General features: G+C 63.8%; 55 protein-coding genes, 2 pseudogenes and 1 riboswitch (2 of these 58 only partly in view). Of the genes and pseudogenes, 30 read left to right on the top strand and 27 right to left on the bottom strand.

Annotated elements, in window-relative coordinates; all coding sequences use genetic code 11:
- Positions 1-293 carry the 5' portion of a BolA family transcriptional regulator gene (locus X727_RS163675; protein WP_023670675.1) on the bottom strand. It extends 10 nt beyond the left edge of the window, so the window shows 293 of its 303 coding nt (coding positions 1-293); it begins with the start codon at positions 291-293; its stop codon lies off the left edge, out of view.
- Between the two features lie 167 nt (positions 294-460).
- Between X727_RS163675 and X727_RS163680 the strand changes: the two genes are divergently transcribed.
- The 4 genes from X727_RS163680 (at position 461) to X727_RS163695 (ending at position 5,132) form a co-directional block, all read left to right on the top strand.
- Positions 461-1,090 carry a J domain-containing protein gene (locus X727_RS163680; protein WP_032887126.1) on the top strand — a complete coding sequence of 210 codons (630 nt, stop codon included), beginning with the start codon at positions 461-463 and terminating at the stop codon, positions 1,088-1,090.
- A 123-nt stretch (positions 1,091-1,213) separates the two neighbouring features.
- Positions 1,214-2,200, top strand: coding sequence for a cobaltochelatase subunit CobS (gene cobS / locus X727_RS163685; RefSeq protein ID WP_023670677.1), 987 nt, complete (start codon positions 1,214-1,216; stop codon positions 2,198-2,200).
- An 11-nt stretch (positions 2,201-2,211) separates the two neighbouring features.
- Positions 2,212-4,110: a cobaltochelatase subunit CobT gene (cobT, locus tag X727_RS163690; protein ID WP_023735203.1), complete on the top strand. Its 1,899-nt coding sequence runs from the start codon at positions 2,212-2,214 to the stop codon at positions 4,108-4,110.
- Complete coding sequence (locus X727_RS163695) at positions 4,107-5,132, top strand: esterase-like activity of phytase family protein (protein ID WP_023745802.1); 1,026 nt, start codon at positions 4,107-4,109, stop codon at positions 5,130-5,132. The genes cobT and X727_RS163695 overlap by 4 nt, the downstream gene beginning before the upstream one ends.
- Positions 5,133-5,137: 5 nt before the next feature.
- On the opposite strand, the gene X727_RS163700 is transcribed toward X727_RS163695, so the two are convergent.
- The 3 genes from X727_RS163700 to rpmB form a co-directional block, all read right to left on the bottom strand.
- Positions 5,138-5,809 carry a spermidine synthase gene (locus X727_RS163700; protein ID WP_023745803.1) on the bottom strand — a complete coding sequence of 224 codons (672 nt, stop codon included), beginning with the start codon at positions 5,807-5,809 and terminating at the stop codon, positions 5,138-5,140.
- 3 nt (positions 5,810-5,812) lie between these two features.
- Positions 5,813-6,493 (bottom strand): queuosine precursor transporter, encoded by a 681-nt coding sequence (locus X727_RS163705; protein ID WP_023745804.1) that lies wholly within the window; start codon positions 6,491-6,493, stop codon positions 5,813-5,815.
- Positions 6,494-6,655: 162 nt separating this feature from the next.
- The gene (gene rpmB, locus X727_RS163710; protein WP_023670682.1) at positions 6,656-6,952 is read right to left on the bottom strand and encodes a 50S ribosomal protein L28; all 297 of its coding nucleotides are present in this window, start codon (positions 6,950-6,952) and stop codon (positions 6,656-6,658) included.
- A 260-nt stretch (positions 6,953-7,212) separates the two neighbouring features.
- On the opposite strand from rpmB, the gene X727_RS163715 reads away from it, so the two are divergent.
- Genes X727_RS163715 through X727_RS163725 form a run of 3 tightly spaced genes read left to right on the top strand, consistent with a single transcriptional unit; the run spans position 7,213 to position 9,617 of the window.
- Complete coding sequence (locus X727_RS163715) at positions 7,213-8,013, top strand: DUF3108 domain-containing protein (RefSeq protein ID WP_023745805.1); 801 nt, start codon at positions 7,213-7,215, stop codon at positions 8,011-8,013.
- Between the two features lie 45 nt (positions 8,014-8,058).
- A complete protein-coding gene (locus X727_RS163720) occupies positions 8,059-8,946 on the top strand; it encodes an EamA family transporter (protein WP_023745806.1) in 888 nt (295 codons plus the stop codon).
- Complete coding sequence (locus X727_RS163725; protein WP_023745807.1) at positions 8,943-9,617, top strand: lysoplasmalogenase family protein; 675 nt, start codon at positions 8,943-8,945, stop codon at positions 9,615-9,617. Before X727_RS163720 ends, X727_RS163725 begins: the two co-directional genes overlap by 4 nt.
- On the opposite strand, the gene X727_RS163730 is transcribed toward X727_RS163725, so the two are convergent.
- Together X727_RS163730 and gloB are read right to left on the bottom strand one after the other, a co-directional pair.
- Complete coding sequence (locus X727_RS163730; RefSeq protein ID WP_023745808.1) at positions 9,592-10,044, bottom strand: cupin domain-containing protein; 453 nt, start codon at positions 10,042-10,044, stop codon at positions 9,592-9,594. The genes X727_RS163725 and X727_RS163730 overlap by 26 nt on opposite strands.
- Before the next feature lie 20 nt (positions 10,045-10,064).
- Complete coding sequence (gene gloB / locus X727_RS163735) at positions 10,065-10,832, bottom strand: hydroxyacylglutathione hydrolase (protein ID WP_023745809.1); 768 nt, start codon at positions 10,830-10,832, stop codon at positions 10,065-10,067.
- 118 nt (positions 10,833-10,950) lie between these two features.
- Here gloB and X727_RS163740 point away from each other — a divergent pair, with 118 nt between their 5' ends.
- From X727_RS163740 to X727_RS163750, 3 genes are all read left to right on the top strand, one after another.
- Positions 10,951-11,733, top strand: a complete 783-nt coding sequence (locus X727_RS163740; RefSeq protein WP_023670688.1) for a methyltransferase domain-containing protein — start codon at positions 10,951-10,953, stop codon at positions 11,731-11,733.
- 137 nt (positions 11,734-11,870) lie between these two features.
- A complete protein-coding gene (locus X727_RS163745) occupies positions 11,871-13,691 on the top strand; it encodes an ABC transporter ATP-binding protein/permease (protein WP_023833386.1) in 1,821 nt (606 codons plus the stop codon).
- Between the two features lie 63 nt (positions 13,692-13,754).
- Positions 13,755-14,543: a DUF1194 domain-containing protein gene (locus tag X727_RS163750; protein ID WP_023833385.1), complete on the top strand. Its 789-nt coding sequence runs from the start codon at positions 13,755-13,757 to the stop codon at positions 14,541-14,543.
- A gap of 51 nt (positions 14,544-14,594) precedes the next feature.
- Here the strand turns inward: X727_RS163750 and X727_RS163755 are convergent, their stop codons facing one another.
- The gene (locus X727_RS163755) at positions 14,595-15,530 is read right to left on the bottom strand and encodes a glycosyltransferase family 2 protein (protein ID WP_023673297.1); all 936 of its coding nucleotides are present in this window, start codon (positions 15,528-15,530) and stop codon (positions 14,595-14,597) included.
- Between the two features lie 248 nt (positions 15,531-15,778).
- On the opposite strand from X727_RS163755, the pseudogene X727_RS01000000164240 reads away from it, so the two are divergent.
- Positions 15,779-16,098 (top strand): annotated as a pseudogene (locus tag X727_RS01000000164240) (DUF1330 domain-containing protein).
- Positions 16,099-16,105: 7 nt separating this feature from the next.
- Here X727_RS01000000164240 and metW read toward each other — a convergent pair.
- Together metW and X727_RS163765 are read right to left on the bottom strand one after the other, a co-directional pair.
- Positions 16,106-16,720: a methionine biosynthesis protein MetW gene (gene metW, locus X727_RS163760; protein ID WP_023833384.1), complete on the bottom strand. Its 615-nt coding sequence runs from the start codon at positions 16,718-16,720 to the stop codon at positions 16,106-16,108.
- On the bottom strand, positions 16,717-17,886 hold the full coding sequence (locus tag X727_RS163765) for a homoserine O-acetyltransferase (RefSeq protein ID WP_023694040.1): 1,170 nt from the start codon (positions 17,884-17,886) through the stop codon (positions 16,717-16,719). The genes metW and X727_RS163765 overlap by 4 nt, the downstream gene beginning before the upstream one ends.
- A 60-nt stretch (positions 17,887-17,946) precedes the next feature.
- A riboswitch (SAM riboswitch) is annotated at positions 17,947-18,024 on the bottom strand.
- A 125-nt stretch (positions 18,025-18,149) separates the two neighbouring features.
- Between X727_RS163765 and hisC the strand changes: the two genes are divergently transcribed.
- Positions 18,150-19,259 (top strand): histidinol-phosphate transaminase, encoded by a 1,110-nt coding sequence (hisC, locus tag X727_RS163770; protein ID WP_023686716.1) that lies wholly within the window; start codon positions 18,150-18,152, stop codon positions 19,257-19,259.
- Between the two features lie 4 nt (positions 19,260-19,263).
- Positions 19,264-20,199: a prephenate/arogenate dehydrogenase family protein gene (locus tag X727_RS163775; protein ID WP_023833383.1), complete on the top strand. Its 936-nt coding sequence runs from the start codon at positions 19,264-19,266 to the stop codon at positions 20,197-20,199.
- A gap of 7 nt (positions 20,200-20,206) precedes the next feature.
- Here X727_RS163775 and X727_RS163780 read toward each other — a convergent pair whose 3' ends face one another.
- Together X727_RS163780 and X727_RS163785 are read right to left on the bottom strand one after the other, a co-directional pair.
- Positions 20,207-21,130 (bottom strand): sugar kinase, encoded by a 924-nt coding sequence (locus tag X727_RS163780; RefSeq protein ID WP_023833382.1) that lies wholly within the window; start codon positions 21,128-21,130, stop codon positions 20,207-20,209.
- A gap of 62 nt (positions 21,131-21,192) precedes the next feature.
- Positions 21,193-22,191 (bottom strand): DUF2125 domain-containing protein, encoded by a 999-nt coding sequence (locus X727_RS163785; protein ID WP_023833381.1) that lies wholly within the window; start codon positions 22,189-22,191, stop codon positions 21,193-21,195.
- Between the two features lie 124 nt (positions 22,192-22,315).
- Between X727_RS163785 and X727_RS163790 the strand changes: the two genes are divergently transcribed.
- The 3 genes from X727_RS163790 (at position 22,316) to X727_RS163800 (ending at position 24,671) form a co-directional block, all read left to right on the top strand.
- On the top strand, positions 22,316-22,849 hold the full coding sequence (locus X727_RS163790; protein WP_023833380.1) for a gamma-glutamylcyclotransferase: 534 nt from the start codon (positions 22,316-22,318) through the stop codon (positions 22,847-22,849).
- A gap of 164 nt (positions 22,850-23,013) precedes the next feature.
- Entirely contained in the window at positions 23,014-23,961 is a 948-nt protein-coding gene (locus X727_RS163795) for an aldo/keto reductase (RefSeq protein ID WP_023731073.1), read from the top strand.
- An 83-nt stretch (positions 23,962-24,044) separates the two neighbouring features.
- Positions 24,045-24,671 (top strand): LysE family translocator, encoded by a 627-nt coding sequence (locus X727_RS163800; RefSeq protein ID WP_023833379.1) that lies wholly within the window; start codon positions 24,045-24,047, stop codon positions 24,669-24,671.
- Positions 24,672-24,740: 69 nt separating this feature from the next.
- Here X727_RS163800 and X727_RS163805 read toward each other — a convergent pair whose 3' ends face one another.
- Together X727_RS163805 and X727_RS01000000164235 are read right to left on the bottom strand one after the other, a co-directional pair.
- Positions 24,741-25,550 (bottom strand): 1-acyl-sn-glycerol-3-phosphate acyltransferase, encoded by an 810-nt coding sequence (locus X727_RS163805; protein ID WP_023833378.1) that lies wholly within the window; start codon positions 25,548-25,550, stop codon positions 24,741-24,743.
- 115 nt (positions 25,551-25,665) lie between these two features.
- Positions 25,666-26,570 (bottom strand): annotated as a pseudogene (locus X727_RS01000000164235) (LysR family transcriptional regulator).
- Between the two features lie 114 nt (positions 26,571-26,684).
- Between X727_RS01000000164235 and X727_RS163810 the strand changes: the two are divergent.
- A complete protein-coding gene (locus X727_RS163810) occupies positions 26,685-27,317 on the top strand; it encodes a pyridoxamine 5'-phosphate oxidase family protein (protein ID WP_023731071.1) in 633 nt (210 codons plus the stop codon).
- 96 nt (positions 27,318-27,413) lie between these two features.
- Here X727_RS163810 and X727_RS163815 read toward each other — a convergent pair whose 3' ends face one another.
- The 3 genes from X727_RS163815 to ftsE all read right to left on the bottom strand — a co-directional run bounded on the left by X727_RS163815 (position 27,414) and on the right by ftsE (position 29,908).
- Positions 27,414-28,133, bottom strand: coding sequence for a YdcF family protein (locus X727_RS163815; protein WP_023673311.1), 720 nt, complete (start codon positions 28,131-28,133; stop codon positions 27,414-27,416).
- A gap of 133 nt (positions 28,134-28,266) precedes the next feature.
- The gene (locus X727_RS163820) at positions 28,267-29,256 is read right to left on the bottom strand and encodes an ABC transporter permease (RefSeq protein ID WP_023673312.1); all 990 of its coding nucleotides are present in this window, start codon (positions 29,254-29,256) and stop codon (positions 28,267-28,269) included.
- Positions 29,249-29,908, bottom strand: coding sequence for a cell division ATP-binding protein FtsE (gene ftsE, locus X727_RS163825; protein WP_023685344.1), 660 nt, complete (start codon positions 29,906-29,908; stop codon positions 29,249-29,251). The genes X727_RS163820 and ftsE overlap by 8 nt, the downstream gene beginning before the upstream one ends.
- Positions 29,909-30,082: 174 nt before the next feature.
- Here ftsE and X727_RS163830 point away from each other — a divergent pair, with 174 nt between their 5' ends.
- The 3 genes from X727_RS163830 to X727_RS163840 all read left to right on the top strand — a co-directional run bounded on the left by X727_RS163830 (position 30,083) and on the right by X727_RS163840 (position 31,720).
- Positions 30,083-30,718 (top strand): hypothetical protein, encoded by a 636-nt coding sequence (locus tag X727_RS163830; RefSeq protein WP_023685343.1) that lies wholly within the window; start codon positions 30,083-30,085, stop codon positions 30,716-30,718.
- 23 nt (positions 30,719-30,741) lie between these two features.
- Positions 30,742-31,284, top strand: coding sequence for a hypoxanthine phosphoribosyltransferase (gene hpt / locus X727_RS163835; protein WP_023673315.1), 543 nt, complete (start codon positions 30,742-30,744; stop codon positions 31,282-31,284).
- A gap of 64 nt (positions 31,285-31,348) precedes the next feature.
- On the top strand, positions 31,349-31,720 hold the full coding sequence (locus X727_RS163840; RefSeq protein ID WP_023686708.1) for a response regulator: 372 nt from the start codon (positions 31,349-31,351) through the stop codon (positions 31,718-31,720).
- A gap of 6 nt (positions 31,721-31,726) precedes the next feature.
- On the opposite strand, the gene X727_RS163845 is transcribed toward X727_RS163840, so the two are convergent.
- Positions 31,727-32,677 carry a DMT family transporter gene (locus X727_RS163845; RefSeq protein ID WP_023750539.1) on the bottom strand — a complete coding sequence of 317 codons (951 nt, stop codon included), beginning with the start codon at positions 32,675-32,677 and terminating at the stop codon, positions 31,727-31,729.
- A gap of 226 nt (positions 32,678-32,903) precedes the next feature.
- Between X727_RS163845 and X727_RS163850 the strand changes: the two genes are divergently transcribed.
- Positions 32,904-33,767, top strand: a complete 864-nt coding sequence (locus X727_RS163850; protein WP_023701399.1) for a LysR substrate-binding domain-containing protein — start codon at positions 32,904-32,906, stop codon at positions 33,765-33,767.
- Here X727_RS163850 and X727_RS163855 read toward each other — a convergent pair.
- The 3 genes from X727_RS163855 to X727_RS163865 form a co-directional block, all read right to left on the bottom strand.
- Entirely contained in the window at positions 33,764-34,135 is a 372-nt protein-coding gene (locus X727_RS163855) for a glyoxalase superfamily protein (RefSeq protein ID WP_023685340.1), read from the bottom strand. The genes X727_RS163850 and X727_RS163855 overlap by 4 nt on opposite strands.
- 41 nt (positions 34,136-34,176) lie before the next feature.
- On the bottom strand, positions 34,177-36,765 hold the full coding sequence (locus tag X727_RS163860) for a TIGR02302 family protein (RefSeq protein WP_023694027.1): 2,589 nt from the start codon (positions 36,763-36,765) through the stop codon (positions 34,177-34,179).
- A gap of 138 nt (positions 36,766-36,903) precedes the next feature.
- On the bottom strand, positions 36,904-37,845 hold the full coding sequence (locus X727_RS163865) for a threonine/serine dehydratase (RefSeq protein ID WP_023694026.1): 942 nt from the start codon (positions 37,843-37,845) through the stop codon (positions 36,904-36,906).
- 50 nt (positions 37,846-37,895) lie between these two features.
- Between X727_RS163865 and X727_RS163870 the strand changes: the two genes are divergently transcribed.
- Positions 37,896-38,198 carry a metalloregulator ArsR/SmtB family transcription factor gene (locus X727_RS163870; RefSeq protein WP_023694025.1) on the top strand — a complete coding sequence of 101 codons (303 nt, stop codon included), beginning with the start codon at positions 37,896-37,898 and terminating at the stop codon, positions 38,196-38,198.
- 20 nt (positions 38,199-38,218) lie between these two features.
- Here X727_RS163870 and lysA read toward each other — a convergent pair whose 3' ends face one another.
- The 3 genes from lysA to argH all read right to left on the bottom strand — a co-directional run bounded on the left by lysA (position 38,219) and on the right by argH (position 41,243).
- The gene (gene lysA, locus X727_RS163875; RefSeq protein ID WP_023743995.1) at positions 38,219-39,487 is read right to left on the bottom strand and encodes a diaminopimelate decarboxylase; all 1,269 of its coding nucleotides are present in this window, start codon (positions 39,485-39,487) and stop codon (positions 38,219-38,221) included.
- 80 nt (positions 39,488-39,567) lie between these two features.
- Positions 39,568-39,774: a hypothetical protein gene (locus X727_RS163880; protein WP_023743996.1), complete on the bottom strand. Its 207-nt coding sequence runs from the start codon at positions 39,772-39,774 to the stop codon at positions 39,568-39,570.
- Positions 39,775-39,842: 68 nt separating this feature from the next.
- A complete protein-coding gene (gene argH / locus X727_RS163885; RefSeq protein ID WP_023743997.1) occupies positions 39,843-41,243 on the bottom strand; it encodes an argininosuccinate lyase in 1,401 nt (466 codons plus the stop codon).
- Between the two features lie 34 nt (positions 41,244-41,277).
- Between argH and X727_RS163890 the strand changes: the two genes are divergently transcribed.
- Positions 41,278-41,970: a TlpA disulfide reductase family protein gene (locus X727_RS163890; protein ID WP_023743998.1), complete on the top strand. Its 693-nt coding sequence runs from the start codon at positions 41,278-41,280 to the stop codon at positions 41,968-41,970.
- On the opposite strand, the gene X727_RS163895 is transcribed toward X727_RS163890, so the two are convergent.
- A complete protein-coding gene (locus tag X727_RS163895) occupies positions 41,967-44,414 on the bottom strand; it encodes an EAL domain-containing protein (protein WP_023737452.1) in 2,448 nt (815 codons plus the stop codon). The two genes, X727_RS163890 and X727_RS163895, sit on opposite strands and share 4 nt — an antisense overlap.
- A 474-nt stretch (positions 44,415-44,888) precedes the next feature.
- On the opposite strand from X727_RS163895, the gene ugpB reads away from it, so the two are divergent.
- The 4 genes from ugpB (at position 44,889) to X727_RS163915 (ending at position 49,082) form a co-directional block, all read left to right on the top strand.
- Positions 44,889-46,199 carry a sn-glycerol-3-phosphate ABC transporter substrate-binding protein UgpB gene (gene ugpB, locus X727_RS163900; protein ID WP_023743999.1) on the top strand — a complete coding sequence of 437 codons (1,311 nt, stop codon included), beginning with the start codon at positions 44,889-44,891 and terminating at the stop codon, positions 46,197-46,199.
- A gap of 71 nt (positions 46,200-46,270) precedes the next feature.
- On the top strand, positions 46,271-47,155 hold the full coding sequence (ugpA, locus tag X727_RS163905) for a sn-glycerol-3-phosphate ABC transporter permease UgpA (RefSeq protein ID WP_023731064.1): 885 nt from the start codon (positions 46,271-46,273) through the stop codon (positions 47,153-47,155).
- Positions 47,156-47,164: 9 nt separating this feature from the next.
- The gene (gene ugpE, locus X727_RS163910) at positions 47,165-48,013 is read left to right on the top strand and encodes a sn-glycerol-3-phosphate ABC transporter permease UgpE (protein WP_023833377.1); all 849 of its coding nucleotides are present in this window, start codon (positions 47,165-47,167) and stop codon (positions 48,011-48,013) included.
- A 7-nt stretch (positions 48,014-48,020) separates the two neighbouring features.
- Complete coding sequence (locus tag X727_RS163915) at positions 48,021-49,082, top strand: sn-glycerol-3-phosphate import ATP-binding protein UgpC (protein ID WP_023744000.1); 1,062 nt, start codon at positions 48,021-48,023, stop codon at positions 49,080-49,082.
- A gap of 35 nt (positions 49,083-49,117) precedes the next feature.
- On the opposite strand, the gene X727_RS163920 is transcribed toward X727_RS163915, so the two are convergent.
- The 3 genes from X727_RS163920 to X727_RS163930 form a co-directional block, all read right to left on the bottom strand.
- On the bottom strand, positions 49,118-50,200 hold the full coding sequence (locus tag X727_RS163920; RefSeq protein WP_023744001.1) for an ABC transporter ATP-binding protein: 1,083 nt from the start codon (positions 50,198-50,200) through the stop codon (positions 49,118-49,120).
- Complete coding sequence (locus X727_RS163925; RefSeq protein ID WP_023833376.1) at positions 50,197-51,768, bottom strand: iron ABC transporter permease; 1,572 nt, start codon at positions 51,766-51,768, stop codon at positions 50,197-50,199. The genes X727_RS163920 and X727_RS163925 overlap by 4 nt, the downstream gene beginning before the upstream one ends.
- 154 nt (positions 51,769-51,922) lie before the next feature.
- On the bottom strand, positions 51,923-52,930 hold the full coding sequence (locus tag X727_RS163930) for an iron ABC transporter substrate-binding protein (protein WP_023833375.1): 1,008 nt from the start codon (positions 52,928-52,930) through the stop codon (positions 51,923-51,925).
- Between the two features lie 204 nt (positions 52,931-53,134).
- Between X727_RS163930 and X727_RS163935 the strand changes: the two genes are divergently transcribed.
- The 3 genes from X727_RS163935 to X727_RS163945 all read left to right on the top strand — a co-directional run.
- The gene (locus X727_RS163935) at positions 53,135-53,686 is read left to right on the top strand and encodes a sigma-70 family RNA polymerase sigma factor (RefSeq protein WP_023671665.1); all 552 of its coding nucleotides are present in this window, start codon (positions 53,135-53,137) and stop codon (positions 53,684-53,686) included.
- A 1-nt stretch (position 53,687) separates the two neighbouring features.
- Positions 53,688-54,326 carry an NrsF family protein gene (locus tag X727_RS163940; RefSeq protein WP_023671666.1) on the top strand — a complete coding sequence of 213 codons (639 nt, stop codon included), beginning with the start codon at positions 53,688-53,690 and terminating at the stop codon, positions 54,324-54,326.
- Between the two features lie 202 nt (positions 54,327-54,528).
- On the top strand, positions 54,529-55,426 hold the beginning of the coding sequence (locus tag X727_RS163945) for a PAS domain S-box protein (RefSeq protein ID WP_050588105.1). It continues 1,037 nt past the right edge of the window; the window shows 898 of its 1,935 coding nt (coding positions 1-898); it begins with the start codon at positions 54,529-54,531; its stop codon lies off the right edge, out of view.

The following is a 55,426-nucleotide window of genomic DNA, read 5'->3' as shown; positions in this document are numbered from 1 at the left end:
GTCTTTTCGCCGGGTGCAGCCGGTTCGATTGCCAGCGCATGGACGCCGGCTTGCAGCTCCGCTGCGAGCAATTCGTTGACGGCGCGGTGGCGATCGATGCGGCTCATGCCGGCAAAGACGGATGAGACGATGCGGACGCGAAAATGCGTCTCGCCGGTGCCGTCATAGGCACCGTGATCGTCGGAGCCGTGGTGGTGATGACCGGCATGAAGGTGGCTTTCATTGACGATCGCCAGCCGCTCCGGCGAAAACGCCTTGTTCAGCTTGTCTTCCATCGTCGCCTGTATGGACATCGCCATCTCCCTTCACCATATCTGCAAGGCGTGATCGGGAAATCGGATCGATCCCGCCGGGCCGCCACAAAAATCGCCATTCGCCCTGCTTTATGCCGCGATTCAGCGGTTAGGGCGATGATCGCGAAAATGTCAATTCTTGTTTCGCACGTGCGAACAGCCCATAAATGGGTGAGATGAAACCGTACCCCAAATATTTCGAGAAAATTCGGGTCCGTCCCGACAAGGATGCGGAGCTGAAGTCGCACTCGCCGATCTGCCAGTGGGACGGCTGCAAGGAGGCCGGTACCCACCGGGCGCCGGTCGGACGCATGAAGGAAGGCGAGTATTTTCAGTTCTGCTTCGATCATGTGCGCGAATACAACAAGGGTTTCAACTACTTCTCCGGCGTGCCGGACACCGAGATAGCCCGCTTCCAGAAGGAAGCGATGACCGGCCACCGGCCGACATGGAAGATGGGCGTCGCCGGCGCCTCGACGCGCTCCTCGCCCGATTTCGCCCAGCAGCGTTCCGGTCGCGCCGGCTATTACAACCGCATGCGCGATCCCTTCGATCTGTTCAAAGGGCCGAAGGACCCGCGCGAGGCGCGCGAACGCAAGGCCAAGCCGCTTGAGGCCAAGGCGCTGGAAACGCTTGGCCTTGATACAAAGGCGACTGGCAAGGACATCAAGGCGCGCTATAAGGAACTTGTGAAGCGCCACCATCCGGATGCGAATGGCGGCGATAGAGGTTCGGAAGACCGGTTCCGCGATGTGCTGCAGGCCTATCGCGTGCTCAAGCAGGCGGGTTTGTGCTGAGCAACCTAACGGTTCGTGTCGTTTTCCAACTTTCATAAGGGTGGAAAAGGCTCTAAGACCGCCCCCGGACAAAATCGATTGCCGGCGAAATCAGGCATTTCGCCCGTGGAGACTTGGATAGAGATGAACAAGGTCGATCGCGACATCGCCAATTTGCCCGACACGACGGTGTCGGTGAAAGACAAATTCGGCTTCGAGTCCAAGATGGTAGTGCCGGCCTATTCGGTGACCTCGGAACATGTGCCGGACATCGATCCGGATTATCTGTTCGACAAGGCGACGACGCTGGCGATCCTTGCCGGCTTTGCCTACAACCGCCGCGTCATGGTGTCTGGCTATCACGGCACCGGCAAATCGACCCATATCGAACAGGTCGCCGCCCGCCTTAACTGGCCCTGCGTGCGCGTCAACCTCGACAGCCATGTCAGCCGTATCGACCTCGTCGGCAAGGACGCCATCGTCGTCAAGGATGGCCTGCAGATCACCGAATTCCGCGACGGCATCCTGCCCTGGGCCTACCAGCACAATGTCGCGCTCTGCTTTGACGAGTACGATGCCGGCCGTCCGGACGTGATGTTCGTCATCCAGCGCGTGCTGGAATCGTCGGGCCGCCTGACGCTACTCGACCAGAGCCGGGTCATCCGCCCGCATCCGGCGTTCCGCTTGTTTTCGACCGCCAACACCGTTGGCCTCGGCGACACCACCGGCCTCTATCACGGCACGCAGCAGATCAACCAGGCGCAGATGGATCGCTGGTCGATCGTCACCACGCTGAACTACCTGCCGCACGACAATGAGGTGAACATCGTGCTGGCCAAGGCCAAGCACTATCGCGACGGCAAGGGCAAGGACATCGTCAACAAGATGGTGCGCGTCGCCGACATGACGCGCTCGGCCTTCATCAATGGCGATCTGTCGACCGTGATGAGCCCGCGTACCGTCATCACCTGGGCCGAAAATGCCGAGATCTTCGGCAATATCGGCATGGCGTTCCGGCTGACCTTCCTCAACAAGTGCGACGAGCTGGAGCGTTCGGTGGTGGCCGAGTTCTACCAGCGCGCCTTCGGCGAGGATTTGCCCGAGAGCGCCGCCAACGTGGTGCTGGGCTGAGCAGAGCCTCGATGGCGGGTCCGGGCGACAACACGCGCAACAAGTCGAAGACGGGGTCTGAAGCCGACAGCTTCAAGCGTGCCGTCACCGTCTGCATGCGCGCCATCGCCGGCGACAAGGAGCTCGAAGTCGGTTTCGCCAAGGACCGCCCGGCGCTCGCCGGCAGCCGCGCCCGTCTGCCCGAACTGCCGAAGAAAGCGTCCAAGACAGACATCGCGATTACTCGTGGCCTGGGCGATTCCATGGCGCTGAAGCGCGCCTGCCACGATCAGCGCATCCACACCAAACTGGCGCCGGAAGGCAAGCTGGCGCGCTCGATCTATGACGCCGTGGAACAGGCCCGCGTCGAGGCGATCGGCAGCCGCGCCATGCAGGGCGTCGCCGACAATATCGGCTCGATGCTGGAGGACAAATACGCCAAGGCCAACCTTGTCGACGTCAAGGACAAGGCCGACGCGCCGATCGAGGAGGCGCTGGCGCTTATGGTGCGCGAAAAGCTGACCGGACGGCCGATCCCGAAGAGCGGCGAACGGCTGGTCGAACTCTGGCGGCCCTGGGTCGAGGAGAAGGCCAAGGCCGATCTCGACGGACTGTCGGCCAAGCTCGGCGACCAGCAGGCCTTCGCCCGCATCGTGCGTGAGATGCTGGCGTCCATGGAGATGGCCGAGGAACTCGGCGACGATCAGGAGACCGAAGACTCCGAGGACAATGACGAGGACCAGCCGCAAGGCGAGGAGCAGAGCGAGGAGGGCGGCGAAGAGGATTCCGGCTCCGAGCAGTCGCAATCCGAGGACGCCGAGGCCTCGGCCGACGACGAACAGTCGTCCGAGACTGAGGCCTCCGACGCCACTGCCGACGATCTTTCCGACGATGACGATGCGGACGCCGAAACGCCGGGCGAGGCGCGCCGTAACGACAACCCGTTCGCCAACCTGCCGAAAGAGATCGACTACAAGGTTTTCACCACCGCCTTCGACGAGACCGTCGGTGCGGAAGAGCTGTGCGAGGAAGAAGAACTCGACCGGCTGCGCGCCTTCCTCGACAAGCAACTGGCCAATCTCTCCGGCGTCGTCGGACGGCTCGCCAACCGGCTGCAGCGCCGCCTGATGGCGCAGCAGAACCGTTCCTGGGATTTCGACCTCGAAGAGGGTTATCTCGATCCGGCACGCCTGGTTCGTGTCGTCATCGACCCGATGCAGCCCTTGTCGTTCAAGCAGGAGCGCGACACCAAATTCCGCGACACGGTGGTGACGCTGGTGCTCGACAATTCGGGCTCGATGCGCGGTCGGCCGATCACGGTTGCCGCCACCTGTGCCGACATTCTGGCGCGCACGCTGGAGCGCTGCGGCGTCTCGGTCGAGATCCTCGGCTTCACCACGCGGGCGTGGAAGGGCGGACAGGCTCGCGAGAAGTGGCTGAAGGACGGCAAGCCGCCGAACCCCGGCCGGCTCAACGATCTGCGCCACATCATCTACAAATCCGCCGATCATCCGTGGCGTCGCGCCCGGCGCAATCTCGGCCTGATGATGCGCGAGGGCCTGCTCAAGGAAAACATCGACGGCGAGGCGTTGTTATGGGCGCACAACCGGCTGATCGCCCGGCCCGAACAGCGCAAGATCCTGATGATGATCTCGGACGGCGCGCCGGTGGACGATTCGACGCTGTCGGTCAATCCTGGCAACTATCTCGAGCGGCATCTGCGCGCCGTCATCGAGCTGATCGAGACGCGCTCGCCGGTCGAGCTGCTGGCCATCGGCATCGGCCACGACGTTACCCGCTATTACAGGCGCGCCGTCACCATCGTCGATGCCGAGGAACTGGCCGGCGCCATGACCGAGCAGCTGGCCTCGCTGTTTGCCGAGGAAAACGTGCGCGATACACGCCGCGGCGGCTACCGGCGCGCTGGATGATTTTTTTGCGCGGCGGGTTTCGGCAGATGCTCTTCGCGGTCACTGCCTTGTTCGGCATGGCGTTTGCGCCGGCCATCGCCGCCGGCCCAAGCGCGGTCGAGCCGGTCGAAGTCTCGGCGCGGCCGATCACCACCTTCAATATCGGCAGCGCCGACAAGCAGTTTGGGCTGCTGGAATTCGTCGGCGGTCTTGAGATGAACTCGACGACGCGCGATTTCGGCGCGCTGTCGGCATTTCGGTTCGTCAAACCCGGTAGCGATTTCATCGGCGTCGCCGATACGGGCTTCTGGTTCTTCGGCTCGATCACCCATGATGCCGACAAGCGGCCGTCCGGCATCCAGAATTTCCGCATGCAGCAGATGGTCGATGAGAAGGGCCGGCCGATCGACAGGAAATGGGAAGTCGATGCCGAGGGCCTTGCAGTCAAGGACGGCATCGCCACCGTCGGCTTCGAGCGCGATCACCGCGTCGCCCAGTTCAAGATCGACCCCAGCAACATGACGGCGCCTTTCAAGCAACTGAACTTTCTGATTCCAGCCCGCGAACTGCGACAGAACCGCGGTTTCGAGACGGTCACCCACACCAATCCTAGCGGCCAGCACGAGGGCGGCCTCGTCGTGGTCTCGGAAAAGAGCTTGGACAAGGCTGGCAACATCTATGCCGCCATCATCGAAGGGCCGCACAAGGGCGTCTTCACGGTCAAGCGCAACGGTGATTTCGACATCACTGACGGCGCCTTCCTGCCGGATGGCGACCTGCTGCTTTTGGAGCGCAGTTTCTCGATGGCCGGCGGTGTCAGGATGCGGCTAAGGTGCATCTATGGCGAAAGCGTCGAGAAGGGCGCGGTTGCCGACGGACCGGTGCTGATGGAAGCCGACATGGGCTACCAGATCGACAATATGGAAGGACTCGACGTCTGGACCCGCGATGACGGAGCGCTGATGGTGTCGCTGATCTCGGACGACAACCACTCGATCCTGCAGCGCAACCTCTATCTGGAATTCATCCTGCACCAGGATTGAGAGCCCTAAGGCTTGGTGGCGATCCAGATGACGTGGCGCGCGCCGCGCTTGCCATTCGCGCGCGTCTTCACCTCGTCCACGACAAAGCCCGCCTGCTTGAGCCTACGTGTGAAGCCGGCATCGGGGCCTTGCGACCAAACAGCCAGCACGCCTCCGGGCCTGAGCGCTGTACGCGCCGCGCCGAGGCCGGCAGCGCCATAGAGGGCGTCGTTGCCCTTGTAGACGATGCCTTCGGGGCCATTGTCGACATCGAGCAGGATGGCGTCCCAGGCTGCCTTGTCGGATCTTATGATGTGCCCGACGTCGGCTTCGCGAACCGTCACACGGGGATCGTCGAGACAGCCGGCGAAGACCGCCTCCATGGGGCCGCGCGCCCAGGCGATGACGGCGGGGACAAGCTCGGCAACCGTGATGCCTGCGTCGGCGCCCAATTGGGCAAGCGCAGCGCGCAGCGTAAAACCCATGCCGAGGCCGCCGATCAGGATTTTCGGTTGGGCGCTGCCGCCGATCTTTTCACAGGAGAGCTTGGCCAGCGCTTCCTCGGAGCCGCTGAGGCGGCTGTTCATCAGCTCATTGGTGCCGAGCATGATCGAGAATTCGCTGCCGCGCTGCTTGAGGCGCAGTTCCTGTCCGCCGTCAGGCGTTTTGGCCGAGCCGAGCTGGACCCAAGGGATCACGGCCTAGACAGCCACGGTCGGCTGGCTCCAGTGGGCGGCGAGCAGCCGGTAGGGGATCAGGGCCACAACAGCGATGATCAGCTTCACCGAAAGGTCGCCCAGCGCCCAGGAGACCCAGCGCATGGTCTCGACCGGCAGCACGCCCATCAGCGGCGCCGTCTCCAGCGCAAAACTGTCGTTCGGGCCGGCAAAAGCGAAGGCGGCCGAAAAGGCGATGCTGAAGAACACCAGGGTGTCGAACACCGAGCCGACCAGCGTGCCGACGATCGGCGCGCGCCACCAGCTCTGCCGGCGCAACCGGTTGAAGACGGTGACGTCGAGCAATTGCGCGCAAAGAAAGGCCGCGCCGGAAGCTGCGGCGATGCGCACCAGCCGGTCGGCTGATGTCTCGAACTCGATCAGGCCGTGGCGAAACAGGAAGGGCGGGACGAGGATCGAGCAGACCACAGCGATCATGAAGCCGACAAGGACGATGCGGCGCGCCACGGTCGGCCCGTAGCGGCGGTTGGCAAGGTCGGTGACCAGGAAGGAGAAGGGATAGGTGAAGGCGCCCCAGGTCAGGATGTCGCCCAGCGACAGACCGCCGGCCTGGCCCTGCATCGGGAACTGCACGAGGATGTTCGATGCCACGACGACAAGCGCCATGGCGGCCACAAAGGGCAGATATCGCGAGAAGGAAGTCATTTTTTTATCCTGGGTAATGGAACCAGCCAGGCGCTAGCCGAAGTTCGGGTCGCGCTGCCTTGCAAGTTTTGAGCATCGGATTGCTCCGATGCTGCTGCCTTAGAAGTTTTGAGCATCGGATTGCTCCGATGCTCAGGGCGGTCGTCCCCCGCCTTGATATCGTTAAGCGGCGGGCTGGTCGGCCAGCTTCTTGGCGATCTGCTTCTTCAACAGGCGCGCGCGCTGCGACAATTCCTTGGCGTCGGCCTTGGCCAGGAAGGCGTCGAGGCCGCCGCGATGCTCGACCGAACGCAGCGCGTTGGCCGAAATGCGCAGGCGCACATTCTGGTTCAGCGCTTCCGAAATCAGCGTCACATTGACGAGGTTCGGCAGGAAGCGGCGCTTGGTCTTGTTGTTGGCGTGGCTCACATTGTTGCCGGTCTGGACTGCCTTGGCAGTGAGTTCGCAGGTGCGGGACATGGTTCTAACCTTCAGTTCTGTCTAAGCCTGCCAAACCTTGTTCGCCCGCGCCGGGTGGCGCGCGGTTTCAGTCAGGCGGCCTTATGGAAAAGTTGGCGTTCCATAGTTGCATTTCGCCAATGCGTCAAGCTCCGGCTTACCCACGACTGTGACGAGCGTTTCACATAAAGGCCGGAATTCAGCCTATAAGCGGTCGGACAGGGACATCTCAAGCCGGAGTCGCCCGCCTCCAGTTAAAAAAATCAAGGACCGAGCCCGCCATGCTTCGCCCGTCACATGCCGTTGTCGCCATATTTGTCGCCGCCTTGCCAACATCAACCCTTGCCGCCGCGCCCGCAGCCACCGCACAGTCCTTCAAGGGCGAATACACGGTGTCGTTCCTCGGTCTTTCCGTGGCCAAGGCGACATTTTCCAGCCACTACGAAGGCGATAGCTATTCCATAGACGGCACCGTCTCCAGCGCGGGTCTCGCCACCTTGTTCGACGACACGAGCGGCACGATCTCGTCAAAGGGCAAGATCCTGGGCAAGCAGATGCAGCCGCAGGTATTTCGCGCCGATTATAAGTCCGGCAAGAAGGCTTCCATGGTCGATATCCGCTTTGCCAATGGCGCGGTGACCGCCACCCAGGTCATTCCCGAGCCGAAAAAGCGCAATCCCAAAAACTGGATACCGCTGGGCAGCAACGATCTGGCATCGGTGCTCGATCCGATGGCGGCTACCGTCATCCATGCTGACAGCCTCGACCAGGTCTGTGGGCGCAAGGTGAAATTCTATGACGGCGAGATGCGCGCCGACCTGACGCTGACCTACGCCTCGAAAGGATCGATCTCGGTCAAGGGCTACAAGGGCGACACCGTTACCTGCAAGATGAGCTTCGAGCCGGTGGCAGGCTACCGCAAGGGCCGCAAGGCGCTGAATTACCTGAAGAAGAAGAGCCAGATGATGGTGACGTTTGCACCGCTCGGCCAAACCGGCATATATGCGCCGATCCACGCCACGGTCGGGACGCAGATCGGCACCTTGACTGTCAGCGCGGGGCGGTTCGAAGCAACTGAATAGATGCGCCTACCCGAATAGAAATGGGGCGCGTCGCCGGAGACGGGCATGGGGCGCGCAACACTGATCGGTTTCTCGGCGGTCGCCATGTGGGCGCTGCTGGCGTTGCTCACCGATGCGTCGGGCGCCGTGCCGCCATTCTTGCTCTCGGCCATCACCTTCACCATCGGCACCGCGGTCGGGCTGGTTGCCCGGCTGTTCATGCCGGCGACCGATAAAAGCCTGAAGATCCCACGCCAGGTCTGGGTGATCGGCATTGCCGGACTGTTCGGCTACCATTTCTTCTATTTCACCGCGCTGCGCAACGCGCCGGCGGTGGAGGCAAGCCTGATCGCCTATCTGTGGCCGCTGCTGATCGTGCTGGGATCAGCGCTGATGCCGGGCGAGAAGCTGGCCTGGAACCATGTCGTCGGCGCGCTGCTCGGGCTCGCCGGGACCGTGCTGATCGTCACCAAGGGTGGCGGCCTCGCCTTCGATGCTCGCTACACCTTCGGCTATGCGATGGCGGCCGTCTGTGCGCTGCTGTGGTCGTCCTATTCGCTGCTGTCCCGGCGCTTTCCGGCGGTGCCGACCTCGATCGTCACCTGGTTCTGCGCCGCCACGGCAGCCCTGTCCCTCATCTGCCATCTTCTGCTGGAAAAGACGGTGCTGCCCGATGGCCCCGGCCAGTGGCTGGCGGTGGTTGGTTTGGGGTTGATGCCGGTGGGTGCCGCCTTCTACGCCTGGGATATCGGCGTCAAACGAGGCAACATCCAGGTGCTCGGCGCGGCAAGCTATGCGGCGCCACTGCTGTCGACATTGGTGCTGATCGCGGCGGGCGTTGCCGAGCCGTCGCTGCGTATCCTGGCGGCCTGCGTGCTGATCACCGGCGGCGCGGCGCTGGCGGCGAAATCGTTGTTCCTGCGCAAGGCGGCAATGGGTGGGGCAAGCGCATGACCATGCCGTTTGCCGGCGGCATCGACGCCAACGCCAATGCAACATTGATTTTTTCGCTGGTGGCGGCAGTGATCTACGCCTTCACCCTGGATATGCGGCCGACGCTGGCCCGCTCGGCGGCAAAGACGCTGGCCGTGGCCATGCTTGCGGCACTCGCCTTCATGCAAGGTGGGCCGCTGTTACTCGTCGTCGCACTGCTGCTCAGCGGCGTCGGCGATGCCTTCCTGTCGCGTGACGGCGAAAAGGCCTTCCTCGGCGGGCTGGCCAGCTTCCTTGCGGCGCATGTCCTCTATGTGCCGCTCTTCCTGCGCGGCGGCGGCGGGCTGGATGTGCTCAGCACCGAGACATGGCGCGGCGCCATCGCGCTTGCCATGGCGGCCTTCGCAGTCGTCATGCTGGCGGCGCTCTGGCGCCGTGTCAGTCCCGGCCTGCGGGTGCCGATCGCCGTCTATATCGCGGCCATTCTGGCGATGGGCATCTCGGCGTTGACGCTCGACAATCCGTGGGTCATCGGCGGCGCTGTTATGTTCATGGCATCGGACGGGCTGCTTGCCGCGGAGAAATTCCTGGTTCCGGCAATAGCACCCTATCGCGCCGGCATCCGTTATGCGGTCTGGGTGCTGTACTATGCCGCCCAGTTGGCAATTACGCTCGGCTTTTTGCTACGCTAGGTTCCCAGCCGGGCTCGGCCATTTCGAACGCGGCGAAGTCGAAGCCCGGCGCCACGGTGCAGCCGACCAACGTCCATTCGCCGAGGCTGCGCGCTGATTGCCACCAGCCGGCCGGCACGACGATCTGCGGCCGCTCGCCCGCCGCAAGCTCAATGCCGAGCACCTGCTCGATCACCTGGTTAAGCATTGGACTACCTTCCTCGCACATCGACAGCGCCAGCGGCGCTCCGGCATGGAAGTGCCAGACCTCGGCCGCGTCCTTGACCCGGTGCCAGGCCGAAATCTGGTCCTGTTCAAGGAGGAAATAGATCGCCGTCGAATGGCCACGCGCGCCACCGGCGCCGTCGCGAAAGGTCTCGGCATACCAGCCGCCTTCCGGATGCGGCTTGAGGCCAAGCATGGCGATGATTTCAGCGGCGCTGGTCATGGCTGATCCCGGAACGATGCTCAGAAATTGTCCTTGCGCTTGCGGATTTCCGCGAACACTTCGGCGTCGGAGGCCTCCTCCATACGGAGATGCTTGCGGATCGCCGGGTCGTGCCAGCGCAGGAACGGATTGGTCGACAATTCCTCGCCGATCGTGGTCGGCAGCGTCGCCTTGTTGTCGGCGCGCAGGGTCTCGATCTTGGCGGCGCGTTCTTTCAGCGCCGAATTGGTCGGGTCGACGGTCAACGCAAAGCGGGCGTTCGAAAGCGTATACTCATGGCCGCAATAGATGACCGTGTCCGCCGGGAGTGCGGCGAGCTTCTTCAGCGACTCATACATCACCGGCGGCTTGCATTCGAACAGCCGGCCGCAGCCGAGCGCGAACAAAGTGTCGGCGGTGAACGCCACTTTCGAGGCCGGAAAATGATAGGAGACATGGCCCGCAGTGTGGCCGGGCGTGGCGATGACATCGATCCGCTCGCCGCCGAGATGGACGACCGAGCCTTGCCCGACGGTCTCGTCGATGCCGGGGATCTTTTCCTTTTCAGCCTCCGGTCCGACGATGCGCAGCTTGAAGCGCTCCTTCAGCGCCAGATTGGCCTCGACATGGTCGACATGGTGGTGGGTGGTCAGGATCATCGTCGGCTTCCAGCCGGTACGCTCGATCGCGGCAATGATCGGCGCTTCTTCGGGCGCGTCGATAATGGCGGTCTCGCCGCTTTTCGGGTCATGCACCAGCACGCCGAAATTGTCGCTGCGGCACATGAACTGTTCGATTTCGACGGGCATTGGCATCTCTCCATCTGTTGGCGCAGACATAGGGCGCTTGGCCGCCGATGTCACTCTAGCTTTGCAGAACGTGCCGGCTTTGTTGAACTTGGGCGGCATCGCAGCTACCGTCCCGCGCATGCATTCCGATATCGTCGATCTCCGCTCCTTCTATTCGACCACGCTCGGCCGCCTGGCTGAACGCTCGATCACCATGGCGCTGTCCTCAATATGGGCAACAGTGCCCAATGAGCGGCTGGTCGGGCTCGGCTATACCTTGCCGTGGCTGGAGCGGTTCGGCACCGATGCCGAGCGGGTGTTTGCCTTCATGCCTGCTACGCAAGGCGCCGTCGTCTGGCCGGCGAACGGGCCGACGGCTACGGCGCTGGTCTTCGACGAGGAATTGCCGCTGGTCGATTCCTGCATCGACCGCATGCTGCTCGTGCATTCGCTCGAACATGTCGAAAACCCGCGCGAGACGCTGAACGAGATCTGGCGGGTGCTGTCGCCGGCAGGGCGCGTCGTCATCGTCGTGCCCAACCGGCGCGGTGTCTGGGCGCGGTTCGAGCACACGCCGTTCGGCAATGGCCGGCCGTTCTCGCGCGGCCAGCTGACAGAATTGCTGCGCGAGGCGAATTTCACACCGGCTTCCTGGTCCGACGCGCTGTTCTTCCCGCCATCGCCGCGGCGCTTCATGATGCGGTTCCACAATGTGCTGGAGCGCGCCGGCCGGCGGTTCTGGCCGATCTTTTCCGGCGTCATCGTGGTCGAGGCGCAGAAGCGGCTCTATCAGGGCGTGCCGGTCGCGCAGCGCGCCTCGCGCCGTGTCTTCGTGCCGGTACTGTCACCGCACGGTGCGACGCGGCTTGGCCGCCGGGCGGAAGGGGTGACATCGACGACGCGTCAGGTGACACCTTCGTGATCATCATGAAAACTGGTGTTGCGTGGGTTTTTCCCACCTATCTGTCGCAGATGCATTCGCGGTCCGTTTGAGCGGCGGATGCCTTCAAGTCTCTCCATCTGGTTTCAGCAACGCTTCTGAACGCAAGGACCTCGTGCATGGCTGATCAACCGGACAAGTCCGCCACCGCTCAGCCGGTAACCGTCGAAGCCAGCAGCCTGCGCGATCAGGTGGCGACGATAAAACGGGCGCTGATAGGCTCACCGGTGCGCAAGTGGCTGGTCTGGACGTCGGTCGGCATTATGGCGGTCATCGTCGCGACGTCGATCGGCCAGGTTCTGCTCAACCGCTGGAACCAGCCTTTCTACGATGCGCTGGCGCGTCGCGACATGGCGGCCTTCCTGCATCAGCTGATGATCTTTGCCGTGATTGCCGGCACGCTGCTGCTGCTCAACATCGCTCAGACCTGGCTCAACCAGATGATCCGGCTGAAGCTGCGCGAGGCGCTGACGCTCGACCTGATCGACCAATGGATGCGGCCGGCGCGGGCCTTCCGGCTCGCCAATGCCGGCGCCATCGGCGTCAATCCCGACCAGCGCATGCAGCAGGATGCTGCGCATCTGTCCGATCTGTCGACGGACCTCGGCGTCGGCCTGCTGCAATCCTTCATCCTGCTGGTGTCGTTCGTCGGCGTGCTTTGGCAACTCTCGTCGGGCTTCGTCTTCCACATCAACGGCTGGTCGCTGGCGATACCGGGCTACATGGTCTGGGCCGCGTTCCTCTATGCCGGCATCGCCTCCTGGCTGAGCTGGCTGGTCGGGCGGCCGCTGATCCGCCTCAACAGCGACCGCTACACCCGCGAGGCCGAGCTGCGTTCCGGGATGGTGCGCGTCAACGAGAATGTCGACGCCATCGCGCTCTATCGCGGCGAAGCCGATGCCAAGAGACGGCTCGAAATCGACCTTGGCACGGTGCTGGGCGCGATGCGAAACATCTACAAAGCGCAGATCAACCTGTCCTGGGTGACCGATACCTATGGCTGGATCACCGTGGTGGCGCCGATCCTTGTGGCATCGCCGGTCTATTTTTCAGGCGATATCAGCTTTGGCGGGTTGATGATGGCGGTCGGCGCCTTCAACCAGGTGCACTCGTCGCTGCGCTGGTTCATCAACAATATCGGCGGCATCGCCGACTGGCGCGCCACGCTGATGCGCGTTGCCGACTTCCGCATTGCGCTCGATGAAACCGATGTGTTGCACGACAAGGAAAAGCGCATCGAATTCGGCGATAACGCCAATGGCAGCCTGACCTTCGAGAAGCTCCAAGTGGCCTCGCCGGAGGGCTGCACCAAACTTTCAGACAGCCATGTCGAGATCCATCCCGGTGAGCGCGTCATGATCACCGGCGACCCAGGCGCCGGCAAGACATTGTTCTTCCGCGCCATTGCCGGCCTTTGGCCCTGGGGCAGCGGGCGGATCGGCTTGCCGGCCGGAGAAACGCCGATTTTCGTGCCGCGTGTTCCGTATTTTCCTGCCGGCACGTTACGCGAAGTGCTGCATCCGAATGGCTCGGCGCCGGCTGGCGATGCTGATTTTGGGGCGGTGCTGGCCGAGGTCGGCCTCGAGCGGCTGTCATCCTCGCTCGACCGTTCCGCACGCTGGGAGCGTGAACTCAACGATGACGAACAGCGCTCGCTGGCCTTCGCCAGGCTCGCCTTGCGGCAGCCGAAATGGGTGATCATCGACGAAGCGATGGACGCGTTCGATGGTCCTTCGCTGCGAAGGGTGCTGTCCATGCTGGAGAAACGCCTGCCGGAAACCGCGATCCTCAACATCGGGCGCGGACTGCACAATGATCATTTCTTTCCACGCGCATTGAACATCGTGAAGGATACGGGTGCTGCGCCACTGAAACCCGCCCGAGTCAGGACCGGCGCCATCGACCCGCCGCCGAAAGCGGCCGTGCGGCGAAAGAAGTAGAAGGGGCTTTATTTCGCCGCGATCGCGGCGAAGATCACGGATCGAAATATCGGTGGTGCGGCCATGCTCGACGCGTTCAGTCTGTTAGCTTGCCTTGCCTGCACCACGCCCGTGGCTGCCCCGGCCGTTGCCGTGGATGTCGAACTGGTGCTGGCCGTCGACATCTCACAGTCGATGGACGAGAGGGAGTTCGCGCTGCAGCTCGCTGGCTATGTCGAGGCCCTCAGGCATCCCGATTTCATCAAGGCCGTGCGCTCGGGAACCACCGGGCGCATCGCGCTTGCCTATTTCGAATGGGCGGGCGTCGTGCGCGAGGATGGCGTCATCGCCTGGCAGGTGATCGACAGCGCAGAGAGCGCCAACGCCTTCGCCGACAGAATAGAAGCGCGGCCGTTCCGCAGCTTTCGCGGCACCTCGATTTCCGGTGCGCTTGCCTTCGGCGCCGGGCTGTTCGAGGGCACGGGGTTCGATGCGCCACGCAGCGTCATCGACATTTCCGGCGACGGTCCCAACAACACCGGGCTGCCCGTCGCCACGACACGCGATGCGGCGGTGGCCAAGGGCATCGTCATCAACGGCCTGCCGATCCTGATCAGCCCGTCGCCGACCTTCAGCCATCTCGACCAGTATTATGACGACTGCGTCACCGGTGGGCCCGGCTCCTTCGTGTTGCCGATCTATGCGGCCTCGGAATTCGCCACCGCCATACGCCGCAAGCTGATCCTGGAGGTGAGCGGCATCGCCGATGCGACCGTGGTCCCGATCGATGCCGCCGCACCCATGGACTGCCTGCAGGGCGAACGCGACCGGCGGCTATATTCCGACCCATATCTGCCGGAACTCGACAAATGAGGTTTGAGGCAGTTCGGAGGGGAAAGCCGCTGCGCGGCTTGTCGGCAAACTTCAGGCCGGTCGTGCACCGTATTTGTCGCGAAATTCGGCATAGAGATCGCGGCGCCAGCGCCGGCCGCCGACATAGCCACGCAACAGCTGCGGCAGCGAATAGCCAAGCGCCTTCGACGACCGGTTGGCCATATAGCCGGAGAACGCCTGCGAAACCCTGCCCTTGAGTGCATCGGCGATGAGCTGCCGGGCGATCATGTAAGGCGGAATGTAGGGGTAGCGGTCGGCGATATAGGGGTGCTTGTCGATCAAGCTCGCATAGGCTTCGACATAGCCGTCCCGGCGACCGGAGATCGAATTCTCCGAGTTGTACTTTTTCCAGTCGATCACTTCGGACAGCTGCGCGCCGCTGCGACGGGCAAAGCGCAGCAACAATTCGCGATCCTGCATGCGCGTGACGTCACTGTCGTAGCCGCCGATGGCCAGCAGCGACTCGCGCCGGGCGGTGATTGCCGACCCGGCAATGAAGATGGTCTGCGCGACAAGGGCCCGCTCCAGCGAGTCGCGGCTCAGCAGCGCTTCGCGGTTGACGCAGTTGGTGCGGCGATTGCCCTTCAGCGACACGAAGGAACTGATCAGCACTTCGAGCGAGGGATTGTTGTCGAACTGCTCCAGCGTCCGCGCCAGGCGATCCGGCAAATAGACGTCGTCGGAATCGAGAAATGTCACCACCGGCGCCTGCGCCCGCTCGATGCCGGCATTGCGGGCGGCATTGGCGCCGCGCCACTTGGAGCCAACATAGATCAGCCGTGGATCGCGGATTTCGGCAAGTGCGGCTGCCGTACCGTCGGTCGAGCCGTCATCGACGACAATGTGTTCGAACCGGGGAAAATTCTGCGCCAGCACGCTCTCCACGGCGCGCACCACCTTGCTGCGGCGATTGTGCGTCGGTGTGATCACCGAGATCAGCGGAGCGAGGTCGGTTGCCTTGGACATGTTGCTTCGATTGTGCCCCGAAATGCCTGGAGGCCGGAGGTTTTGATGGTCGCCGTCCAAGCCTTACCCCGGGATGGCATTCGATTCGACGCTACAAAAAACCAGCGGCAATGTCATCACAAACTGTTAAGCCAGGACGCCGGTAAGCCGGCCGATTACCCCAGACGTAATCGACCGATGGCCATCATGTCTGCAGATTGCGCCAACGAAGCCGGTCGTCGGGCTTCGATCTCACAGGGAGTTCAGCCATGGCCGCCTACGCCGTCGCCCATATGCGTCAAGTCACAATGGGCCCGCAGATTGTCGAGTATCTGCAGAGGATCGACGCCACATTGGAGCCGTTCGGCGGCCGCTTCCTTGTCCAGGGCGGCGACATGACGTGGTCGAAAACGAATGGCCCGGGCATCTGATCGTCATCGAGTTTCCGGACAGGGCGCATGCGTGGGGCTGGTACGATTCATCAGCCTATCGCGAGCTTCTGGCCTTGCGCACCGACAACTCCCACGCCGATGTGATCATCGCCGATGGCGTTCAGCACCCGCACAAGGCGACGGACGTGCTGGAATAGGGGCAAACTACCGCTTCAGCAAGAACACCGCTTGCTGGCCGAAGAAATTCCAGAACCACCATGGCATCGACAGGCCGATCTTCTGGCCGTTGCCGTCGAGCGCGGTGGCTTTCTCGACCGAAGCGCCGAGTTCCTCGACCAGATTGACGAAGTCGCGGATGGTGCAGAAATGGATGTTGGGCGTGTCGTACCAGGAATAGGGCAGGTCCGCGGTCACCGGCATCCGGCCATTGACGAACAGCGACAGCCGCACCCGCCAATGGCCGAAATTGGGGAAGGAGACGATGGCGCGGTTGCCGATTCGCAGCAGCTCGTCGAGCACCAGCTTCGGGTTGCGGGTCGCCTGCAGCGTCTGAGACAGGACGACGAAGTCAAAACCCTTGTTCGGATAGAATTCGAGGTCGGTATCGGCATCGCCCTGGATGACCGAGAGACCGCGCGCCACGCATTCATTGACGCCGCGCTGTGACAGCTCCAGCCCGCGGCCGTCGACCTGCTTGGTCTCCTGCAGGAGTTCGAGCAGCAGGCCGTCGCCGGAGCCGACATCGAGCACCCGCGACTGCGGCGGTATCAGGTTGGCCACGACTTCGAGGTCGACGCGCTGGCTGCCATTGACGCTCATGAGGCGAGCCCCCTTGCGCGGGCCGCCGAGCCGATGAAGCCCTTGATGGCGGCAAACAGTTCGGGTTCATCGAGCAGGAAGGCATCATGGCCGCGGTCGGTGTCGATCTCGACAAAGGAGACGGAGGCGCCGGCGGCGTTGAGCGCATGCACGATCGAGCGGCTCTCCTCGGTCGGGAACAACCAGTCCGAGGTGAAGGACACCAGGCAGAAGCGGGTCTTGGTCCCGGCAAAGGCATCGGCCAACCGGCCGCCATGGTCGGCGGCGAGGTCGAAATAATCCATCGAACGGGTCATGTAGAGGTAGGAGTTGGCGTCGAAGCGGTCGACGAATGTCATGCCCTGGTGGCGCAGATAGCTTTCGATCTGGAAGTCGGCATCGAAACCGAAGGTCAGCGCTTCGCGGTCCTGCAGATTGCGGCCGAATTTCCGATGCAGGGCGGCTTCCGACAGATAGGTGATGTGGGCGGCCATGCGCGCCACGGCGAGCCCCTTTTCCGGGCGCTTGCCGTGCTCGAAATATTTGCCGCCATGCCAGTCCGGATCAGCCATGACAGCTTGGCGGCCGACCTCGTGGAAGGCGATGTTCTGCGAGGAATGGCGTGCGCCTGTGGCGATCGGCAGGGCCGAGAAGACGCGCTCGGAATAGCATGACGCCCATTCCAGCACCTGCATGCCGCCCATCGAGCCGCCGAGCACGCAAAACAGCTTTTCGATGCCGAAATGGTCGACCAGCATCAGTTGCGCCCGCACCATGTCGCGGATGGTGATGATTGGCAGGTCGAGGCCGTAGGGCTTGCCGGTGGCGGGATTGGTCGAGGCCGGACCGGTGGAGCCGAGGCAGCCGCCGATGACGTTGGAGCAAATGACGAAGAAGCGGTTGGTGTCGATGATCTTGCCGGGACCGATCAGCACTTCCCACCAGCCGGGCTTGCCGGTCACCGGATTGGTGCTGGCGACATGCTGGTCGCCGGTCAGCGCGTGGCAGACCAGGATGGCGTTGGTGCGGGCATCGTTGAGGGCGCCATATGTCTGGTAGGCGATCTGGAACGGCGACAAAAGCGTGCCGGCGTCGAGCTTCAGCGGCTTGTCAGGGCCAAAACGCAACACCGGGCTCGACGGGCTGTCGGCCTCGTTGTTGGTTTTTGTAGCGCGGAGCGCGGCCATGTGACTCTCCTTGCCCGCCGTCAGGCAATAAAAAACCGGCAATGCGATCGCAAAGCCGGTTACGTCACGCAAACGGCCCTTTAGCGAGTTGTTTAACGTGGCTGCAAGCCGACCGGCCAAATCACCACGGAACTGTTGCGTTCTTCTAGAACTCGTGCGGCCCGGCGTCAACGGCCAGCTATGCCCGCCTCTCGACATTCGCGGCTACGGCTTGTATTTCCGCTGCGGCCTCCGGACGGAGGCATTCTGGATGGATTTGCGACATGGACAAGACAGCGGACAAGGCACGGCCGACGCCCCGCGCGGGCATTATGGACATCGACGCCTATGTGCCGGGCAAGAGCACGGCACCTGCCGGCGTCGCCAAGGTCCATAAATTGTCGTCGAACGAGAACCCGCTCGGCCCGTCGCCGAAGGCGATCGAGGCCGCGCGCGAAGTGGCCAGCAAGCTCGATGTCTATCCCGACGGCACCGCCCGCCGGCTGCGCGAGGCGATTGCCGAGGTGCATGGCCTCAACCCGGCAAACATCATCTGCTCCAACGGTTCCGACGAGATTTTGGGCCTGCTGGCGCAGACCTATCTGGCGGCCGGCGATGAGGCCATCATCACCGAACACGCCTTCATGATCTACAAGATCTACATCCAGTCGGCCGGCGGGACACCGGTGACGATCAAGGAAACCGAGGAACGCGCCGACGTCGACGCGATCCTGGCCGCGGTGACGCCGCGGACCAAAATCATCTTCCTCGCCAATCCCAACAATCCGACCGGAACCTATCTGCCGTTCCAGGAGGTCCGCCGCCTGCATTCCGCTCTCCCGGGCAACGTGCTTCTGGTGCTGGACGCGGCCTATGCCGAGTACGTCAGGCGCAATGACTATGAGGCAGGTATCGAGCTGGCGGGCAGCGCGCAGAATGTGGTCATGACCCGCACCTTCTCCAAGCTCGGCCTTGGCGGCGCGCGCATCGGCTGGATGTATGGCCCACTGCACATCGTCGATGCCATCAACCGCATCCGCGGCCCTTTCAACGTTAACGCAACAGCGATCGAGGCCGGCATTGCCGCCATCCGCGACCGCGCCCATGTCGAGCGCAGTTCGTTGCACAACGAGACCTGGCTTACCTGGCTGAATGAAGAACTGACGAAGCTTGGGCTGCGCGTGACGCCCAGCGTCGGCAATTTCGTGCTCATCCACTTTCCCGACGACAAGAGGCATTCGGCTGAGGCGGCGGACGATTACCTCACCCAGCGCGGCTATATATTGCGGCGCGTTACCGGCTATGGCTTTCCCAATGCGCTGCGCATGAGCGTCGGCACCGAAGAAGCAAATCGCGGCGTCATCGATGCCCTCACGACATTCCTGAAAAGCTGAAACAATGACAGCACCGATGTTTGAAAAGATCGCGCTGGTCGGCATCGGCCTGATCGGCTCGTCGCTGGCCCGCATCATCCGCCGCGAGGGCCTGGCCCGCCATGTCGCCATCGCGACGCGCAGCCCGGCCACGCTGGCGCGGGCGAAGGAGCTCGGTCTTGGCGAGAGCTACACCACCGACGCCAGGGAAGCGGTCCGCGACGCCGACCTGATCATCGTCTCGGTGCCAGTGGGGTCGTCGGGCGAGGTGGCGCAAGAGATCGCAGCGGCGCTGAAAAAAGGCGCTATCCTCACCGATGTCGGTTCGACCAAGGCCTCCGTCATTGCGCAAATGCAGCCCTATGTGCCGGACGGCGTGCACTTCATTCCGGGACACCCGCTGGCGGGTACGGAGAAATCGGGCCCGGATGCGGGTTTCGCCGAGCTGTTCGAAAACCGCTGGTGCATCTTCACGCCGCTGCCGGGAACCGATCCGGCCGCGCTGGAAAAGCTGTCGGAATTCTGGCGGCGCTGCGGCTCCAACATCGACACGATGGACCCGCAGCATCATGACATGACGCTGGCCATCGTTTCGCATCTTCCGCACATCATTGCCTACAACATCGTCGGCACGGCCGACGATCTGGAATCGGTGACCAAGTCGGAAGTGATCAAATATTCGGCTTCCGGTTTCCGCGACTTCACCCGTCTGGCCGCCTCCGACCCGACCATGTGGCGCGACGTGTGCCTGCACAACAAGGATGCCATCCTGGAAATGCTGGCGCGCTTTTCGGAGGACCTCGCCTCGCTGCAGCGGGCGATCCGCTGGGGCGACGGCGACAAGCTGTTCGACCTGTTCACCCGCACCCGGGCCGTTCGCCGTTCGATCATCGAGGCCGGCCAGGATATCGACGTGCCGGATTTCGGCCGGCAGGCGGTCGAGCACCCGGTGAAAAGTTAAATCTGTTTCAGACGGGCCAGGTCGCCGCGACCATGGCCATTGCCTCGTCCCTGTTTGGCGCCCCCAGCCGGCCGCCGAAGCGCTGGCATTTGAGCGCGGCCGCCGCGCTGGCAAAGCGCAACGCCTGCTCGATCGGCATGGTTTCCGCCAACGCGACAGCAAAGGCGCCGTGGAAAACGTCGCCGGCGGCCAGCGTGTCGACCGCCTTGATCTTCGGCGCCGCGATGTGGCGCACGCATCCGGCGGACCGGTCATGCCACCAGCTTCCCGCGGCGCCGCCGGTCACCGCGACAAAGGCGTCTGTGCGGCTGGCGAGGTCGGCGCAGGCGGTTTCGGGATCCAGCGCGTGGTCGCAGATAATGCGCGCAGCCGTCTCCGAAGCGACGATGTGCGAAGCCAGCGGCAACAGACGCTCCAGCACCTCCAGCGGCGCCGTGTCGGCGTCGAGGATTGCCGGGCAACCGGCGTCGCGCGCGGCGGTCAAGGCAAGAGCGGCGGCGCCCGGCCAGCGCACATCGACCAGCACGGCATCGAAGCCGGAAAGATCGGCGACAGGCACCGCCTCGGGGTCGGCCTGCGCCTTTGGGTCGTAGAAGGGCACGATGATGCGCTCGCCATGAGCGTCGACCAGGATCGCGGCCAGCGCCGAGCGGGCGCCTTCGACGCGGCGGACAAAGCCGCAATCGACGCCCTCGGCCTCGATGCCGGCCAGCAATTGGTCGCCGACGGCATCGCCACCTGCACTTGCCCACAGGAACACCTCGGCGCCGAGACGGCGGGCGGCGCAGGCAGCACTTGTCGCCATGCCCGAGGCGATCTGGATGCCGTCCGAGGCGATGAACTTGCCCTGATGCGTGGGCAGGGTTTCGACGCGCAGGATGGTATCCAGCGTCAGCGCGCCAACGCTCAGCAGTTTCACCGGTCGGTTCATGCGTCGGCTTGCTCGAGCATGATCTCTCCCCAATAGCCGTTCCCGCTCTTTGCGATCATGCTCTAATCGAGCGGCTTGATCTTGCCCAGCGGAATGAAGCCGAGCGAGACCTTGCCCTTCACCACCTTGAGCGGCATCGACGGTTCGTTGCCGAGCAGCGCCAGACCGGCAAAGCCTTGCTCGATCTGGCTCTTCTGCTCGGGGATTGCGGTGGCGAGGATTGCCGCCACGGCTTTGGGATCCTGCAGCTTGATCGTCAGGTCGGCATTGACCTGGCCGTTGGCGTCGACCGACACCGGGCCGGAGACGGTGATGCGCGCGGTTCCCGACGCCAGATCGAGCTTGTGGATGTCGACCGCCTGGCCGCGCAGGCTCCTGGCCTGCGTCTTCATCAGCGCGACGCCGTTCTTCAGCGTCGCGTCGCCGCTGCCGTCGAGCGGCGGCAGCACGCGCCCGCCGATCGCGTCGGCGTCGATCTCAAGATCGGTGAAGCTGCCGACGTAGCCGATGTCCTGGCCGTCGGGTCGCAACTCGCCCGCCGCGGTTCCGGCGCTGAACAGTGAAACCGGGTCGGTATCGTCGGCCGGATCGGTCTGGCCGGACAAGCTCTCGGCCTGCAGCGAAATGCTGCGTGGCAAGGGCCAGGAGAGCTTGGCATTGGCCTGCAGATTGTCCCAGTCGATCCATAGCGGCGCCATCCCCGGCACCGAGGTGCGCAGCGGCCCACGCAACTCGGCGGCAGGCGACAAAGGCCGGATGAGCTCTGCAACGAAGTTGAAGCTGCCTGCCGAGGCGGCAACGTTCCTGGCGTCGTCCTCGTAAGCCAGATTGTCACAGGAGATGGCAAAACTCAGGGGGTAGCCGCTGACGGTGAGGTTGGCGCAGCCGGCCTCGATGCCTTTGTCCTTGAGCGAGGCCACCGCCTTGTCGGCTTCGCTGCTGACGCGACCGGCGACATAGAACCAGACCGCGCTGTAGACGCCGAACAGCATAACGACCAAGGCAGCGAGCCACATCAGCCGGCGGCGAAACTTCGACGGACGCTCGTCACTTGACGTCATGCTGCGGCTTTCATTAACGCGGGCGTGTTGCGGGTGGACTGTGGCTTACGCAACAAGCAAAAAGAACAGAAGAGCACCGATTCCGATGCGGCGGCGTCACTCTCATGCAATCAGGCTTGGCGATATGGGCGATTTTTGGGTTTTTGGCTACGGCTCGCTGATCTGGCGACCGGGATTCGCCCATGTCGAGACACGGCGCGCGCGGCTTTACGGCTACCGCCGGTCGCTGTGCGTCTATTCCTTCGTGCATCGCGGCACGCGCCAGCGGCCGGGCCTGGTGCTAGGCCTCGACCGTGGCGGCTCCTGCATCGGGCTGGCCTTTCGCGTGCCCGGCGAGCTGCGCGATGAGGTGCTGACCTATCTGCGCGAGCGCGAATTGGTGACCAGCGTCTACCTCGAGCGTGTGCTCGATATCAGCCTCGACGGGAATGGGGTGGCCGCGGGAGAGAGAGTGAAAGCGGTCGCCTATATCGTCGACCGCCAGCATGAGCAGTATGCCGGCGGGCTCGACCCCGCGCATGCGGCAGGTGTTATCCGTGGCGCCGTCGGCCAGTCCGGAAACAACGAGGACTATGTGCTCAACACGCTGCAGCATCTCGCGGCGCTGGGTATCAGCGACCACTGGCTGGAAGAGGTGGCGAAGCGGATCGCCTCGTGAGCCAGTAGACCACGGCGAGCCTGCAGGCGAAGCGCTCGCGCCTTTGTGAAGCGCTGGCCCGCTGGAAAAATTGGCTGAGGCCTTTGACCTCGGCGCGGCGAGACCTAGCTTAGCTGCGGCCCGAAGCATTCGGGTCGCCCGCCGCCAGCCCACGGAGCCCCGTCTTGCAAAAACGCCGTCTCGGTCAAACCGACCTTTCCATCGCGCCGCTGGTTCTGGGCGGTAATGTCTTCGGCTGGACCGCGGACGAGAAGACCTCCTTCGACCTGCTCGACCGGTTCGGCGACGCCGGCCTCAACGCTATCGATACGGCCGATGCCTATTCGCGCTGGGTGCCCGGCCACGCGGGCGGCGAGTCCGAGACCATTATCGGCAAATGGATGAAAAGCCGCGGCAACCGTGACAAGATCATCGTCATCACCAAAGTCGGCTCGGATATGGGACAAGGCAAGAAGGATCTGTCCGCTGCCCATATCGAAAGGGCGGTCGAGGCGTCGCTTGAGCGGCTGCAGACCGATGTGATCGATCTCTATTTGTCGCACTGGCCGGACCCGACCACGCCTTACGAAGAGACGCTCGGCGCCTACCAGAAGCTGCTCGCTGCCGGCAAGGTCCGCCATATCGGCGCCTCGAATCTTGACGCCGGCCAGCTGCGCGCCGCGCTCGATGTTGCCAGCCTGCGCGGGCTGCCGCGCTACAGCGTGCTGCAGCCGGAATACAATCTCTACGACCGCTCATCCTTCGACGGGCCGCTGCATGATCTGTGCGTGGCCGAGGATATCGGCGTCATCACCTATTTCAGCCTCGCCAAGGGGTTTTTGAGCGGCAAATACCGTAGCGAGGCCGATCTCGGCAAAAGTGAACGCGGCGGCGGCGTGAAGGCTTATCTCAATGCGCGCGGCATGCGCATTCTGGCCGCACTCGACACTGTGGCGGCGCGCCATTCGGCCAAGCAGGCGGAAGTAGCACTCGCCTGGGTGATGGCGCAGCCCGGCATCACCGCGCCGATCGCCAGCGCCACGACGCTGGACCAGGTCGACAGCCTGGTGCGCGCCGCATCGCTGAAGCTCAGCGCGGAGGATCTCGTGGCGCTGGACAAGGCCAGCGCCTAGCCGCGCAGGTTCGGCACGATCGTTCAAGACGACGGCTGTCCGCCTTGCCACACTGTTCTCCATTATTGTGGAGAAGAGGCAGCATGGCCGCAGACATTCTTTCGCAGGCGCAGCCCTGGCAGCAATTGCTGGCGCTGGTGCTGGCGGCAACCGTCGTCATGGGCAGTCCTGGCCCGGCGACGATCAGCGTCACGGCGATAGGGGCCGCCTTCGGCCTGCGCAATTCGCTTCACTACACATCGGGGATCATTTTAGGCACGGTCGCGGTGCTGCTGGTCGTGGCCACCGGCATCAAGGCTATCCTCACCTCGATGCCGGGCGTAGCGCCAGTGCTGGCGGTCGCTTCCGCCGCCTATATTCTCTACCTCGCCTACAGAATAGCGACAGCGCCGCCGCTGGCCGCGCGTGACAGCAGCGCGGTTCTGCCGACCTTCCTCGGCGGCTTCCTGCTCGCCGTTGCCAACCCGAAAGCCTATGTGGCGATTGCTGCGGTCCTTGCTGGCTCCGCGACCACAGCCGGCGCCGATGCTCTCGGCATCCCGGCCAGGCTGGCGGTTCTCACCCTGATGATCGTAGCCATCCATGTGCTGTGGCTGCTGGCCGGCGCGGCCTTCGCCCGCACCCTGCGCCAGCCGCTGGCGTCGCGGATCATCAATCTGGCCTTCGCGGCGACGCTGGTGCTGACCACGGCGCTGGCGGCGTGGCCTTGAGCCGGCTCGCAGAAGAGATCAAGCTTTGGTCTTTTTTGTTTTGGCGCAATTCAGCACGGAAAAAACCGCTCACACTTTTCCTGGGATTGCTTTGGCGGCCGCGGCGAGTTCGGCCAGCCGCTTGATCGCCGTCGGCGGCATTTGCGGCGGGTTAGGAGCCTGCGATGCCTCGATCAGCAGCTGGTCGCAGGCGGCTTCCGTATCGCCGATCAGCCGGTCCATGAATTCGTCCTTGCCGAGCCCGGGCGGAATCGGCGGCAGGAAGCGGGCCTTGATGGTGCCGGGAAAGCGCAAGAATTTACGGCGAGGCCAATAGAGGCCGGCGACATGGGCGACCGGTACCACCGGGACGCCAAGCTGCGTATAGAGCTCGACAATGCCGTATTTGTAAGCCGGCTCGTCGCCTGGCGCTCGGCGCGTGCCTTCGGGGTAGATAATCAGCTGGCGCGGATTGCGCCCCATCTCCTGCTTTGTCGATGCAACGACCTGCTTCAACGCCTTGGAGCGGCTGCCGCGGTGAACCGGGATCATCCGCATCTTCAGGATGTACCAGCCGAAGAAGGGAATCCAGGTCAGCTCGCGCTTCAGGATATAAAGCGGGTCGTGTAAAAACGGAAAGAAAGCGATCGCGTCCCAAAACGACTGGTGTTTCGGCGCCAGGATGAAAGAGCCCTCGGGCAGGTTTTCGACGCCGGTGATGTCGCTCCTGGTGCCGGCGATCTTGTCGTAGAGCCACAGGCTGGTGCGCGACCAGAATTTAGGCACGAACCAGGCGCGATGGCGTGGCGAGAGGAAGTAGTAAGGGGTCCAGAGGACCATCTGGACGATCAGATTGACATAGAAGACGAAGTTGAACGCCAGCGAGCGGATATAGAGCATGCGGGGAAGGGCCCGTTGAGGAGGTGTGCGTTGGTTACACCAAGCGCGGGCAAAAAGGAAACGCCGCAATGGCCTGACATAGGCCGGCTCGCCACTGACTCAAGCCAGTCTCAACTCACCACGTCGCCTGCAATAGCCGCTGCTTCAGCCGCGGAGCGGCGAAATCGAGGAACGCCCTGAGTTTCACCGCCAGCAGGCCTTGGCCGGCATGGACGAGGCTCACCGGCCATGGCTGCGGCTCTAAGGGCCGCAAGACCGGGACGAGCACGCCGGAACGTACTGCGTCCGCAATCTGGTAGGAGAGCACCCGCGTCATCCCGGCGCCTGCAATCGCGGCATCGATTGCAGCTTCCGCCGTGTTGACGCGCAGCCGTGAGCGGATCGGCACGATCAGTTCGCCCTTGTCGCCGGCAAAGCTCCAGCTGGCGAGCGCTGCAGGCCCCTCGAAACTGATGCATTCATGCGCGGCCAGATCGTCCGGCGTCCGCGGCATGCCATGCGCGGCGATATAGGCGGGGCTGGCGCACACGATGCGACGGATCGCGCCGACGCGGATGGCAATGAGGCTCGAAGGCGCAAGCTCGCCGATGCGGATGGCAAGGTCGAGATGTTCCTCCGCCAGTTGGGTTATCCGGTCAGCCAGCGTCAGCGAATGTTGACTTGAGGATAAGCCGCCAGGAATTCGGTGACGACAGGCAGCACGTGCAGGCGACCAAAGACGACCGGCGCGGTGATGAACAGGTCGCCGGTCGGCGTGCTGTATTCGCCGGCAGCGGTGCGTTCGGCTTCGCCGACCTCGCCGAGGATGCGGCGGCAGGCGGCGAGATAGGCCTGGCCGGCATCGGTCAGCGTGAGCTGCCGGGTCGAACGGTTCAGCAGGCGCGCCTGAAGGTGCTTTTCGAGGTCGGAAACCTTGCGGCTGACCGTTGCCAGTGGAATGCCGAAATGGCGGCCGGCAGCAGAAAGGCTGCCCGCTTCCACCGCGGCGACGAACAGCGACATGGCTTCGAGACGATCCATACTTTCTTCCGGAAATTGGAAGGATAGCTTGCAACTATGCCATCTACATCCAAAACATGGAAGGATCTACCTCTTCGCGTACAATGGCCGTGTTTCGGCCTCGCGGAGGCTTCCATGAATGCTCATACTTTCACCAGCGATGTCGCCTTCACGCCGACGGTCAAGGCGATCCAGACCCGCAAAGGTTCGCGCAAGGGCTATGCCAGCGCCGAGGAGCGCGGCGGATGGCGCGCCCATATGACGCCCGACCTCGCCGACTTCATCGCGGCGCAGACCAGCGTCTTCCTGTCGACGGCAAATGGCGAGGGTCAGCCCTACATCCAGCATCGCGGCGGGCCAGCCGGCTTCCTCAAGGTGCTGGACGAGAAGACCATCGGCTTTGCCGATTTCTCCGGGAACAGGCAGTTCATCACGCAGGGGAATCTCGCCGACAACAACCAGGCATTCCTGTTCCTGATCGACTATGCGCATCGCCAGCGCGTCAAGATCTGGGGCACGGCGCGCGTCGTCGAGGACGATGCCGAGCTTCTGGCAAGGCTGATGCCGCAGGACTACAAGGCGCGCCCCGAGCAGGTCATCTTGTTCACCGTCTCGGCCTGGGATGCCAATTGCCCGCAACACATTCCGCAGCGATTCGAGGCCGCCGATGTCGCGGCCGCACTCGCCGAACGCGACAAGCGGATTGAAAGCCTCGAACAGGAGATTGCGCGGCTGCGTGGCGCGGAAGCCGGCACGGCCAAGGGGTAATCGAGCGCCGTCAGAGTCGTCTGTCTGGACGCAATTCCCAAGGGAAAGCGTACGTGCTTTTCCCGGGAAAACCGCTACACACTTCCTGGAATTGCTTTAGTCCTTGGCGGTCGAAACCTCGGCCAGTGCGACGCTGTCGGCAGTCTGGCGGACCGGGACGACGCCGCGCGCAAGCGCCAGCAGGTATTTGCTGTATTCGGTCAGAAGCACGCGTAGCGCTTCCGGCTTGGTCAGCCAGTCGCCATTGTCCAGATTGGTGTTGACCACCGGATAGGGTTCAAGCCTGGCGCCGTGCAGCAGGCGGCCCATCTCGAGCAGGCTGCGCGGCATGTGGTAATTGTTGGTGACGAGGATGACGCTGCCATAGGCGTGGCTCTCCACCCATTTAGCGCTTTCCTCGGCATTGCCGATCGTGTCGAGCGCGGCGCGGTCGATGTCGACACAGCAGGAAAACAGCGCCTTGTCGCCGCCGGTAGCAGCCTGCAATTGGCGGCGGCTGGCAGAGGGATGCACGCCTGAGATCAGCAGCCGCTCGCCCTTGCCGGAGGCAAGCAGATCGAGTGCTGCGTCGAGGCGGGCCTGACCGCCGGTCAAGACGATGATCGCATCGGCCTTGGCCGGGTTGGTCGGGGTCGTCATGTGGCTGACCTTGCTGGCGAACCAGCCGAAGCCACCGGCAAACAGGGCCACCAGCAGCAGTAGACAGAGGGAGGCGAGACGCAGGGCGGTGCGCAAACGGCCCAGCCCGGTACGCACACGCAAACGCACCACTGGCATCTGTCCAGCCGTTCCGGTCGACTCCCGCGCGTTCATCATCCTATGGTTAATCCTGAAATGCCTTTTTGGTAAGGAAAAAAGCGCACATTGCGTTACGTCGGTTTTCGATCCGTGATCGTCCCTTCCATTCCTGTCCTTGCCCCCGAACTGTTTTCGCTTCTGCCCTCACGGGTCACCCCGCATCCGGCTGGCGGACATCGATGTCGCTGAGGTAGGCGACGACGGTGGCGTGCGAGGTCGCCGCCGTCAGTCCGCCGATCACCAGCACCATCAGGCCGACGCCGAGATAGCCTGCCGATCCGATGGCGAAATTGCCGAACAAAGCGGTGGCCTGGTCGGCCTGCGGCGTTGCCATGTTGCGCGACGACCACCAGGAAAAGACGATGAAAACCAGGATCGCGGCTGCGCCGCCGGCGGCTGCGCCCTTCATCCCGGTGACCAGGAAATGCCAGCGGAATTCGCGCGCGATGAAGCGCGCCTCGGCGCCGACGAAATGCAGCACTTCGATGATATGGCCGTTACCCGCCATGGCGCCGCGCGTCGCAAACACTACGGTCAGCACCGTCGCCGACAGCATCAGGACCAGCACGGCGATGCCGATGGTGACCGTGGTGCGGGCCATGGCGACCAGCCGGTCGACCCATGTACGGTGATCGTCGAGCGAAGCACTCGGCAGCTTGGGCGTGAGCGCCGCACGGATGGCGCTGAAGTCGGGCGGGCTGGTCTCGTCGATGGTGACGATGATCAGGCGCGGCACCGGCAATTCGTCGATATTCAGGCCCGAGCCCAGCCATGGCTCCAAAAGGCGCGCGGTGGCGTCGCGATCGATGATCCGGGTTTCCTTTACGCCGGGGAATTCGCCGACGATCTGCGAGGCCTGGGCAAGGGCTGCCTCCATGTCGAGGCCGTCGACCGGCTTGATCTGAATCGTGGCCTCGCGCGAGATCTGGTTTTCCCAGACCGAGGCAGTGTCGCGCACCAGCGTGACGGCGCCGAAAGTCAGGCAGGACAGGAAGGTCATGATGGCGATGACCAGCACCAAGGCGCGGCCGGCGATATTCTGCGCCGGCACGATCGGCGCCATGCGGCGCTGGACGCGCTGCGTCGTCGTTGCGGGCTCGGCGGCGTCTTCATGCAGCTGTTCGGCCGATAGCTCAGTCATAAATATCCAGCCTTCCGCCGGCCAGGATCATGCGGCGCGCGTCGACCTGCTCCATCAGGCCGAGATCGTGAGTGGCGATCACCACCGCGGTGCCGAGCCGGTTGAGCTCAATGAACAGCCTGAGCAACCGGCGCGCCAGCGGCGGGTCGACATTGCCGGTCGGCTCGTCGGCAAGCAGGATTTCGGGCTGTTCGATCAAGGCCCGAGCGATTGCCGCGCGCTGCTTTTCGCCGCCCGAAAGGACCGGCGGCAGCACATGCATGCGCTCGCCCAGGCCGACCCATTTCAAAAGTTCGGTGACGTCGGTGCGGTAGCTCGCTTCCTCGCGGCCGCGCACGCGCAGCGGCAGAGCGACATTCTCATAGGTGGTCATGTGGTCGAGCAGGCGGAAATCCTGGAACACCACGCCGATGCGGCGCCTGAGATGCGGCAGTTCAGCGCGCGAGATGCGCGAGCGGTCCTTGCCGAAGATGGTGATCAGCCCGCGTGTCGGCTTCAGCGACATGAACAGAAGGCGCAGCAGCGTCGTCTTGCCGGCGCCCGAGGGCCCGCTCAGGAACTGGAAGGAGCTCTCCGGAATGTGCAGGGAGATGTCGCGGAGGATTTCCGGACCCATGCCATAGCGAAGGCCGACATTTTCGAAGCGGATCACGTGCGACGACCTGAGGGCGGCGGCGTGCCAACCCTTTCTGTCCAACGACCATCGGCCGCCATGGTTAACCGTCGGTTAATTTTCGCCGTTTTTGAATGCGTCACAAGGGTTCCGGTGGGGAAGCGTTAACCATTTCCATTTACGCAAAAGAAACGAAAAGGCAACAGCGGGGCCATGATGGCTGAGCAACGAACCGCGCGCCCGGTTTCCGGCGAAATCATGACCGGGACAAGTGTCGCACCGGAATCGCGTCCTGTGGCGACCGACATCGTCGATGCGGATTATGAGGTGCTGCCGCAGCTGATCCCACTGATAGAAGCCATGCCGACGCCGGCGCGCGACATCGCGACGCCGTCGATGGAAGGCATGGAGATGCTGCGCAAATCAGATGCGTCAGCCGGGCGGCCGGCATCGCGTGGCGGGCCGATCTTCTGGATTGCCGGCATCGGTGCGGCGCTTGCCGCCTTCTGGGTCTCGGGTGGCCATGCGCTGGTGCGCCAGACGCCGTTCTGGTCAGTCGAACAGCCGGAGGGCGCCGTACTCAGCATTGCCGGCGTCACGTCGCGTGTCGACGCCTCAGGACCCGCCCCGGTGCTGTTCGTGGATGGCGAGGCCGTCAATGACGGTTTGAAGGCGGGACAATTGCCGCCGCTGGAGATACGTGTCACCGGCAATGACAGCCGCATCACCCGTTATACTCTGGGGACATCCAACCGTTCTCTGGCGCCCGGCGAAAGATTCGGCTTTTCCAGCCGCCTCGATGTGCCTAGAAACGGCGTCAAGGCCGTGGCGGTCACCTTCGCCGGCTAGTCGGTTCTCTGGAAAGGTTGTTGATGCCAGTTGTGCGCGGCAAGGACATCGAGGTCCTGTTTTCGGCGTCCGCGATCGCGCGGCGCAATCTCGAACTCGCCAAGGAGATCGCCGAGCACGACTATCACGACCTGCTGGTGATTTCGGTGCTGAAGGGCTCGTTCATCTTCGCCGCCGATTTGATCCGCGCCATGCACGATGTCGGGCTGTCGCCCGAGGTCGAGTTCATCTTCATTTCCAGCTATGGCGCCGGCACCACCAGCGGCGAGGTGAGGGTGCTGCGCGACATCGACAATGAGGTCGCCGGCCGCGACGTGCTGCTGATCGACGATATCCTGGAGTCGGGCAAGACGCTCTCCTTCACCCGCAACCTGATGCTGTCGCGCGGCGCCAAAAGCTGCGCCATCGCGGTGCTGTTGGACAAGCGCATGCGCCGCCAGACCGAGCTGAACGCCGACTATGTCGGCTTCGACTGTCCCGATTACTTCGTCGTCGGCTACGGCATGGACGTCGCTCACGCTTTTCGCGAACTGCCGTTTGTCGGTGTCGTCAAAGGCGATGCCTGAGAAAAGGCCCCCGACGCTTCAAATTTTCAGAAAAAGTCAACTTTTGCCCGCCAAATTCCGGCCCATGGCAAAGCTTCTGATCGTCGAGGACGATGAGTCCGTCCGCACCCTCGCCGCCCGCGCGCTCGAACGCGCCGGGCACTCGATCGATATCGCCGCCGACGGCGCGCAGGGGCTGGCGATGGTCAGTGCTGCAGGCGGCGGCTACGACCTCGTCGTCTCCGATATCCGCATGCCGGAAATGGACGGCATCGAGATGGCGATCGCCGCAGCCAGGCTTTTCCCTGACATGAAGATCCTGCTGATGACCGGCTATGCCGACCAGCGCGAGCGCGCCGAGGAATTGAACGGCATCGTTATCGACGTCGTGCAAAAGCCTTTCACGCTGGCCGAAATCCGCTCGCGGGTCGACCAGGCGCTCGCCTGCTTCGCCTGACACGCTTCAGGCGGCATCCTGAGACGCGGCGAGGACAGGCGCAGCGCTCCGGCGCCGTTCGGTGTTGAGCGCCAGCAGACCGGCGCCGATGATCAGCGCCGCACCGATGGCAGTGGTCGAGCGCGGCACCTCGTCGAAGAACAGGAAGCCCCACAGCGGCGACCAGATGATGCCGGTGTATTCGAAGGTGGCGACGCGGTTGGCGGGCGCCAGCCTGTAGGCCTGCGACAGCAGAATCATGCCGGCCGAAGCGACGAAGCCGCAGGCCGCCATCTTGAGGAAATCCGGGGTCGTCGGCCAGACCCACGGCCGCACCAGGAATTCGAGGCTGGGGTGGACAGCATGGGTTATGCCGGCAAGCCAGAATGTGCCGGCAACCGCAGCGGCGCCGACCAGATAGGCGCCGTTCTGGTAGAAGGCCATGACGGTGGAGGATTCGGTGTCGCCGATCTTGCGCGCCATCAGCTGTGAAAAGCCGTAGAGCAAAGCCGAGCCCAACGAAAGCAGCGCCGCCCAGTCGAACAGGCCGGCGCCCGGGCGCAGCATCACGACCACGCCCAGCATGCCGATCAGCACGGTGGCGAGAGCCTGCCAGGATACCCGCTCGCCGAGATAGGGCCCGGCTATCGCCATGATGAACAGGGGCGCCATGAAATAGAGCGCCACCGCGTCGGCGAGCGGCAAGGCAGCGATCGCCAGATAGTAGACCGTATAGGAGGAGAACTGGATGAAGGCGCGTATCGTCAGCAGGCCGAACCGCTTCGAGACAATGGCCCGCAGGCCGACATCGGCGCGAACGAGAACGACCAGGATCGGCAAAGCGACGATCGAGCGGATCCACATCACCTCGGTCACGGGATAGCCGGCCGACACCGCCTTGACCAGCGGGTCCTGGAGCGAGAACACCAGCACGCCAAGGCACAGGCTGATGATGCCGAGAACGATCCGGTTGCGCATGTTGTTCTGCCGGCCCTTGCCTTGACTGCCCGCAGCCGCCCGGCCATGGGGTAAAAAGAACCCGCCACCGTTTCGGGCAGCGGGTATGAGTGAGGACTCTTTGATTGGTCCGCAGCCGATTTCGCGGCGGCATATCCAATGGGTGAGCGGACTATGCTGCGGCGTTTGACATGTTGCAAACGAATTGGAATGATACCAGAGATCAAATTTGCTTATGACGGATTCGATGCGGCCAACCCTCGACAGCGATCTCCTGCGCACCTTCGTCGCCATTGCCGAAGCGGGCAATTTCACCCGGGCGGCGGAGCAGGCCGGGCGCACCCAGTCGGCGGTGTCGATGCAGATGAAGAAGCTCGAGGAGCTGGTCGGCGACAGCCTGTTCGAACGCGGCTCGCGCGGCGTGGCGCTGACGCGCCGTGGCGGCGAGCTGATCGTCAATGCCCGCCGCATCGTCTCTCTGCTCGACGAGACGGCGGCATCGATGGCGGCGGCACCGCTTGGCGGGCCTGTGCGCATCGGCATTCCCGAGGAATATGGTCACGCCATCCTGTCGCGCGCGCTCGGCGCCTTCTCGAAGCGTCACACCAAGGTCGAGGTCACCGTGCGCTATGCACATTCGGGCGCCCAGCTGGCAGCGTTGGCGGCCGGTGAACTCGACCTCGCCGTGGTGTTCGAATGGCAGGATCCTTCCGGCGGCGAGGTGCTGATGCACGATCCGACCGTGTGGGTGACATCGAGCCTGCATCACATGCATGAGGAGCGGCCGGTGCCGATCGCGCTCTACAACCGGGCCGGCTGGTGCAAGGACTTTGCCATCAAATCGCTTGAGCAGCGTGGGCTGGCCTACCGTGTCGCCTATACCAGCGACACCACCGGCGGCCTGAAGCTCGCCGTCACCTCTGGCCTGGCGATCGCGCCGATCTCGCACAGCAATATTCCGGATGGCTGTCGTGAACTCACCGCCGCTGACGGGTTCGGCCATATCGATTCCTCGAATGTGGTGATGCACCGCAGCCCAAATGCCTCAGGCGAAGCTATCGACGGCATGCAGGAGGCGATCCGCGAGGCATTCGTCAACCGGCCGGCTTAGTCTGTTGCATCCTCGTAGAAATGCAGGCGATTGCCGAAGGGGTCGCCGACCGACACTTCACGGGTCTGCCACGACGTGGTTTCGAGGCCCGGCCGGGCGTAGCGGTATCTCTTGCCGATCAGTTCGCGGTGCAATGCCGCGATGTCCTCGACCTTGATGCGCATGGCTATACCCGGCGCGCCGTCGCCATGATGTTCGCTCAGATGCAGGACACAGCCGTCGCGGATTACACCCATGTAGAGCGGCGCATTGTCGTCGAAGCGGTGCTCGAACTCGACCTTGAAGCCGAGAAAGTCGACATAGAATTCGCGTGCCTTGGCGATGTCGAAGATGCGCAGGATGGGCGTGACGGCACCGAGTTTCGGCATGGCGCTGATACCATTCAGTTCGACGGATGTTGCCTTGGAGGCTACTTCAGCTCCAGCAGCCGCTCGAGGTAGCTGCGCTCGATGTCGGGGCTGAGCGCGTTGCCGAGCCGCTTGCGAATCGCCTCGAGAATCTGGCGGGCGCGCTGCACGTCGATCTCGTCGGGCACCTTCACCGAATCGCCGAAATCGGGTCCGCGGCTGGCGCGCGGTCGGCCCAGCGGATCGCGGCCGGCGTCCTGTTGGCGGCCGCCTTCCTGGCTGCCGCCCTGGTCGCCCTGCATCGCCTGCAGCTGCTTCATCATCTCCTTGGCGCCCTTGCGCAGCGCTTCCAGCGCGCGACCCTGGTGGCCGACTGCCTGGTCGCCTTCGCCTTCGCCAAGCGACTTTTCGGCATTGCCCATGGATTTGCCAGCGTCGCCAAACCCCTCATTGGGTTGCATGCCCATGCCTTCCAGGCCCTTCTTCAGCTTGTCGAGTTCGCTCTGCAACTGGCCCTGGCCTTCCTGCAACTGCTTCATCGCATCGGCGAATTCCTGCGGTGTCATCGACTTCGGCCGGGCGAGAGGATCGCGATCCTTGCCGACGCCCGGCTGGTCCGGGTCGTCGCCATTGCCTTCGCCGGGCTGCTGATTATCTCCGCGTTGCATCTGGTCCATGCGGTAGGTGTCGTTCATCATCTCCTGCTGGCGGCGCATGATCTCGCCCAGCTTGTCCATCTGCTGGCGCATCTCGCTGTCCTGCTCGCCGCCCTGCTGCTGACGGCCGGCCTGCAGGTTGTTCATCATGTTTTCCAGCTGCGACAGCAGCTCCTGCGCCTTGTCGCGGTCGCCCGACTTCGCCAGGTTCTCGATCTGGTCCATCATGCGGTCGATATCACTCTGACGCAGCTCGCGACCATTCTGCTGCATCTGCGGCGCGTTCGGGTTCTGCTTGGCGCGCTCGGCGAATTCCTGCAGGAATTCGTTCATCGCCTCGCGCAGTTCCTTCATCGCCTTTTCGATCTCTTCGTCGCTGGCGCCGCGCTTGATGGCGTCCTGCAGCGCCTGCTGGGCCTGGCGGAGCCGCTTTTCGGCGGACGAGAGATTGCCTTCCTCGATGCCGAGCGCGATTTCCCAGAGATAGGCAACCTCGTTGCGCAACTGATCGTCGCTGTCCGACATCTTCAGCCGGCTGCGGGCGCTCATGATGGCGAGGTAATGCGACATGTTGTCGAACGTGTCCTCGGGCCGCAGCGTGATGGCGTCCATCAGGTCGAGCACGCGCGGCTTGGCATTGGCGTCGAGCGCCAGTAGGCGGCGCTGCTCGACCACCGCCCGCGCCAGCGGGTTGGCGAAGGGCCGCTCCGGCATCACAATAGTCTTGGTCTCGCTGGTCGCGGTGTGTCCGGCATCGTCGGTGGCGACAAGCGACAGCTTGATGCTGGCGCCGGCCCAGACGTGCTCGGTGAGGTCCTTGGTGGTCTTGGCGGCGTTCGCCTTGCCGCCGCGGCGCGGCAGCGCCAGCGGCAGGTCAGGCGGACCGTAGAGCGGATGCGCATCGGGCGCCGCCGGATCGGCCAGCGCGAAAACCGCCTTGGCGGTGGCCGCGCCATAGTCGTCGTCGATCTGGTAGTTGAGCTCGAAGGCGCCGTTGACGGCGCGCTTGGGCTCGCCGACGAAGCGGATCGTCGGCGGCTTGTCGGGGATCACCGCGAAGGCCCAGCGACCGAGATCGGCTTCGCCCGACTTCAGCGTCAGCGTGCCGTCGGCGGTCAGCTTGCCGGTGAACTGGCGCAGCTTGGGGGTCGCCGGGTTGACCGCCGCTGCCTTGACGGCCGCCACCTGTGGTCCCGACGGGTCGATGGCGCGAGCATTGCCGCCCTTGTCGGCAAAGCTTAGCGTTTCCTCGCCGGAGCCGCCGGTCACGCGCAGCGAGACGTCGCTGCCTTGCGGCACGGTGAAGGTGGCAACCGCCTGCTTGGCGTTGCCATCGATGACTGGCGCGGTCAAGAAGATGGGCGGCTTGCCGGTATAGGCCGGCGGGGTCACCCAGGCATCGACGCGCGGCGGTACGATGTCGCGCGCCGCATGGGCACTGAAACCATCGGACAGCCTGCCGCCGGACGGTCCGAAGGAGAAGGCAAAAGCGGTGACCAACAGCAGCGCCGCCACGGCACGCAATGCCCACGGATCGCGCTCCGGCACGCGGGTACGCGGCAGGTCGGCGCCAAGGCTGCCGAGCTTGTCGGCCATGCGCTTTTGGTGCTCGCGCCACAACGCCTGGGAAAAGATGCTTTCCTTGCCGCTGGGACGGTCGGTCTGCACCAGCACCGGGCTGTGCTGCAACTGGTTGGCGGCCTCGATACGGCGGTCGATTTCAGCGGCGGATGGAAGCTTGAAGAAACGCAGCGGATAGAGCGCCGCCAGCGTGGAAATACCGAACGCCGTGACCAGGATAATGCGCGCAATGTCAGGCAGCCGGGGGAAAAGGCCGAGCCAGGAGAGGCTGAGAAACAGGCTGGCGACGATGAGCAGCGGCAGAAGCAGCGGCCAGCCGCGCTCGACCGTGATCGAGATCCGTGTCGCCAGCCGGCTCAGGGCAAGCCGCCCGGCCAGGCTGCGATCGCCACTGGAAATGGGGCGTTCCGTCATCGGCCCTTCCTGCCCGGGCAGGATAGCCCGGACTCAACAAGCAGAAGTTTACCAGCAAACACGGCAAAGGCGAGGCGGTTCCGGAAAACTTGAAAAGCTTTGGCGGGTTTGGGTCTGCACTTCAGCCAAAGCAAGGCTTCAGAATTTCGTGGGATCGGTGTTCGAGCCGCAGACCAGGACCGCGATCCGTTCGCCCGGCGCCGGGGTGTAGCGGCCGGACAAGAGAGCCGCAAAGGCTGCGGCGCCACCCGGCTCGGCGATGATACGCACCCGCTCCCACAGCGCCTTCTGCGCGGCAATGATGGCGTCGTCGGTGACCAGGATGGAGCGTTCGACGAAGGCCTCGGCGATCGGGAACATCATCTCGCCGACGCGTTTGGGCGCCAGCGAATCGGCGGCGACGCCTTCGGCCGGCGCATCGACGGGGTGGCCGGCCTCGAAGGCGCGATGCAGCGTCGGCGCGCCTTCGGGCTCGATGGCGATGATCCTGATGCGGCCGGCAAACCAGGCGGCGATGCCGCCGATCAGGCCGCCGCCGCCGACAGCGACCAGCAGCGTGTCGATGTCTGGCAGATCGGTTTCGATTTCGAGGCCGAGTGTGCCCTGGCCGACCAATGTTTCCTCCTGGTTGAAGGCATGGATCTGCAGCGCGCCGGTCTTTTCGGCAAAAGCCTCGCTGGCGGCCAGCGCCTCGGCATAGCGGGCGCCGCCGACCATCAGTTCGGCGCCGTAGCCGCGGATGCGCTGCAGCTTGGCCGGTGGGCTGACTTCGGGAACGAAGATCGTCGCCTTGTGGCCAAGCCGCATGGCGGCATAGGCGACCGCGGCGCCATGATTGCCGCCCGAAGCCGCAACCACGCCGGCCGCAGGCACCGGCCGTTCGAGCAGATTGGTGAAGGCGCCGCGCGCTTTGAACGAACCGGAATGCTGCAGGCATTCGAGCTTGAGGTCGACCGCCAGCGGCGGCCGGTCGAAATCGGCCATGTCGACGCGCAGCACCGGCGTGTGCCTGATATAGCGGCGGATGCGCGGTTCCATCGCGGCAATGCGTTCGCGCGTGACGGTGTTGCCGTTCGTCATGACCATCTCCTTGGGATTGACAGCAATTAGTAACTTGGCAAAATGGCTAAATGCAAGAGGTTGATGTCTTCAAGGCGATCGCCAACGAACGCAGGCTGCAGATCCTCGACTGGCTGAAGGATCCGCAGGCGCATTTCCCGGCCCAGGCAGACGGCGATCTGGTCGAGGACGGCGTTTGCGCGCTGCTGATCGCGGAGAAGCTCGGCATTACGCAGGCGACGCTCTCCGAACATATGCGCGTGCTTACCCAGGCCGGTCTGCTGCGGCCCAAGCGCATCAAGCAATGGACGTTCTACCGCCGCGACGAGGACAGGATCGCCGACACAAGGATGCTCATCCAAAACCGGCTGTAGCGCAGCCGCCGTGGCGGCTCCTATGCAAGCCAGTCGGGCACCGAATCCAGGCCGATAAGCTCGTCATAGGTCTGGCGCCGGCGTACGACATGGAAACGGTCGCCGTCGACCAGAACCTCAGGCACAAGTAGGCGGGTGTTGTAGGTGCCGGATTGCACCGCGCCATAGGCGCCGGCGGTGGTGACGGCAATGAGGTCGCCAGACTTGAGCCGGGGCAGGTCACGGTCGAGGCCGAGATAGTCGCCGGTCTCGCAGACCGGGCCGACGACGTCGACCCCCATGCGCGGCGTGTCGGCCGGCGGCTGCACCACCGGCTTGATGTCGTGGAAGGCATCGTAGAGCGTCGGCCGGATCAGATCGTTCATGGCGGCGTCGACGACGAGGAAGTTCTTGGCGTCGCCTTCCTTCACGAAGATCACTTCCGAGACCAGGATGCCGGCATTGCCAACGATCAGCCGGCCCGGCTCGAACATCACCTTCACTCCAAGCTTTGTCAGATGCTTCCTGACGATCTCGGCATAGGCATCGGGCAGAGGCGGCGGGCTGTTGTCGGTGCGGTAGGGGATGCCGAGGCCGCCGCCGAGATCGACATGCTCGACGGGGTGGCCATCGGCGCGCAGCGCGCCGACCAGTTCCGCCAGAAGCGCGAAAGCATCGTCAAAGGGCTGCAACTCGGTGATCTGGCTGCCGATATGGGTATCGATGCCGATGGGCTTGGTGCCCGGCAGCCCGGCCGCGCGGGCATAGACCTGGCGCGCCCGTTGCCAGGGAATGCCGAACTTGTTCTCGGCCTTGCCGGTGGAGATCTTCCTGTGCGTCCTGGCGTCGACATCCGGGTTGATGCGCAGCGACACCGGCGCCACCTTGCCGAGCGCGGTGGCGCGGGCCGACAGCAATTCAAGCTCCGGCTCGGATTCGACATTGAAGCAGAGAATGCCGGCCTCGAGCGCGAAATCCATCTCGCGCGCGGTCTTGCCGACACCGGAAAACACGATCTTGTTGGCCGGGATTCCGGCGGCGAGCGCGCGGCGCATTTCGCCTTCCGAGACGGTATCGGCGCCGGCGCCGAGCTTTGCCAGCGTCCGCAGCACCGCCTGGTTGGAATTCGCCTTCAAGGCGTAACAGACCAGCGTGTCGAGCCCGGCAAAGGCCCCGGCGAACACCCGGTAGTGTCTGGTCAAGGTTGCCGTCGAATAACAATAGAACGGCGTGCCGACGCTTGCGGCGATGTCTGGTATCGCCACGTCCTCGGCATGGAGCACGCCGTCGCGGTAATCGAAATGGTTCACGAGAGTGTTTCCGGAAGTTGGAGCACGAGACCTGGTTAGCACGAGACCTGGCCAGAAAGACCAAGCCGGTCTCATCGGCTCTAGATCAGCGGGTCGAGGATGAACTTCTTGTCCACGACCGGTTTTTCCGGCTCCGGCGGCACCGGCTGTTTGGCGCGCTCGGCGTCCTTGCGGGCCTGGACGGCCGCTTCATAGGGCGTGTCGAGACCGGCCTTACGGCCGCAAGCGGTCACGGCAGCTATCGCCGTAAGCAGCGTCAGCGTCACCAAAATCCTGCTTGCGGTCATCGATCCATCCGTCCGAAACATTATGTGCTGCGCTTTTAACCGAGTTTTAGGCGCATTGCACCCCGGCATCATGCCTTGGCGATGCGCTTTTTCCAGCTGCGGATCTGCTTCCTGACCTCCGACGGCGCCGTGCCGCCGAAACTGGTGCGGCTCTTCACCGAATTCTGCACCGCCAGAACCGAGAAGATGTCTGCCGTGATGCCGGGGTTGATCGACTGCAGATCTTCCAGCGACAGCTTTTCAAGGCTCACCTTCTTCTCTTCGGCCACCGCCACCGCGCGACCGGTGACATGGTGTGCCTCACGGAAGGGCAGGCCCAGCGTGCGCACCAGCCAGTCGGCGAGGTCGGTCGCGGTCGCGTGGCCCGAGCCGGCGGCCTTCTTCATGGCGGCGGCATTGACCGTCATGTCGCGCACCATGCCGGTCATCGCCGCCAGCATCAGATCGAGCGTCTCGGCGGCGTCGAAGACCGATTCCTTGTCTTCCTGCATGTCCTTGCCGTAGGTCAGCGGCATGCCCTTCATCACGGTCAGCAGCCCGACGAGATGGCCGGTGACGCGGCCGGTCTTGCCGCGCACCAGTTCGGCGGCGTCCGGGTTCTTCTTCTGCGGCATGATCGAGGAGCCGGTGGAGAAACTGTCCGACAGTCTGACAAAGCCGAATTGCGGCGTCGACCAGATGATGATTTCTTCGGCGAGCCGCGACAGATGCGTGGCGGAGATCGCCACCAGGCTCAAAAACTCCAGCGCGAAATCGCGGTCGGAGACGCTGTCCAACGAATTGCGCATCGGCTCGCGGAAGCCGAGCGCCTTGGCGGTCTTGTGGCGATCGATCGGAAAACTGGTGCCGGCAAGCGCTGCCGCGCCGAGCGGGCTTTCATCCATCCGCTCGATGGCGTCGCGGACGCGCGACAGGTCGCGCGAAAACATCTCGACATAGGCCATGCAATGGTGGCCGAAGGTCACCGGCTGCGCCGCCTGCATGTGGGTGAAGCCGGGCATCACGGTCGCCGCATGCTCCTCGGCGCGATCGAGCAAGGCTGAGATCAGCCCCTTCAGCGCCTCGGCGACGCGAAAGCACTCGTCCTTGACCCAGAGCCGGAGATCCACCGCCACCTGGTCGTTGCGTGACCGCGCCGTGTGCAGGCGGCCGGCGGCCGGGCCGATCAGATCGGCAAGGCGGGCCTCGATGTTCATGTGAATGTCTTCCAGCCGGGTCGAGAACTCGAACGTGCCGGCCTCGATCTCTTTCAGGATCGTGTTCAGCCCGTGAGCGATTTTTTCTTGATCGGCCGCCGAAATAATGCCCGTTTCAGCCAACATCTCGCTGTGGGCGATCGAACCTCTTATGTCTTGGGCATAGAGTTTGCGGTCGAACGAAATCGACGCGTTGATCGCTTCCATGATCGCGGCCGGACCCGAGGCAAAACGTCCGCCCCACATCTGGTTGCTGGCCTTCTTGTCGCTCATCGCTATAACCCGTGCTCCGGAGCAGTCTTAGAAAATGGCAGACGGTAACAGATACTTCCCGGCCCCGCGCCTGATCCTCGCCGCTTTGCTGGCGGGCGTGCTGGCCGGCGCGGTCGCGGTATATGTCAGCGAGAGCGGGTCTGGCAACAACGCAGCCACCGGCAGCGCACCTGCGGCCGGCGCGGGCAACAGCAAGAACGATGTCGCCTGCGCCGCCAAGAGCGACCGCGCCAAAAAGGTTGCCGCCGCGGCCACCGGCCAGGTGGCGGCATTGCTGCCCGCCGATCCGCCGCAATCGCTGAAAAGTCTCGCCTTCAACGGTCCCGACGGCAAGCCGATGACGATCGCCGATCATGCCGGCAAGACCGTGCTGCTCAATTTGTGGGCAACGTGGTGCGCGCCCTGCCGCGCCGAAATGCCGGCGCTCGACGCCTTGCAGAAGGAAAAGGGCAGCGATGCCTTCGAAGTGGTCGCGGTCAATGTCGATGCCGGCGACGATGTGAAGCCGAAGAAGTTCCTCGCCGATATCGGCATCGGGTCGCTCGGCTACTACCGCGATTCGACGCTGGCGCTGTTCAACGACGTCAAGACGCGCGGCTTGGCGCTAGGCCTCCCCGTCACCATGCTGATCGATGGCGAAGGCTGCCTGGTCGCGCATATGAACGGACCGGCGGAATGGTCGGGACCGGATGCCAAGCGCCTGGTCGAGGCCGCACTCGCCCCTTAGGATGAGCGCAGGGCCGCCGCCGGCGGCAGCATCAAGATGCTGCCGCCGCGTTGTTTGACGCTGGCGTCCTCTTGTGCCGCCGGCGCCGCGACGCCGGTCAGTTCGCTGAACGCCTCGATCGGGCTCGGCCGGCCTAGATAGTAGCCCTGGCCGATCTCGCAGGCCTCGGCGTCGAGGAATTTCAGCTCGCCCAGCGTCTCGACGCCCTCGGCCAAAACCGGCAGGCCGAGACCGCGGCCAAGCCCCAGAACGGCGCGCACGATGGCTGCCACCTGGCCGTTGCTGTCGACTGATTTGATGAATGAGCCGTCGATCTTGATCTTGTCGAAGGGGAAGGCGCGGAGATTGGACAGCGAGGAGTAGCCGGTTCCGAAATCGTCCATCGCCACACGCACGCCAAGCGCCTTCACCTGGCGCAAGGTCGCCAGCGCGCGCGGCATGTCCTTGACCAGCGCCGTTTCGGTGATCTCGAGTTCGAGCCTGCCGGGCGTCAGGCCGGAGCCGAGCAGGACTTCATGCACCTTGCGGCTGAAATTCGGATTGTGGAGCTGCACCGCCGAGACATTGACCGCGACGGTGAGAGGGTTCTTCCAGCGCGCAGCCTCGGCGCAGGCCGTCGCCAGCACCCATTCGCCGATCTGGATGATGACGCCGCTGTCTTCGGCCACCGGGATGAAGGTCGCCGGCGACACGTCGCCGCGCTGCGGATGGCGCCAGCGGATCAGCGCTTCGAACCCGACCATCCGCCCGCTGCTGATCTCCTTTTGTGGCTGGTAGACGAGGCGAAACTCATCGCGCGCCATGGCCTGGCGCAGTTCGTGCTCCATCACGCGCCGGTCTCGCGCCTCGGCGCCCATCGAGGCCTCGAAGTAACGGTAGGTGTCCTTGCCCTCGGCCTTGGCGCGGTAGAGCGCGGTGTCGGCGTGGCTGACCAGGAGTGTCGGCTCATCGGCGTCGAGCGGATAAAGTGCAATGCCGATGCTGGCCGACACCAGCCCGCCACCGACCGACAGCCGGTTTTCCTCGCGCATGGCCGCCAGCACCGCCTCGGCGATGCGGCCGGCCGCCTGCGGATCGGGAAGGTTCGGAGCGATGATGGCGAACTCGTCGCCGCCGAGACGCGCCAGCATCTGTCCGTGGCGGAGCACGGCGGAGGCGCATAGCGCCACCTTCTGCAGCATGGCATCGCCGGCGCCGTGCCCGAACAGGTCGTTCACTTCCTTGAAGCGGTCGAGGTCTAGCAGCAGCAGCGCAAGATGCCCGCCCTTGCCGCCGCGGTCCATTGCGGCAATTTCGGCCTCGAGCCGGCCGGAGAAACTGCGGCGGTTGGGGAGCCCGGTCAGCGGGTCGAAATGGGCGAGGCGCAGTATCTCCTGCTCGGCCTTCCGGCGTTCGCGGATGTCGCGCACGGCGACCACGCTGTGCCGCTTGCCGCAATAGTCGATGCTCCTGGCGATAAGTTCGACGGGGATGGTGGCGCCGTCATGGGCTCTGAGCTCCGCTTCCTGTGCCTGTCCGCTGCAGTCGGACATGCCGGCCGCGGTGCGTTCGCCGAAGAGATCGCCAAGCAGCATCGCGTTCAGCACTTCCGGCGCCATGCCGGTTAGCGCGGCGATGCTGTCATTGGCGCTGACGATGCGGGCGCCGTCGCAGACGATCAGCCCCTCGACGGCGGCGTTGGCGAGGCCGTGCATGCGCTCTGCCTCGAGCTTGTGACGCCGGAAACGCAGGTCGATCCACAATGCTGCGGCTGAAAGCACCAGGATAGCCATGCTGACTGCAGCGGCGGCGAAGGCCTGCGACACCGGTTCAACCGTGAACTGCGATATCTGGATGGAGGAGTCCGGGAAGATCGACACCGCGCCCATGGCGATGAAGTGCAGGCTGCAGATCGCCAGCGTCAACAGGATGGCGGCGGCGATTGTGGCCTGCATGGACGGCCGTCGCAACACGACCAGCAGCGCCAGCGCGGCGAGGGTGACGCCTGTCAGCACCGAGACGCCGACCAGCAGCGGGTTCCAGACGATGCGCCCTTCGACCTCGAAGGCGGCCATGCCGATATAGTGCATGGCGGCGATACCAGCGCCGAGGACCGCGCCGCCGACCAGAGGGTAGTCGATGCCCCGGCGCAAGGTGGCGATCCACATGCCCGCGGCGGTCAGGGCGACGGAACCGGCGAGCGAAAGCGCCGACATTTCCGCATTGTAGGCGTTGGGGATTCCGGGAGAAAAGGCAAGCATTGCGATGAAATGCGTCGCCCAGATGCCGAAGCCGGTGGAAGTGGCTGCTATCATCAGCCAGGTATAGCGGTTGCGCTCGCTCGAGCGGTCGACATGGCGAAGCAGGTTGACCGCCGAGAAGGAAGAAATACCGCAAATGAGCGCTGCCAGTGCGACCAGTCTCAGATCGTGCTCATGCACGATACAATTATAGACCGTCAGCATCTCGCCCCACCTGCTCTCCCACAGCAATCAAGCCGTCCACTTGATTAGTATGTCGCGCTTGACGAAGAATCGGTTATGCGAACTACAACTACAGCGGGTTTTTCGGGTTGTACCTTGCGGCGATCCTGTCTCATTCCAGACAGGGTCACAGCAGCGCTTGGCGCGATGCCGCTCTACCGATCTCGATCTGGCCGAGCGCCGGTATGGCGGCCGCATGGTACAGGTGCGTGGCGCTGTCACGGGGGCCCTTCATGCATCGCCGGCGGTCGGCGATCGTCGCAGGCCCACCGCGCCCATGTATCGCTGAGCCGGCTTGGAATTTCTCTCTGTCCTCGTTGCAGAGCGAGGGGGCGCGAAGTTAGCCGGGTATGAAATTCACGAAACAGCAACAAATCCGTTGTCCGATTGTCATCAGCGACACATATTGCCTTTGCGGGAGTGCCCCTTTCGCCAATGACAAACGGGAGATGAAACATGAAGTTGTTCGGCTTTGCGGCCGGTGTTGCCGCCACCTTGACCCTGCTTTCCACCACCTCCGCCTTCGCCGCCACCCAGATCAGTTGGTGGCATGCCATGACCGGCGCGAATGCCGAGGTGGTCGACAAGATCGCCAAGGATTTCAATGCCAGCCAGAGCGACTATGAAATTCTCCCTGTTTTCAAGGGCACCTATCCCGAAACGCTGAATGCCGGCATCGCTGCCTATCGTGCGGGGCAAGCGCCCGACATCATCCAGGTGTTCGACGTGGGTACCGGCGTCATGATGGCAGCCGAAGGTGCGATCAAACCGGTGGCCGATGTGCTAACCAGCGCCGGCGTGACCTTCGACAAGAGCCAGTATTTGCCCGGCATCGTCGGTTACTATTCGAAGCCGGACGGGACCATGCTGTCCTTCCCCTATAATTCCTCGTCGCCCATCCTCTACTACAACAAGGATATTTTCCAGAAGGCCGGGCTTGATGTGAACAACCCGCCAAAGACCTGGAACGAGGTGTGGGAAGCCGCCAAGAAGATCAAGGCGAGCGGCGCCGCTTCCTGTGGCTATACCTCGACCTGGTTGACCTGGATCCACCTTGAGGCCTTCGCGGCCTGGAACGACGTTTCCTATGGCACCAACCAGAACGGACTTGCCGGAACCGACGTCGAGCTCAAGATCAATGCGCCGATCTTCGTCAATCATTTCCAGGCGCTCGCCGATCTGGCCAAGGACGGCACCTTCAAATATGGCGGCCGTACATCCGAAGCCAAGCAGATCTTTCTTGCCGGAGAATGCGGCATCTTCACCGAATCGTCGGGGGGGCTCGGTGACATCGTCAAGTCGGGCATGAACTACGGCATCGGCCAGCTTCCCTATGATAGTGACGCCAAGGGCGCGCCCCAGAACACCACGCCGGGCGGCGCCAGCCTGTGGGTGTTCGGCAACAAATCGGACGAGGAATACAAGGGCGTCGCGGCGTTCTTCTCCTATCTCTCCAAGACCGAAGTGCAGGAGTATCTGCACCAGAAGTCGGGTTATCTGCCGGTGACGCTCGCTGCCTATGAGGCGACCAAGAAGTCCGGCTTCTATGACAAGAACCCGGGCCGTGAGACGCCGATCCTGCAGATGCTGGGCAAGGCGCCGACCGAGAACTCGAAGGGCGTGCGCCTCGTCAACCTGCCGCAGGTGCGCGACATCGAGAATGAGGAGTTCGAGAAGATGCTGGCCGGCCAGCAGACTGCGCAGCAGGCGCTCGACAATGCGGTCGCACGCGGCAACAAGGCGATTCAGGAAGCGATCGGAAACTGAAGCGGTTTGTCAGTCGAACCTCGTCCACGCGGACCCGCGTGGACGACTTCCTGAACAGCGAGGGAACCACACTGTCTCCACGCGTCGTCTTTCCCAACAAGACCCTGCCTTACCTGCTGGTGGCGCCGCAACTCGCCATTACGCTGATCTTTTTCTACTGGCCGACGGGGCAGGCGCTCTACCAGTCGATGCTTAGGGAAGACCCGTTCGGGCTGAAGAGCAAGTTCGTCGGGCTCGCCAATTTTCGCAAGGTGCTGGCCGACCCGGCCTACCTCAACTCGATCAAAGTTACGCTGGTGTTCTCTCTGGCGACCGCGATCGTCGCCATGGGTGTGGCCCTGTTGCTTGCCGTCATGGCCGAGAAGGTGGTGCGAGGCAAAGGCCTCTATCGCACGCTGCTGATCTGGCCGTATGCGGTGGCGCCCGCGATTGCCGGCATGTTGTGGCTGTTTCTGTTCAATCCCTCGATCGGTTCGCTGGCCTACGCCTTGAGAGGTCTCGGCATCGCCTGGGATCCCTTGCTTAACGGAAACCAAGCCATGATCCTGCTGGTATCTGCGGCTGCCTGGAAGCAGATCAGCTACAATTTCCTGTTCTTCGTCGCCGGGCTGCAGGCAGTGCCGAAGACGTTGATAGAGGCGGCGGCCATGGACGGCGCCGGGGAGACGAAGCGCTTCTGGACCATCGTTTTCCCGCTGCTCGCGCCGACGACCTTCTTCCTGCTGGTCGTCAACACGGTCTATGCGCTGTTCGACACTTTCGGTATCGTCCATGCGGTCACCGGCGGCGGGCCGGGCAAGGCCACCGAGACGCTGGTCTACAAGGTCTACAATGACGGTTTCGTCAATTTGATCCTCGGCGATTCGGCCGCGCAGTCGGTCATCCTGATGGTCATCGTCATCTCACTCACGGCCATCCAGTTCCGCTATGTGGAACGCAAAGTCCACTACGGTTGAGCGCGAGCGATGATTGGTCAGTCCCCGCTTCGCGCCCTCATCGCCCACGCCGTGCTCATCCTGGGCATCCTGATCGTCGCTCTCCCGATCTACTACACCTTCGTTGCCTCCACGCAGACGCTGCAGACCATCCTCAAGCCGCCATTGCCTCTTTTGCCCGGCGACCAGGTCTGGAACAATTACAGCGAGGCGCTGTTCGGCGGTGTCGGCCGCATCGGCGGCGTCAGTGTCGGCCGATTGCTGCTCAACACCACGATCATGGCGCTCGGCATCGCGGTGGGGAAGATTTTCATCTCGATCCTTTCGGCCTATGCGATCGTGTTCTTCCGTTTTCCGCTTCGGATGGTCTTCTTCTGGCTGATCTTCATCACCCTGATGCTTCCCGTCGAGGTGCGCATCCTGCCGACCTACAAGGTGATGGTCGATCTCGGCATGATCGACACCTATGCCGGCCTGATCATTCCGCTGATCGCCTCGGCCACCGCCACGCTTCTGTTTCGCCAGTTCTTCATGACCATTCCAGGTGAGTTGGTGGAAGCGGCGCGTGTCGACGGCGCCGGGCCATGGCGCTTTTTTTTCGACATCCTGTTGCCGCTGTCGCGCACCAACATCGCAGCACTGTTCGTCATCCTCTTCATCTATGGCTGGACGCAGTACCTGTGGCCGCTGCTCGTCACCAACAGCAACGACATGAACACCATCGTCATCGCACTTAGAAAGATGGTTTCCTTCGCCGATGCCGATACCCAATGGCATCTGGTCATGGTCACCGCGATGCTGGCCATACTGCCGCCGATCCTGATCGTGGTGCTGATGCAACGCTGGTTCGTGCGCGGACTGGTCGATACCGAAAAGTGAGAAGCTGATGGCGACCGTCGATCTGAAGGATGTGAAGAAAGTCTATCCCGGCGGCGTCGAGGCGGTGAGGGGTGTCTCGATCGCCATTCCCGACAAGGAGCTTTGCGTTCTGGTTGGGCCGTCCGGCTGCGGCAAGTCCACGCTGCTGCGGATGATCGCCGGGCTTGAGACCATTTCTTCCGGCATCGTCGCCATCGACGGCAAGATCGTCAACACGATCGGTCCGACCGAGCGCGACATCGCCATGGTGTTCCAGAACTATGCGCTCTATCCGCATATGAAGGTCTACGACAACATGGCCTATGGATTGCGCAACCGGGGTACTCCCAAGGACGAGATCGACAGCAGGGTTCGCTCGACCGCCAAGGTGCTGGAACTCACGGCGCTGCTCGACCGGCGCCCACGCGAGCTTTCCGGCGGCCAGCGCCAGCGCGTGGCCATGGGTCGCGCAATCGTGCGCAATCCGAAAGTCTTCCTGTTCGACGAACCGCTTTCCAACCTGGACGCCAAACTGCGCGGCCAGATGCGGGTCGAAATCAAGAATTTGCAGCGCTCGCTCGGTGTCACCTCGGTCTACGTCACCCATGACCAGCTTGAGGCGATGACGCTGGCCGATATTCTCGTCGTCATGAATGGCGGATTGGTCGAGCAGACGGGTGCGCCGCTCGACATCTACGAGAAGCCGGCGTCGACCTTCGTCGCCTCCTTCATCGGAGCGCCGCCGATGAACCTTCTGCCTCTTTCGCAAGGACCGGCTGGTCCGGCGCTGACCGACGGCAAGACGGTTGACTTCGCGCCTACGAACGCCGCCACGCTTGGCTTCCGCCCTGAGGATGCCGACGTCACCTTCAGTGCCGAGGCATCATCCGGCGCGCTTATTCTGCCTGCGGCGGTCGAGGCGGTCGAACCTGTGGGAGCCGAAAGCTTTCTTCACTGTGCCGCCGGCGGCAACCGCATCGTCGTGCGTGTGGCCGGCCGCGCCACGGCCAAACCCGGCGATCAACTGCGCGTCGTGGCCAGGGCCGAGAAGCTGCATTGGTTCGACAATGCTGGGAAACGAGTCGATTGACGCAGCCGCTCGCGCCAATCCGACGCATCGGCAGTTCAGGCGAAGACATGCGCCTTGCCGGAAACTGTCAGACGCACGATCTCGCCGACGGCAGGTGCGTCGATTCCCGGCTTGCGTAAGGTCAGCGGTGTGCTGCCGATCGCCGCGGCGTCCGGCGGATCGGGGTTGTTCAACAGCCGCACGGCAATGGTGCACATCGAGCCTGCGAATTCCGAGTCCGTCACCTCGGCGAATATCGTGCCCGCAGGACCCGACATGCCTTCGCGCGACGTGCGCTTTACCTGCACCTGCTCCGGTCGCAGCATGATGCGGGCGATGTCGCGCCGCTCCTTCGAGTCGACGGCTATGCGACCAAGCGAGGAGGTGGCGAAGCCGCCTGAAATCTTTGCCGGCAAGATGATGGCGTCGCCAAGAAACTCGGCAACCATGCGGTCTTTCGGCTGCAGATAGAGTTCTCGCGGTGTGCCGATCTGAGAGAACTTTCCGTCGCGCATGACCGCCACCTGGCTGGCGAAGGACAGCGCCTCGGCCTGGTCGTGGGTGACCAGGATGGTGGTGATGCCGGCGGCTTCGAGTAGTTCGGCCACCGCCTTGCGCATCGAGGCGCGCAGACCGGTGTCGAGCGCCGAGAACGGTTCGTCGAGAAGCATCAGCCTGGGCTTCATCGCCATGGCGCGGGCCAGCGCCACGCGCTGCTGCTGGCCGCCGGAGAGCTGGTGCGGGCGGCGCTTGAGGATCGCCTTGTCCAGCCCGACGGTATAGGCGAGCTCGGCGATGCGCTCGGCGCGCTGGTCCTCGCCGCGGGCCATGCCAAAGCCGATATTGTCGCCGATGCTGAGATGCGGGAACAGGGCGCCATCCTGCGCCACCAGGCCGATGCCGCGGCGGTGCGCCGGCACCGCATGGCCGCCATTGGCCAGCACTTCGCCGTCGAGCACGACGCGGCCCTGGTCGGGCGCCTCGAAGCCGGCGATCAGCCGCAGCAAGGTGGTCTTGCCGCAGCCGGACGGGCCGACGATGGCGGTGCGACTGCCGCTGGCGGCGCTGAGGTCGACCCCGGCAAGGGCTGCGACCGGGCCGTAGTGCTTGGTGAGGCCACTGATTTCGAGAAAGCTCATCGCCCGGCCATCCGTTTCGACTGGACATAGAGCAGCCAGGTCAGCGGCAGCGACATCGCCACCATGATGAAGGCGTAAGGGGCGGCGGAGGCATAGTCGATCTCGCCGCTATAGGACCAGAACGCCATGGCCAGCGTGCGCGTGCCGTTGGGCGCCAGCATCTGGGTGGCGGTCAGCTCGTTCATGATGCCGAGCGCGACCAGCGCCATGCCGGCCGCAGCCCCCGGCGCCGACAGGCGAATCGTTGTCGACCAAAGCGCCTTCAGCGGCGGCCGGCCAAGGCTGGCGGCGGCGCGTTCGAGCTCGACCGGCGCCTGTGCGATCGAGGCTCTGAGGCTGATCAAGGCGCGCGGCAGGAACATCAGGGCATAGGCGACCAGGATTGTGAACAGCGTCTGGTAGAGCGGCATGGCGATGCGCACGGTAATGGTGACCAAGGCCAGCGCGATGACCACGCCGGGCAGCGAACCGACAATGTAGTTGCAGCCTTCGAGCAGCCGCTGCAGCGGTCCCGGCGCGCGGATCGAGATCCAGGCCATCGGCATGGCGGCGATGGTCGCAAGCAAGGCGCCGGCCAGCGCCAGGAACAGCGTCTGGCCAAGCGCCAGGCCGATCTCGTCCAAACGCCAGACGTCGGCGCCGCCGGCGACCAGCCAGCGGCCGATGGTGACGAAGGGCACGCCGATGGCGAGAAGCGTGGCGATGGCAGGCAGAGCCAGGCAGGGCAGGGTGGCGCGACCGAGCCTGGTGCGCTGCTGGCGGCGCGCGGCACCCGAGCCTACGCGGGCATAGCGTTCCTCGCCGCGCACCAGCACCTCCAGCGCGAGCAGCACGAAGCAGCAAGTCACCAGGACGCCGGCCAGCATGTTGGCGGCGGGACCGTTGAAGGTCGACTGGAACTGGTCGACGATCGCCGTGGTGAAAGTGTCGAAGCGGATGAAGACGTAGAGGCCGTATTCGGCCAGCAGATGCAGGCCGACCAGCAGCGCGCCGCCGCAAATGGCCAGTCTCAGCTGCGGCAGCACGACACGCCAAAACACCCGCCATGGTCCAAGGCCGAGTGCTGCGGCTGCGTCCTCCAAAGCAGGATCGAGCCGGCGCAGAGCCGCCGCCAGCGGCAGATAGAGGAACGGGAAATAGGCGAGAACCGAGACCAGCACGCCGGCCCACAGGCCGTGCAAGGTCGGCACCATGGTGATCCAGGCGTAGGAATGCACGAAGGCGGGGATGGCGAGCGGCGCCACCGACAGCCAAGCCCACAGGCGGGCGCCGGGCAGGTCGCTGCGCTCGGTCAGCCATGCCAGCGTCACCGACAGCACGGTGGCGATCGGCACGGTGAGCGCCACCAGAAGCACGGTGTTGACCAGAAGTTCGCCGACGCGCGGCCGGAAGACCAGGGCCGAAGCAGTGTCCCAGCCGATCTGCACACCGATCCAGATGATGAACGCCAGCGGCAGCAGCGACAGCAGCGAGACAATTATGGCGGCAAGCGCGATCCAGGACATGGGCTTCCGGCGGGACCGCTTGGCTGCCTGGCCTGAACGTGCGAGATCGACGACAGACTGCATCACCTCACCCGCGCCACTGCCGCCGGGGCGGGGGCGCCGCAGGCGCGGCCGGAAACGCAATGTGTCGTCATGGACAATGCCATCTCGAAAACAGAGCGCTCCTGCGGAAAGTCCGGCAGGAGCGCAATCGTTGCCCTTTTAGGACGAACCCAGCCTAAAGCAAGCCGGCTGCCGTCATCAGTTCCGTCACCTTTTTGGAGTTCAGTGTCGCCGGATCGACCTTCGGCGCCTGCAGGTCGGCCAGCGGCACCAGCCTGGGATTGGACTGCGCGTCCTTGCCGATAGCGTATTCGAAGGACGTGCCGGTCTTCAGCACGTCCTGGCCGCCTTTCCCGGTCACCCATTTGAGGAACGCCTGGGCTTCCTTCGGGTGTTTGCTCGAGGCGAGCACGCCGCCGCCGGAGATCGAGACGAAAGCGCCGGGATCCTGGTTCTTGAAATAATGCAGTTCGACGTTCTTGCTGTTTTCGCCGGTCTTTGCCTGATCGCCGAAATAGTAATAGTGGTAGATGATTCCGCCTTCGATCTCGCCGGCATTGACCGCCTTCATCACCGTGCCGTTGCCCTTGTAGGCGGTGAAATTCTCCTTCATGGCCTTCAGCCAGTCGGCGGTTGCGGCTTCGCCCTTGAGCTCGAGCAACGCGCTGACGATGGCCTGAAAATCGGCGCCGGAAGGCGAGGCTGCCCAGCGGCCTTTCCAGGCGGGATCGGCGAGATCGAGCATCGATTTGGGCAGCTTTTCGGCCGTGAGCTTGGTCTTGTTGTAGGCAAAGACGGTGCTGCGCGCCGCGACACCCACCCATTTGCCGCTGCTCGGCTGGAATTCGGCCGGGACTTGCGCCAGCGTGTCGGCGTCGACCGGCGCGAAAAGGCCCGCCGCTTCGACCAGGGTCATCGCCGGCGAGTTTTCGGTCAGGAACACGTCGGCCGGCGAAGAAGCGCCCTCGGCGACGATCTGGTTGGAGAAATCGCTGTCGCCGCCATTGCGCAGCGTGACCTTGATGCCGGTTTCCTTGGTGAAACCTTCGACCCATTCCTTGGCCAGGCTCTCATGCTGGGCGTTGTAGACGATGATGCCGGCATCCGCGGCCATTGCCGGCCCGGCGATCATGCTCACGGCCAGCGCTGTGGCCCCCGCTAGGGTGGAGAGCGTGTATCTCATGGCGTCATCCTTAATCTCGGTGGTTCTGGTTTCGCAGGCTGCACCTATCGATACCTGACAGCAGTAGTCAACATTGCTCGGCTGCTTCAATCGGTCGCCGCTCCCGCAAACTTTCGTGATTTTGCGGCACTTTGGCTTGGACATCATTTCGCCGGACACGTAACAAATCGGTGCCGAGGCGCGAAGATCGGGGAGTGAACTCTTGTGAGCGGCAAGGATGAGGCCGAGCTTTCCCGGCTGATGCGGGCCGCGATCGCGGGAGATGAAAGGGCCTACGCCGACTTTTTGCACCGGATCGCCGCGCTGGTTCGCGGCTTTGCGAGGCGCAAGATCGTACAGGGCGGGGTCGATCCCGAGGATGTCGTGCAGGAAACCTTGCTGGCCATTCATGTGAAACGGCATACCTGGCGCCAGGACGCGCCGGTGTTGCCATGGATCTATGCGATAGCCCGCTTCAAGCTGATCGATGCTTTCCGGCGGCGCGGACGGCGCATCGAAATCGAGATCGACGAGATCGCCGAGACCTTTGCCGAGCCGGAAACCGAGACCGTCAGCGAACGCGACATCAACCGGGCGCTGGACGGACTGCCGGCTGCGCAGCGTTCCGTCGTTTCTTCGATCTCGGTCGACGGCCGCTCCATCGGCGAGACGGCGGCCAGGCTCGGCGTCAGCGAGACGGCGGTGCGGGTGTCGCTGCATCGCGGGCTTGCCGCGATCGCCAAGCGATTTGGGCAGGGGCGCTTCGGGCGGCAGTGACATGAGGACGGAGGATCTCATCAAGGCACTCGACGCCGACACAAGCAGCAAGGCGATGCCGCTGCGCTCGGCCTGGTTGATGGCGGCGGCAGCCGCGGCGGTGATCGCGGCTCTGGTCTTCTTTCTCACCATCGGCCCGCGTCCCGACATCATGACCGCCATGCACACGATGCGGTTCCTGGCGAAGTTCGTGTTCACCATCGTGCTCGCCGTCACCGCCTTTGGCCTGGTCCGGGCGTTGTCGACGCCGGGAGCTTCGACGGCAAGAGCCGCGGCCTGGATGCTGGCGGCGCCGCTGCTGGTGGCCGTGGCGGTGGCTCTCGAACTGTTCATGGTGCCGGAGCCGATGTGGAGCACGCGCATGGTCGGCTCCAACATGATGATCTGCATGGGCTTCATCCCGCTGATCGGAATCGGCCCGCTTGCCGTCTTCCTGTGGATGCTGCGCTATGGAGCGCCGACGCGGCCGGTGTTGGCCGGGGCGGTCGCGGGACTGCTCGCCGGCGGCCTGGCGGCGACCTTCTACGCCGCGCACTGCTTCGACGATTCTCCGCTTTTCGTCGCCACCTGGTACACGCTCGCCATCGCCGTCCTCGCCGGTCTGGGCGCGCTCGGGGGACGGTTCTTCGTGCGCTGGTGACCGGGCCGTCCAAGATCGCCCAATAATCACCGATCCTTAATCATGCCGGGAATTGTTTGCGGGTTCACCGTGTTGCCGGTGGCTCCGGCGCAACCTTTCCTTAAAATCGATCATCCAGTGTTTTTTGCAGAAATGTGTTGCGCATGGGGTGGCATGCACAGTGATGCGACGAGAGCGAAAAAGCCTGCGGGCTGACAGTCACGTGGCTTTGGTGCTTGCGGCCGGAGGGCTTTGCGCTGCCGTGGTCGCGCTCCTGCTGTCGCGGCTCGATGTCAGCGCCGAAGTGCTGAAACTCTGCCTGCAGATATCGGTGCCGGTCGCCGCCGTTGCGCTGATTCTCGCCGCCCTGTTCATTTACCGGATACTGGACGACCGCCGGCAGATCGCCGAAAGCGAGCAGCGTTTCCGCCGCGCCATGGAGGATTCGGCGATCGGCATCGCCATTGTCGGCCTCGACGGCCGCATCCATGAAACCAACCCGGCCTTCGCCGCCATGCTCGGCTATAGCAAGCAGGAGATCGAGGCGCTGACCTTCTTCCAGATCACCCATCCCGACGATGTGCAGATCGGCCGTGAGACGATGGAAGGCATGCGGGCGGGCACCGTCAACGCCTTCCACTTCGAAAAGCGCTACCTCAGGAAGGACGGCACGCCGGTATGGGCCCATCTTGCCGGTTCCGTCATTCGCGACGAGAAGAGCGGGAGCCCGCTCTACCTGGTCTCCCAGATCGAGGATATCGATGCGCGCAAGCAATCCGAGGCGCGCATAGCCGAAGCCGAAACGCGCTGGAATTTTGCCTTGGCCAGCGCCGGACAAGGCGTCTGGGATCTTGATATGCGGAAGGGCGGCACCACCTACTCCGCCACCTGGGTGAAGATGCTGGGCTATGCCGATGGCGAACTGGACGGCGACCCCGACCGCTGGCTGGCGATGATCCACCCCGACGATCGCGAAAACGTCGCCGAAGCCGATCGTGCCCATCTGGAGGGCAGGACACCGTTCTTCGAAGCCGAGTTCCGGATGCGCCACAAGGATGGCCACTGGGTCTGGATCCTCGACCGCGGCAAGACGCTCGAACGCGACAAGGACGGACGGCTGG

The organism is Mesorhizobium sp. L103C105A0, from assembly GCF_000502215.1.
Taxonomy (GTDB): Bacteria; Pseudomonadota; Alphaproteobacteria; order Rhizobiales; family Rhizobiaceae; genus Mesorhizobium.
The sequence above is the reverse complement of the archived record's forward strand: the minus strand, read 5'-3'. Positions and strand labels throughout refer to the sequence as shown.

Coding starts and splice junctions, on each gene's coding strand:
- X727_RS163680 (WP_032887126.1), top strand. CDS start 461: ATGGGTGAGATGAAACCGTACCCCAAATATTTCGAGAAAATTCGGGTC.
- cobS (WP_023670677.1), top strand. CDS start 1,214: ATGAACAAGGTCGATCGCGACATCGCCAATTTGCCCGACACGACGGTG.
- cobT (WP_023735203.1), top strand. CDS start 2,212: ATGGCGGGTCCGGGCGACAACACGCGCAACAAGTCGAAGACGGGGTCT.
- X727_RS163695 (WP_023745802.1), top strand. CDS start 4,107: ATGATTTTTTTGCGCGGCGGGTTTCGGCAGATGCTCTTCGCGGTCACT.
- X727_RS163705 (WP_023745804.1), bottom strand. CDS start 6,493: ATGACTTCCTTCTCGCGATATCTGCCCTTTGTGGCCGCCATGGCGCTT.
- rpmB (WP_023670682.1), bottom strand. CDS start 6,952: ATGTCCCGCACCTGCGAACTCACTGCCAAGGCAGTCCAGACCGGCAAC.
- X727_RS163715 (WP_023745805.1), top strand. CDS start 7,213: ATGCTTCGCCCGTCACATGCCGTTGTCGCCATATTTGTCGCCGCCTTG.
- X727_RS163720 (WP_023745806.1), top strand. CDS start 8,059: ATGGGGCGCGCAACACTGATCGGTTTCTCGGCGGTCGCCATGTGGGCG.
- X727_RS163725 (WP_023745807.1), top strand. CDS start 8,943: ATGACCATGCCGTTTGCCGGCGGCATCGACGCCAACGCCAATGCAACA.
- X727_RS163730 (WP_023745808.1), bottom strand. CDS start 10,044: ATGACCAGCGCCGCTGAAATCATCGCCATGCTTGGCCTCAAGCCGCAT.
- gloB (WP_023745809.1), bottom strand. CDS start 10,832: ATGCCCGTCGAAATCGAACAGTTCATGTGCCGCAGCGACAATTTCGGC.
- X727_RS163740 (WP_023670688.1), top strand. CDS start 10,951: ATGCATTCCGATATCGTCGATCTCCGCTCCTTCTATTCGACCACGCTC.
- X727_RS163745 (WP_023833386.1), top strand. CDS start 11,871: ATGGCTGATCAACCGGACAAGTCCGCCACCGCTCAGCCGGTAACCGTC.
- X727_RS163750 (WP_023833385.1), top strand. CDS start 13,755: ATGCTCGACGCGTTCAGTCTGTTAGCTTGCCTTGCCTGCACCACGCCC.
- X727_RS163755 (WP_023673297.1), bottom strand. CDS start 15,530: ATGTCCAAGGCAACCGACCTCGCTCCGCTGATCTCGGTGATCACACCG.
- metW (WP_023833384.1), bottom strand. CDS start 16,720: ATGAGCGTCAATGGCAGCCAGCGCGTCGACCTCGAAGTCGTGGCCAAC.
- X727_RS163765 (WP_023694040.1), bottom strand. CDS start 17,886: ATGGCCGCGCTCCGCGCTACAAAAACCAACAACGAGGCCGACAGCCCG.
- hisC (WP_023686716.1), top strand. CDS start 18,150: ATGGACAAGACAGCGGACAAGGCACGGCCGACGCCCCGCGCGGGCATT.
- X727_RS163775 (WP_023833383.1), top strand. CDS start 19,264: ATGACAGCACCGATGTTTGAAAAGATCGCGCTGGTCGGCATCGGCCTG.
- X727_RS163780 (WP_023833382.1), bottom strand. CDS start 21,130: ATGAACCGACCGGTGAAACTGCTGAGCGTTGGCGCGCTGACGCTGGAT.
- X727_RS163785 (WP_023833381.1), bottom strand. CDS start 22,191: ATGACGTCAAGTGACGAGCGTCCGTCGAAGTTTCGCCGCCGGCTGATG.
- X727_RS163790 (WP_023833380.1), top strand. CDS start 22,316: ATGGGCGATTTTTGGGTTTTTGGCTACGGCTCGCTGATCTGGCGACCG.
- X727_RS163800 (WP_023833379.1), top strand. CDS start 24,045: ATGGCCGCAGACATTCTTTCGCAGGCGCAGCCCTGGCAGCAATTGCTG.
- X727_RS163805 (WP_023833378.1), bottom strand. CDS start 25,550: ATGCTCTATATCCGCTCGCTGGCGTTCAACTTCGTCTTCTATGTCAAT.
- X727_RS163810 (WP_023731071.1), top strand. CDS start 26,685: ATGAATGCTCATACTTTCACCAGCGATGTCGCCTTCACGCCGACGGTC.
- X727_RS163815 (WP_023673311.1), bottom strand. CDS start 28,133: ATGATGAACGCGCGGGAGTCGACCGGAACGGCTGGACAGATGCCAGTG.
- X727_RS163820 (WP_023673312.1), bottom strand. CDS start 29,256: ATGACTGAGCTATCGGCCGAACAGCTGCATGAAGACGCCGCCGAGCCC.
- X727_RS163830 (WP_023685343.1), top strand. CDS start 30,083: ATGATGGCTGAGCAACGAACCGCGCGCCCGGTTTCCGGCGAAATCATG.
- hpt (WP_023673315.1), top strand. CDS start 30,742: ATGCCAGTTGTGCGCGGCAAGGACATCGAGGTCCTGTTTTCGGCGTCC.
- X727_RS163840 (WP_023686708.1), top strand. CDS start 31,349: ATGGCAAAGCTTCTGATCGTCGAGGACGATGAGTCCGTCCGCACCCTC.
- X727_RS163845 (WP_023750539.1), bottom strand. CDS start 32,677: ATGCGCAACCGGATCGTTCTCGGCATCATCAGCCTGTGCCTTGGCGTG.
- X727_RS163850 (WP_023701399.1), top strand. CDS start 32,904: ATGCGGCCAACCCTCGACAGCGATCTCCTGCGCACCTTCGTCGCCATT.
- X727_RS163855 (WP_023685340.1), bottom strand. CDS start 34,135: ATGCCGAAACTCGGTGCCGTCACGCCCATCCTGCGCATCTTCGACATC.
- X727_RS163860 (WP_023694027.1), bottom strand. CDS start 36,765: ATGACGGAACGCCCCATTTCCAGTGGCGATCGCAGCCTGGCCGGGCGG.
- X727_RS163865 (WP_023694026.1), bottom strand. CDS start 37,845: ATGACGAACGGCAACACCGTCACGCGCGAACGCATTGCCGCGATGGAA.
- X727_RS163870 (WP_023694025.1), top strand. CDS start 37,896: ATGCAAGAGGTTGATGTCTTCAAGGCGATCGCCAACGAACGCAGGCTG.
- X727_RS163880 (WP_023743996.1), bottom strand. CDS start 39,774: ATGACCGCAAGCAGGATTTTGGTGACGCTGACGCTGCTTACGGCGATA.
- argH (WP_023743997.1), bottom strand. CDS start 41,243: ATGAGCGACAAGAAGGCCAGCAACCAGATGTGGGGCGGACGTTTTGCC.
- X727_RS163890 (WP_023743998.1), top strand. CDS start 41,278: ATGGCAGACGGTAACAGATACTTCCCGGCCCCGCGCCTGATCCTCGCC.
- X727_RS163895 (WP_023737452.1), bottom strand. CDS start 44,414: ATGCTGACGGTCTATAATTGTATCGTGCATGAGCACGATCTGAGACTG.
- ugpB (WP_023743999.1), top strand. CDS start 44,889: ATGAAGTTGTTCGGCTTTGCGGCCGGTGTTGCCGCCACCTTGACCCTG.
- ugpE (WP_023833377.1), top strand. CDS start 47,165: ATGATTGGTCAGTCCCCGCTTCGCGCCCTCATCGCCCACGCCGTGCTC.
- X727_RS163915 (WP_023744000.1), top strand. CDS start 48,021: ATGGCGACCGTCGATCTGAAGGATGTGAAGAAAGTCTATCCCGGCGGC.
- X727_RS163920 (WP_023744001.1), bottom strand. CDS start 50,200: ATGAGCTTTCTCGAAATCAGTGGCCTCACCAAGCACTACGGCCCGGTC.
- X727_RS163925 (WP_023833376.1), bottom strand. CDS start 51,768: ATGCAGTCTGTCGTCGATCTCGCACGTTCAGGCCAGGCAGCCAAGCGG.
- X727_RS163930 (WP_023833375.1), bottom strand. CDS start 52,930: ATGAGATACACGCTCTCCACCCTAGCGGGGGCCACAGCGCTGGCCGTG.
- X727_RS163940 (WP_023671666.1), top strand. CDS start 53,688: ATGAGGACGGAGGATCTCATCAAGGCACTCGACGCCGACACAAGCAGC.